General features: G+C 67.8%; 26 protein-coding genes and 3 pseudogenes. 4 read left to right on the forward strand and 25 right to left on the reverse strand.

All coding sequences use genetic code 11. The features are described 5' to 3' along the window. The 10 genes and pseudogenes from ACWEVO_RS00005 to ACWEVO_RS00050 all read right to left on the reverse strand — a co-directional run. A pseudogene (locus ACWEVO_RS00005) lies at nt 1-935 on the reverse strand (hypothetical protein); the annotation flags it as partial. Beyond that, nucleotides 932-1,597, reverse strand: a complete 666-nt coding sequence (locus ACWEVO_RS00010; protein ID WP_302763288.1) for a hypothetical protein — start codon at nt 1,595-1,597, stop codon at nt 932-934. The gene ACWEVO_RS00010 and the pseudogene ACWEVO_RS00005, both read right to left, overlap by 4 nt. After that, nucleotides 1,594-2,142 (reverse strand): hypothetical protein, encoded by a 549-nt coding sequence (locus tag ACWEVO_RS00015; protein WP_302763287.1) that lies wholly within the window; start codon nt 2,140-2,142, stop codon nt 1,594-1,596. The genes ACWEVO_RS00010 and ACWEVO_RS00015 overlap by 4 nt, the downstream gene beginning before the upstream one ends. Further along, the gene (locus ACWEVO_RS00020; protein ID WP_452305327.1) at nt 2,139-3,362 is read right to left on the reverse strand and encodes a hypothetical protein; all 1,224 of its coding nucleotides are present in this window, start codon (nt 3,360-3,362) and stop codon (nt 2,139-2,141) included. Before ACWEVO_RS00020 ends, ACWEVO_RS00015 begins: the two co-directional genes overlap by 4 nt. Nucleotides 3,363-3,743: 381 nt before the next feature. Further along, a complete protein-coding gene (locus ACWEVO_RS00025) occupies nt 3,744-6,746 on the reverse strand; it encodes an AAA family ATPase (RefSeq protein ID WP_452305328.1) in 3,003 nt (1,000 codons plus the stop codon). Continuing rightward, entirely contained in the window at nt 6,743-8,008 is a 1,266-nt protein-coding gene (locus tag ACWEVO_RS00030; RefSeq protein ID WP_452305329.1) for a metallophosphoesterase family protein, read from the reverse strand. The genes ACWEVO_RS00025 and ACWEVO_RS00030 overlap by 4 nt, the downstream gene beginning before the upstream one ends. A gap of 93 nt (nt 8,009-8,101) precedes the next feature. Next, nucleotides 8,102-9,418 carry an AAA family ATPase gene (locus tag ACWEVO_RS00035; RefSeq protein ID WP_452305330.1) on the reverse strand — a complete coding sequence of 439 codons (1,317 nt, stop codon included), beginning with the start codon at nt 9,416-9,418 and terminating at the stop codon, nt 8,102-8,104. Next, nucleotides 9,415-10,905, reverse strand: a complete 1,491-nt coding sequence (locus tag ACWEVO_RS00040) for a hypothetical protein (RefSeq protein WP_046566794.1) — start codon at nt 10,903-10,905, stop codon at nt 9,415-9,417. Before ACWEVO_RS00040 ends, ACWEVO_RS00035 begins: the two co-directional genes overlap by 4 nt. After that, nucleotides 10,902-12,017 carry a hypothetical protein gene (locus ACWEVO_RS00045; RefSeq protein ID WP_231605770.1) on the reverse strand — a complete coding sequence of 372 codons (1,116 nt, stop codon included), beginning with the start codon at nt 12,015-12,017 and terminating at the stop codon, nt 10,902-10,904. Before ACWEVO_RS00045 ends, ACWEVO_RS00040 begins: the two co-directional genes overlap by 4 nt. A 36-nt stretch (nt 12,018-12,053) precedes the next feature. Further along, complete coding sequence (locus ACWEVO_RS00050; RefSeq protein WP_046566883.1) at nt 12,054-12,860, reverse strand: hypothetical protein; 807 nt, start codon at nt 12,858-12,860, stop codon at nt 12,054-12,056. Between the two features lie 757 nt (nt 12,861-13,617). Between ACWEVO_RS00050 and ACWEVO_RS00055 the strand changes: the two are divergent. Both ACWEVO_RS00055 and ACWEVO_RS00060 read left to right on the forward strand, forming a co-directional pair. After that, nucleotides 13,618-13,770 (forward strand): annotated as a pseudogene (locus tag ACWEVO_RS00055) (heat-shock protein HtpX); the annotation flags it as partial. A gap of 165 nt (nt 13,771-13,935) precedes the next feature. Further along, a complete protein-coding gene (locus ACWEVO_RS00060; protein ID WP_452305345.1) occupies nt 13,936-14,307 on the forward strand; it encodes an ArsR/SmtB family transcription factor in 372 nt (123 codons plus the stop codon). A 227-nt stretch (nt 14,308-14,534) separates the two neighbouring features. On the opposite strand, the gene ACWEVO_RS00065 is transcribed toward ACWEVO_RS00060, so the two are convergent. The 5 genes from ACWEVO_RS00065 to ACWEVO_RS00085 form a co-directional block, all read right to left on the reverse strand. Then, the gene (locus tag ACWEVO_RS00065; RefSeq protein WP_452305331.1) at nt 14,535-15,533 is read right to left on the reverse strand and encodes an alkylmercury lyase family protein; all 999 of its coding nucleotides are present in this window, start codon (nt 15,531-15,533) and stop codon (nt 14,535-14,537) included. Nucleotides 15,534-15,621: 88 nt separating this feature from the next. After that, on the reverse strand, nt 15,622-16,077 hold the full coding sequence (locus tag ACWEVO_RS00070) for a hypothetical protein (RefSeq protein WP_452305332.1): 456 nt from the start codon (nt 16,075-16,077) through the stop codon (nt 15,622-15,624). 77 nt (nt 16,078-16,154) lie between these two features. After that, nucleotides 16,155-16,340 (reverse strand): hypothetical protein, encoded by a 186-nt coding sequence (locus ACWEVO_RS00075; protein ID WP_046566800.1) that lies wholly within the window; start codon nt 16,338-16,340, stop codon nt 16,155-16,157. A gap of 601 nt (nt 16,341-16,941) precedes the next feature. Next, nucleotides 16,942-19,971, reverse strand: a complete 3,030-nt coding sequence (locus ACWEVO_RS00080; RefSeq protein ID WP_452305333.1) for a hypothetical protein — start codon at nt 19,969-19,971, stop codon at nt 16,942-16,944. A gap of 1,576 nt (nt 19,972-21,547) precedes the next feature. Further along, nucleotides 21,548-22,126: a hypothetical protein gene (locus tag ACWEVO_RS00085; RefSeq protein WP_452305334.1), complete on the reverse strand. Its 579-nt coding sequence runs from the start codon at nt 22,124-22,126 to the stop codon at nt 21,548-21,550. A 35-nt stretch (nt 22,127-22,161) separates the two neighbouring features. On the opposite strand from ACWEVO_RS00085, the gene ACWEVO_RS00090 reads away from it, so the two are divergent. After that, nucleotides 22,162-22,308 (forward strand): hypothetical protein, encoded by a 147-nt coding sequence (locus ACWEVO_RS00090; protein ID WP_161801610.1) that lies wholly within the window; start codon nt 22,162-22,164, stop codon nt 22,306-22,308. A gap of 185 nt (nt 22,309-22,493) precedes the next feature. Here the strand turns inward: ACWEVO_RS00090 and ACWEVO_RS00095 are convergent, their stop codons facing one another. From ACWEVO_RS00095 to ACWEVO_RS00105, 3 genes are all read right to left on the reverse strand, one after another. Further along, nucleotides 22,494-23,984: a GTPase domain-containing protein gene (locus ACWEVO_RS00095; protein WP_452305335.1), complete on the reverse strand. Its 1,491-nt coding sequence runs from the start codon at nt 23,982-23,984 to the stop codon at nt 22,494-22,496. Nucleotides 23,985-24,081: 97 nt separating this feature from the next. Further along, complete coding sequence (locus tag ACWEVO_RS00100) at nt 24,082-27,984, reverse strand: GTPase (RefSeq protein ID WP_452305336.1); 3,903 nt, start codon at nt 27,982-27,984, stop codon at nt 24,082-24,084. Between the two features lie 1,274 nt (nt 27,985-29,258). After that, entirely contained in the window at nt 29,259-30,137 is an 879-nt protein-coding gene (locus ACWEVO_RS00105) for a macro domain-containing protein (RefSeq protein ID WP_452305337.1), read from the reverse strand. A 114-nt stretch (nt 30,138-30,251) separates the two neighbouring features. Here ACWEVO_RS00105 and ACWEVO_RS00110 point away from each other — a divergent pair. Continuing rightward, a pseudogene (locus ACWEVO_RS00110) lies at nt 30,252-30,447 on the forward strand (hypothetical protein). A 392-nt stretch (nt 30,448-30,839) separates the two neighbouring features. Here the strand turns inward: ACWEVO_RS00110 and ACWEVO_RS00115 are convergent. From ACWEVO_RS00115 to ACWEVO_RS00145, 7 genes are read right to left on the reverse strand one after another with little or no spacing between them, the layout of a single operon-like run. Then, on the reverse strand, nt 30,840-32,960 hold the full coding sequence (locus tag ACWEVO_RS00115; RefSeq protein ID WP_452305338.1) for a DEAD/DEAH box helicase: 2,121 nt from the start codon (nt 32,958-32,960) through the stop codon (nt 30,840-30,842). Then, nucleotides 32,957-34,264 (reverse strand): BREX system ATP-binding protein BrxD, encoded by a 1,308-nt coding sequence (gene brxD / locus ACWEVO_RS00120; protein ID WP_452305339.1) that lies wholly within the window; start codon nt 34,262-34,264, stop codon nt 32,957-32,959. Before brxD ends, ACWEVO_RS00115 begins: the two co-directional genes overlap by 4 nt. Then, nucleotides 34,261-37,026 (reverse strand): BREX-2 system phosphatase PglZ, encoded by a 2,766-nt coding sequence (pglZ, locus tag ACWEVO_RS00125; protein ID WP_452305340.1) that lies wholly within the window; start codon nt 37,024-37,026, stop codon nt 34,261-34,263. The genes brxD and pglZ overlap by 4 nt, the downstream gene beginning before the upstream one ends. After that, entirely contained in the window at nt 37,023-40,766 is a 3,744-nt protein-coding gene (locus ACWEVO_RS00130) for a DUF6079 family protein (protein ID WP_452305341.1), read from the reverse strand. Before ACWEVO_RS00130 ends, pglZ begins: the two co-directional genes overlap by 4 nt. A gap of 31 nt (nt 40,767-40,797) precedes the next feature. Continuing rightward, complete coding sequence (gene pglX / locus ACWEVO_RS00135; RefSeq protein WP_452305342.1) at nt 40,798-44,358, reverse strand: BREX-2 system adenine-specific DNA-methyltransferase PglX; 3,561 nt, start codon at nt 44,356-44,358, stop codon at nt 40,798-40,800. A 2-nt stretch (nt 44,359-44,360) separates the two neighbouring features. Continuing rightward, complete coding sequence (gene pglW / locus ACWEVO_RS00140) at nt 44,361-48,635, reverse strand: BREX system serine/threonine kinase PglW (protein ID WP_452305343.1); 4,275 nt, start codon at nt 48,633-48,635, stop codon at nt 44,361-44,363. Between the two features lie 6 nt (nt 48,636-48,641). Next, nucleotides 48,642-49,121 carry a transposase family protein gene (locus ACWEVO_RS00145; protein WP_452305344.1) on the reverse strand — a complete coding sequence of 160 codons (480 nt, stop codon included), beginning with the start codon at nt 49,119-49,121 and terminating at the stop codon, nt 48,642-48,644. Nucleotides 49,122-49,241 lie beyond the last annotated feature (120 nt).

Consider the following 49,241-nt stretch of genomic DNA (forward strand, 5'->3'; position numbering starts at 1 on the left):
TCCGCGTCGGTAGCGACACCGTCGACGAGGTAGCGGGCGCACCGCGACCGCCAACTGTCGAGCGCGTCGGCCTTTACCGTACGGGCTGCTTCGCGGGCCCGGATCATGTCTTCGGTGACGGTGACCCGCTCGTCCCACCGCTCGTACTCTTCCTTCGCGGTGTTCGCGGCGAGCGCGGCTTGGTACTGATTCTGCCGGGCCGCCTGTTCGTCGTCGATCTCGCGGGTCAGGCCGGTCAGCGCACCAACCGCATCGAAAATCCGCTCCGGGGTCAGCTCGTTCAGTGGCTGGGCCAGCAGGTTCGCTGTAGGGCTGGCTCGCACCGACGTGGACAGGAACGACACGCATCGCACCGTCTGCCCATACAGGGTGCGGGCGAGTTTGTTCGCCCGGATGTCGTTACGACCGTTGCTGCGTGGCAACTCGTCCCACAAGCCGTCGGCGCTGCTGGCCCGGTCGTTTTCGCTGGCACCGTACGCGACGTGCAGCTGCGGCTTCCACCGCAGTTCGACGTGGGGCGCCTGCCGGTTGATCCGCAGCCACACCGTCAGCACGTCCGCCTCAAGTTCGGCGAGCGTCCGGGCGGTGGGCGGGACGAACACGCCGACGATGTAGCCGTGGTCGGCGTTCGCGTGGACGACTTCCTGCCCGGCGAGTTCGGCGGTGAACAGCAGTTCGGCGGCTGCCTGCGCGCCGGATTGCAGCCGCCACTGCTCGTCGGCGTGCAGCAGGCTGAGGCCGGCGATGAACGACGACTTTCCAGCGCCGTTGGAGTCCGACGGTCCTTGGCCGGCGATGGTGATCAGGCCGCGGGAGGTGATCGGGACCGGGTGGGTCGACAGCCGGGAGATATTGATCATTTGGACGCCGGCGAGGACCCGCGGTCCGACGATGTCGGTGGCGCCGTCGTCGACGGGGTTACCTGCTGGGGTCAACGAATGTTCTCCCTGCTGACGGTGCGGTTGCGGCGTTCACGGATTGCGGCGGCGAGCGGATGGTTCGGGGCGGCGGCGAGGATCAACTGTTCCTGCAGCCGGGCCCGAGCGGCCGGGGTCAGGCGCAACAGTTGCGGGCCGGGCACGTATCCACCTTCGGCGTCGGCGCGGTCGCGGACCCGGGTGAGCAGCCCGGCGGCGACGAGTTTGCTCGCTGCGGCTTTTGCGGCGACCGCCGGGAGTTTGCTGGCCTTCAGGATGTCGGCCTCGGTGGTCGGGTACGGGCTCGTCCAGGTGTCGGGAGCGAGGCGTTCCTCGCTCCGGGCGATCGCGACCGAATAGATGAGCACGAGAGCGAGCACGGCTCGCTCGACGGTGGTCAGTGGCTGCCAGCCGGCGTCGGTGAGCTGCATGCCAACTGTGTCGTCATATCCCGAGGTGAACCGCAGCCCGTCGACCTGGACGAGGACCCGGCCGGTGTGGCGCAGCAGTCGCTCGAGCCGGTCCCGGCTGGTCGGGTCCTGCAACGCGTGCAGTTCCTGCCGGTGGACGGGTTCGCGGCTGTGCTCCAGCAGGGCGTACGCCGCTTCGACGTGTTCGCGCTGCCGGTCGGTCAGGGTCGCAAGGACGGAGTCGAACAGCGGGTTCTGGGTGCGGTTCACGGCGCCTCCCCTCCGCCTGCATCAGACTTCGGCTGGGGGTCGGGGATCATCCGCCACAGTTCCCGGAGCGTGGACAGCTCCAGCGACCCCCACCCGGTGACGCGAGGCCCCAGCCGGACCCGGTCGGCCGTCTGCAGCACCCACCGGGACGCTTCCAGCCGGCGCAGGCTGGCGGACAGCAGCTTGCGCCGGCTGGCCCGGTCCCGGCCCGGGGTCAGCTGCTGTAGCACCTGGTCGACGTCAGTAAGATCGGCCGGCTGGCCCGGCCACAAGTCGGTGCCCGGGTCCGGCCAGCAGCAGCGCAGGCAGGCGGCGAACACTCGTAGCGTGCCGGCCGAATCCTGTAGCGTCGCCGGTTCCTGTCGGTACTCGGCGAGGACCTCCGGCGCAGCACTTGGCGGCAGGTTCGGCAGGAACCACACTGACTGGGCGTCCGGCTCGACCAGGCGCCGCATCCCTGCTGGGGATGGGCTGCCCGCGGGTGCCTGTTGCGGGCCGCCGGAGCGGATCTTCGCCCACCACAGTGCGGTGTCGTGTTCGTTCACGCCGGCGCCTCCGCCGGTGTCCGGCGTCTGAACCAGCCGTCGGTGATCCAGGTCAGGTCTCCGACCACGTTGATCCGCAGCCCGTCCCCCCAGGTCAGCAGGTAAGGCAGCTCGGGTCGCAAGCCGATCGCGGTCAAGTCCGACAGCACCCGACGGCCGGCCGCCCAATCCCCGGCCGTGTCCAACAGCTCGGCGACGGTGACCTCGTCGCGGCCGGCCAGCAGCTCCTCCGCCCGGGTGGCAAGCAGTTCCGCCTCCATATCGGCACCGACCTGTTCAGGGCCTGGTTCATCGTCAATCCGCGGCCGAGGCGGCGGTGTCCGCCCCGTGTCGGTCCGCAGCCCTTCTTCGACCGCGTCGAGCAGGTCGTCAACGGTGAAGTGCGGATTCGGCGCGTCGAACAGCAACCCGTCCAGCGCGGCCGCAAGCTCGTCGGCGGTGGCGTCGCGGGCGAAGCTGCGCCACTTCTCCGCTGGCAATAGCCCCAACGCCCGGGTTCGGCCGGCCCGGTCGATCAGTCGCCGCGCCGCGGCGTTCACCGCGTCCCGATACGCGGCCAACGCCATCCGCAGCTGCGTGCACTCTGGCAACAGCCGCGGCCACTTCTCCGTCGCCAGGTTGTGGAAGACGGTCGCCTTGTCGATGAGTTCGCTGTTGCCGAGCATCGGCTGCGCCGAGGCTCGCAACGATTCGACGGTCCCGGATTTCGCCATCTGCATGATGGGGTTCGCCAGCAGCCGGAACACGTTCGCCAGGTCCTGCAGCTGCGCTTGGGCCTGCTCGAGGGTGGTATCGGCGTCCTCGATCGAGAGCCGGGCGATCGACAGCATCTGGTGCAGCTCGCCGAGGCCGCCGGTCTGCGCCAGCCGGCGCAGGAACAGCAGCATCACGTACGGCGCGAACGCCGCCTGGTAGAACATCTCGTTCGGTCGCTCGTTGACTTTGGTAACCGCACGATAGGAGCGCAGCACCTCGAACCGGCGCCGGACCGCGACGGGCGAGGTGTCTCCGCACGCAGCGATCACCTGCTCCACCGTCAAGCCGGCCGGGCCCGCAGACGCGAATGCGTTCAGGATCAGCTCGTCGACGCGAACGAGCGCCGGGTCGTCGACCATCTGGTTCGCGTCGCGGGCCAGAACGGCGAACACCTGCCGGTACAGCGCAAGCACGGCGGAATCAGCAGCGTGCTCCTCAAATGGCAGCTCTGCGATCTCGGTCACCAGTTGGTGCCTCCGTTGCCCCCCTTGGATCGGGTGCCGGGGCGGGCTGAAGTGATCGTCGGCGCCTCCGGGATGCCGGTGGCCTCGGCGGTTACGGTTCTCGCCGGCCGCGAGCCGCTTGGAGCTGGGTCCTCAGGCCTCGGCTGATCGACGGCATGTGCCCGGGACCACCGTGGCAGGCATAGCTGACCGCGCGCGGGGGTTACTACCACTGCGCTCCGGGTCACCGGAGGATTGTGCATTGGCATCGACAACACAGTCCTCCCCCGCTCAGCCAGATCACACTGCAGCGTCGCCACGAGAGGCGACGCCCGCAACCGTGGTACTCGCGCATCATCTCGGTCTGGAGCCTTTGCGTGGCCACCTTGGCGCCCTGTCGGCCTATTCAAGCAGGCCACGACCAAGGTCATCGTTGATGATCCTCTCTCGTTCCGAGGCGTCGGCCCAGTGCGCGTGACTAGTTGTCAGGGACTTCTCCACGACTAGTACATGTTCAGCGTGCTCGGTGATGGAACGCATGTGGCTGATCACCGTGACCAGCCGGCCGGTTGTGCTGTGGTCGGTCAGCGTATTGAGGGCATCGCGCAGGAAGGTGGTGTCAAGGGTGCCGAAGCCCTCGTCGAGGAATAGCGCTTCGACGTGGCCGGTCGCCCGGCTGGCGAGTTCGACTACGGCGAGCGCCAGGGCGAGGCTGGCGAGGAACGTTTCGCCGCCGGAGAGCGTCTTAACATCTCGGGCAGCCATGGTGTCCATATCGATGATCCGGAAGTCGGCCGCGAACCTGTAGCGGCCACCGGAGATCGAGAGCAGGATCTCGCTTGCCCGGTGAAGCAGGGCTTGGAGGCGCCGGCTGACAGCGTCAGCGATGAACTTGCCCTCGGCCAGCACTACCGACAGTTGTGCAAGAACATCGACTGTGCCAGCCGCAGCATCAATCCGCTCCTGCAACGCGTTCACCACGGGGAGTTCCTCCCGGGCGCGCTCGATCTGCCTTTTCAGGTTCTGGACCGTACCGTGGGCGGCGAGGTATTGCTGCTCGAGGTCTTCTTCGCCAGCGGCACCAGCCGTATGGCAGGCAAGGCCGATGGCCTCTCCCGCAGCCTTCTCGGCACGCTGCTGTTCGTCGATTTTTGCGGCGCAGATGCCGAGGAGTTCCTTTGCCTGAGCGAGAAGATCAGCAGCCCAGTGCGCCTGCGTGTCCAGGTCTACGTGTGCGGCGGGCGCGGCCGCCGGTTCTTCGAGTCCGAATGCCCCTGCGGCGTCGTTAACCCGCTGCGCCAGGGTCAAGAGCTTGTCTCGCAGCGTCGCCGCCGGTTTGGTGATCTTCTTGGCGTAGGTCGTCTCCAGCGCCGCGCTCCGCGAGCGCAGGCCGGCGAGCGCTTGTTCGGCGCCGGTCCGTCGGCCGGCCAGCTCCTGAAGGAGTCGCTGATGGGCTTCGGCTGCTGCCTTCTGTTGCTGGACTTCCGCGACGTCCAGGGGTGTGGCGAGAGTGAAGCGGGCGGGTAGGCGGCTGGCCGCCTCGTCGATCGATTGGCGCAAGGCGACGTTGTCGCGTTCCTGCTCCTGATGGGCAGACATACGCTTGACGTGGGCCTCTGAGAGGGTGACGAATTCGGTTCTGGCGGCGGTCGCGGTATCGCGGGTGTCGTCGCGAATCTTTCCGGCGCGCTCGACGTCTTGCTGCGCTTTCGAAGCGTCATCGGTGACCAGTTTGAGGATCTGCTCGTCGGTTCCCGACAGGTCGGCGTCTCCAACGACTTCCTGGAGGCTGAGCAGCGCTTCACTGAGCAGGCTCTCGGCTGTGGTCACGCTCTGCTGGGCGGCAGGCAGGTTGTCTCGTTCCAGGGTTTCCACCCGGCCGGCCGCTACGGCGGCCGCCCGACCCGTCTTTTCCGCCCGGACTCGGGCTTTCTTGTGGGCGTCGGCGGCGGCGGTGAGGTCGGGTGCGATCGGTGCGGTGAAGTCGGCAGGCAGGGGACGAGTACAGATGAGGCATGCCGCGCCGGGTTCGAGATCCGCGGCGGCGTGCGCTGCGGCGTTCGCCTTCAGCAGCGCGCGGTGCGTTTGCTCGCACTCGCTCCGGTTGTGCTCAGCCTCTTCTGCGATACCCGCCGCTTCTCTTGCCTTGGCTATGGCGGTGCCGAGAGCCTCTTCCGTCGTGGCGAGTTCTGCGCGTGCCTTCTCTAGGTCTGCGGCGGCTCCGCGCCAGATCCTCAGTCGTTCGACGGCCTTGTGCTGCCGATCCTGGGCTCGTTTGAACGCCGTTTCCGCGTCTGCATGCGTCTTGTTGGCCGCCGCGACGGCTGGCTCAAGATCGGCCAGGCTCTGTTGCACGCCTTGTAGCCGGAGCTGCTCGACGGCAAGGGCTGCGGCGTTCTCCGTAAACTGCCGGTGGCGTTTCCGCTGCTGGGGTAGCTGTTCGGCGAGGTATTTCAGAGTGTTGATCGTCGTGGCGGTGCCGGCCACATTCCCGCCGTACTGCTCGGCCTGTGTGAGCTGACCTTGGAGGAGGTCTTGCTCGATCTGCAGTTGGTGGGTCAGTTGGTTGATGTCGGCGCGCTGGCCGTTGAGCGTTTGAGCCTGCAACGCCAAGGCGTGTAGCTGGTCGGCGGCGCCGGCAGGAACTGCGGCCGCCAGGGATTCCTTCAGCTGGGTCAGCGTGCTGGCCGCCCCGGCGGCTCGTCGCTGTTCGGCACGCGCATCAGCGATGGCGGCCCGAGCATTCTGGAGATGTTCCAGGCCCTGCTGCTGCACGCTGTGCTGTTCGGCCGCGGCGGCCAGCGCCGCGGCCGGGTCGTCGAGGAACCTCCTGCGGTGCAGCTGGTACTCGTTGAGCCGGTCCTTGAGCCGCGCCTGAAGGGTTCGGGCGTGCTCGCGGACCTGGCCCAGTTGCTCGAGACCGAGGACGGAGTCGAGGACTTTGCCTCGGTCACGGTCGCTCATGCGCAGCAGTTCCTGGAAGCGGCCTTGGGGCAGGACCACGGCACGTAGAAAGGTGTCGCAGTCGAGCCCGACAATCCGCCGGATCTCTGCGGTGACCTGCCTGGCCCCGGTGGTTAGGGCGCCGGTGTCGAGGCAGGTCAGCCGGTGCACTGACGTGGCGGTGTGCCGGCTGACGGACCGTGATACCTGCCATCGGCGGCTGCCGACGGTGAACGTGAGTTCGACGGCGAGGGTGCCGTCACCGCCGTCGGCGATCAACGGGGATGCGGTGGCAGCGTAGGTGCATCGGTTGTAGAGGGCGTAGCAGATCGCTTCCAGAATCGTCGATTTCCCGGCGCCGGTGTCGCCGACTATCGCGATGAAGCGCTTATCGGTGAAGTCAATGGTCTGCTTCGCGGTGTACGTGCCCAGGCCGCAGAAGGTCAATGTCTGTGGTCTCATGCCGCCCCTCCGATGGTGGCCGTGCTGGTTGCCGGCAGCGGGAAGGCGATCTCGGGGTCGGCCGCCAGTAGCTGCTCTTCCGGCAGCTCGGGTGGTTCGTGTTCGCTGGCGTGCGGCAGCAGGGTGCTGAAAAGCTGAAGAACCTGTTGCGCCGAGACGCCTTGGACACCGCGGGTGGCGAGGTATTCGCTGAACAACGTCGTGGTGTCGACGTCGGTGGCGTCGTCGACAGGGGCGAGCAGTTCGAGCCTGCGGTCGGCGGCGTTCTCCCGTAGATCGGCGATGGTGGCCTCAGGCAGCAGGCCGCGGATCTGGCCGGCCAGGTTGTCGATGTGGTTTTCGGTGTTGACCGTGACCAGGCAGATGTCCGTGGTCACGGAGGCCGCCGTGGTGCGGATCTCGTCGAGCGTTCCGGTGATGTAGTGCAGCCGGCGGCCGCGCTTTAGCGGAATTCGTTCAAGGACGGCGCCTTGGCCGGGCTGCAGCGTCGCGACGACGACGCTCTTGTCCTCGCCGACCTCACCGAAGTCAAGCTGCAGGGGTGAGCCTGCGTAGCAGCCCGTTACGCTGGTGGTCGGCAGTGGCTGCGGTTTGTGGATGTGACCGAACGCCGCGTAGGTGACCACCGGCAGGTGCTGTGGATCGGTGGCGTAGAAGTCGCAGGTGTGGCTGGGGTTCTCGGTCCGCGACGGGATGGCGCCGGCGATGTACTGATGTGCGGCAAACACGCTCACGTCGCGGGACGCGTCGAACCCGTCTCTGAGCTCGCGCATGAGGCGCTGCTGCAAGCCGGCGATGTGTCCGGCGTAGGTGATGCGCCGCTGGCCGGGTTCGTCGAAGACGTTGACGATGCGGTTGGCGCTGATGAACGGCAGTGCGGCAACGTGAATCGCCTGCTCGCCGGCTGGTAACCGCAGGACTTCACCGACGGCGTTGTCGTGGCTGGTGACGAAGTGGATCGGCGCGGACCGGCTGAGCAGGTCGTGCAGCCAGTGCAGGTATGCAGCCGAGTCGTGGTTGCCGCAGACGACCACGACTGGAGCGATCTCGGCGAGGTTGTGCAGCGTGCTGGTGGCCAGTTTGAGCGAGTGCAGCGGTGGCCGCTGCATGTCGAACAAGTCACCCGTGTTGAGAATCAGGTCGGGGCGGGTGGCGGCAGCGATTTCGGTGATCTCGGCGAGCACCGCTTCGTGGTCGCTCGTCCGGGAGTGGCCATAGGTGGTACGTCCGAGGTGCCAGTCGGAGGTGTGCAGTACTTTCACGTGCGACCTCTTCGTCGTCAGTGGCTGCGATCGGTGGGAAGACCGGCATTGTGAACCCGACAAGGGCCGGCCAGAACGGTGCCAGGGGTGAGCTCAGAGGGCCCGGATGCGGTGGGCAATGAGATGTTCAAGCAGGGCCTGGTTGGCTTCCCAGCCGTTGGGAAAGCGCGGTTGCGTGTTAAAGGGCACGGGGTCGGCGGACGGGTGGGCGTCCAGCAGGTCGGAGATGCCGTCGCGGGCGACCACGATGCAGGCATGCCGGTGCCGTGAGGTCAGGACGCACAGCCGCCCGGATTCGAGGTGGAACGCCGTGGCGTCGCGGCGGCCGGACAGCGGATGTAGCACGATGACGATGTCGTACTCGCTGCCCTGCAGCCGGTTCGCGGTGTCGACGCGGATGTTCGGATAAGCGGTCTCGGCCAGCCCGCTTTTGATGGCAGCCATCTGGTCGCGGTGTGCCACACCGATCGCCACTCGGTCTGCCGTCACCCTGGCACCATCGGGGTGGCGTTCATCGCGGAGCATCGTGCCGCGCTCGAGAACACGCACAGCGAGCGCAACGACCGCGGCGACCGCTTCAGCGTCGGTGCGCACCGTGTGCCGGCGCGGCAGTTGGTAGAAGGCCCAGCCGTTGGCTGCGGCATGTTCGATCGCCCGGTCAGCGGGGCTATTGCCGAGGCTGCGGGTCGGCAGCCACATCTCCCGCGCGCCCTGTTCGGGCGCGGATTCGAAGGGTGCGAACGGATAGAAGGCGTCCGACACCGGGATCGCGGTGTGAGGGGCAAGCCGCCACGAGCGCGGCAGCTGCCGTTCCGGGATGCCCGGATTGTTAGCGAGCATGGCGGCCACCGCGCTCTGCAGCGGGCTCCAGGCCAGGCCGGTCCATCGGTCGACGTTGACGACGGAGAACGGGTCGAGTTGCCCAGGGTCGCCGACGAACGCAGCCCGTTCGAACGTCGAAGCGAGTCGCAACAGGGTGTCCGAACGCATCTGGTACGCCTCGTCGATGATCGCCCACGGCCCGCGCTCGGTGATGACGGGGTCGAGCCACTTCGCTGCGGTGGCAACCACGATGGCTGCCTGACGCAGATCGGGGTACCGGTTCGCAATCAGGATGTTGGAGGCGGCGAGGGTGGCCGGCACCGGGTAGCCGTAGGCGGTGTATCGGCCGACGGTGATCCCCGGATCCACGGCGGCGATCTTGGCGACGAGATCGTCGACTTGGGAGTTGGTTTGTGCGACGACGCGCACCTGGTCGCCGTGCCGGGCCAGGTGGTGAGCCATGTAGGTGACGGCGGTGCTCTTGCCAGCTCCGGGGGGTGAGTTGAGCACCACGCCAGGTTGCGGACCCTCGGTCAATAACCGAAGTACGTCGAGGACCGCGGTGGGCGGGACATAGGTGACGGTCATGACCACGGCTCCTGGGCATCCTGCTCCGTCGGCAGGTAAGGCTTGGGCGGGCCGCCATGAGTCCACGGGGTGTCCTCCTTGCGCGGCAGCGTCGGCGCCCGGCGGTAGTCGTCCTTGAAGAGGCTGTAGCACACGGAGTCCCCTACGGCGGGGACGGTGCCGGGCCGTGGTTCACGCCCGCTGCCCATGCCCTCGCGAAGTTCCAGCTCGACCATCACCGTGTCGCCGTCACGAGTCACCGAGACGACCGTGGTCTTCTGGTCCAGCAACTCAGGCCGGCGCAGACCGCTCTCGCCGGCGGCGAGGCTGATCGCGTCGGTGGTCGATACGGTGATCAGCGGCCGCAGGCTCCTGCCGACCCGCCGGTTCGGGACGGCGGCGATGACGGTACCGACGAACGCCTCACCGATCATCCGAGCCTCGGCCATCACCATCGGGTCGTCGAAGGCGCGCTCCGCGTCATACTGCTGCTGGGCCCGTTCCAACCAGTACAGGCGCCGGGCGGCGTACACCGCTGAGTCACGTTTGGGCTGCGCCCCAGGGCTGGTCGCGATCCAGTCGGCGGCCTGCGTGAAAGCGTCAAGGTCCCGTTCCCAGCGAACACCGACATGAGCACCGGCCGGAAGACTAGGGTCACGCAACAGGGTGATCGCCTGCCACATCCGATGCCAGGTGCCGTCGAGCTGCTTTCGCAACTCCTTGCGGATCTTGTCCTCGGCGATGCGCGACGCCGCCGGGCTCGCCGCCTGGTGGTAGGCGGCGAGCAGCGGCTCGAGGATGCCGTTGTCGAACGACGGATCCGTGGCAGGTCCGGCAGGCGGTACCTTCAACGGATTTTCGCAGGCACGCGCGGCATCCCGCCCGGTCATCCCGGGTGGCGGCGCGATCCAGCCGAGTACAGCGGGAAGATGCTGGTCCTCCTCGGTGCTCTGCCCGGTTGCCCAATGCAGGGTCAGCGCGTCGGTCGCCGCGACCAGCATGGCGGACCCGGCGTATTCAGCACGGTCGGCGAGGAACGTCAGCCATTTACCCATGACCGGGATGTTGCGTGGCACGGCCCACTCGCCTGTACTCCTTCGCAAGCGGGTGGAGCGCCCGAGGATCCGGATGAACTCGACGCCGGCACGGTTCGGCACCCAGACCTGCGGTGCGTCCGCGCACCGGTACTGCACGCCGGACGCGCCGGCGCGCACCGGAAGACGCCGGTTCGTGCGCGGCGTGATGTAGGCGGCGAAGATCTTGGCCAGCTCATAGGCGAAGGCAACCTGCTGGTCACGGTTCCGGGGCTGCGCAACCGTCAACAGCTCCGGTGTATCAGGGCTGGTGCCAATCATGACGGCGAGCGGGGCGTGGGCCTCGCCCGCCATCGCCAACGGCACGAACACCAGCGGCTCACTGCTCACATGCAGATGCCGGACAGTCGTCAGGCGCTGCGCCACCGCCTGGTCGCTGGCATGGGCGCGGGCCAGGGACGTCAGCAGGCTCACATCAAGCTCCCGAGCAACTCGTCCCGATACTGTTGGGCCCGCCGCAGCAACTCAGCTTGTTCGACCTGGTCCGGGCCAGGAAGGCGCGTACCGCGAGCCAGACCGACGACCTCACCGATCGTGTCCAGCGCCAGCTCCTCACGGACCTGCCGGCCGAGCACCGCCGTGGAACCTTGTTCCTCGGAGCGGCAGAACCGCGCCATCTCACAGGTGTCCAGGCACGACGGTGCGTAGCGTGCCGGCACCAGACGCAGGCCCGCCTTCAGCTCCTCGGCGGAGCGGGAACCGGCCGGGCCACGCAGAGCGAACGTCAACCCTGCCGGCAGGTTCGACAGAATCGTGTCGAGGTCATGCATCCGCATCAGCATCCGCCGGACCGCCGCGACCTGGTTCCGGACGTTGACCCGGGCCGCGAACGGCTTGTTGATAAAGTTCTGCGGGCACACGAAGATCGCCTCGTCCGCCACCAGGTCCTCGTCGAACCCGTGGGAACGAAGCAGTTCCCGAAGGGCGTAGACGTAGACCGCAGCCTGCAACTCTGCGCCTTCCACCGCGGCCGCAGGCGCCTGGCCGTCGATCACCGAGAACGACTTGACCTCGACGATGTAGAACTTCCCGCCCGACTTCACAGCCACCAGATCGGGCTCGAGGAAGACGTCGTAACCCGCGACCGTGATCTTCAAGTACGGGTGGTCGAACAGCGTCCCGCCATCCTGCGCCGAGCGGGCCACAGCGGTCAGCCGCTGAACCGTGTTGCGGTACCGGGCTAGCTTGCCCTCGTTGCCGCCGATGGTCTTCAAGTCCTCGTGTTCGGCTTCCGGAATGGATAGCCCGATGTCCTCCCGCAGCAACGTCAGCAGCTGCGCACCGCCACTCGCCTTGACCTGGGCTTCGAACTGGGCGCCTCGGGCAAGCACCATCCGCGACGGCTTGGCGTACATCGGGTGCCGGATGGCTCGGGCCAGCTCGTCCTTGTCGATACCGGCTGCATCCAGCAGATTCCGGCGGCCGCAGCCCGGGTTGCCGACAATCGACGAGATAGCCCTGGCGTCGAGGCTCTGTGGTTCAGTGTCCCCCCGCAGCGCGTCAAGACGCGCCGTCAGTTCTTTCACGTGCTCTTCCTTCGCGTGGGAAGTGCGGATTCAAGATCAGGTGTCGCTCGCAGCATGCGACGCCACCTTGAGAGCGGCGCCGAACAGCTGGTGAAGATCGTCGAGCTGGTCGACGGCGCGCCGGGCTGCCGCTTCGCGCTGCGACAGGTCTGCGTCACGATGAACTTCCAGCTCGGCCTGCGCCGCACGCCGCACGGCGTCCGGCCTCGTCGTGTCGAATGAGGTGGCACCGCCGGGGATGTTGGCGGCGAACTGCCACAACAGACGCCGGGCGGGCAGAGTCGCCCAGTCCGGGTGGCTCAGGTGCTCGGCGATACGGATCGCCGAGGTCAGAAAGTGAACCCTGGGACTCAGCGGCCCGACGATACGGGTGGAAAGCGGCCAGGTGGAGACAGCCAGGAGACCGCGGGCAGGCGAGAGCCGGTCAGCGGTCAGGGCCGCACACAAGTAGTACGGCCGAGCCCACGGCGCCGTCTTGAAGGATCTTTCCTCGTCTCGGCGAAGGCTCGTCAGCTGCTGCCCGTTCAAGGCTCCAGCGAAGACCGCCTGGTGCAGGGCGACGATGAGCTTCGGCGCCGCCGGGACGCCCAGGAACGTCAAGGCCTGGTGGACCTGGTCACGAATCGACAGCAGGCTCCCGGCGTCCTGCGGCTCGGTCCGCGGTTGCGAAGCCAGCTTTTCCGGTTCGATCGCCAGAAGCGCGTCATCCCACTGCACCTCCGCCTGACGAAGGTCGGATCGCAGACGCCGCGCCTCGGCCCGATCACCGGCCATCAGGGCACGACGCACGGCTGTGCGCAGCTCGTCGATGCGCGCCTCGAGATCGTCGAGAGATTCAGCCACGGACACACCGTAGCCGCTTCCACGCGTTCCAGCAAGTTCCAGTTTTCTCCAAGAGTCCGCCGTGGACGGAACATCGACTGGACCAGCAGAGCTTGCAACGAAGGCGACTCAGCCGATCAGCACTCCGCCACGCTCCATAGGAGGCACGCTGGACCCGGCTCGACGCTCCGATCCACGCTGCGCTCACGTGCGCTGTTCAGGCGCTGCTTCTCTGGTCGCCTGGCATTGCTGGCCTAGGTGACGTCATGCACTGATGAGGTGTGACTGGCCCGGACTTGGCAGCGAGCGGGCGAGGATTTCCGTGCCCGCGGCAGGAACACGCCTTCTAAGACGTCCTAGGAGGATAGGGTTCCTGGCCCGACCGTCGCTCCTCCTTCTTCGACTGCGGCCCCCATCCGTGTGCTGGCAGCGAGGGGCATGGCGAGGGCTGCGGCGGCATGGATCGCGAACACCGCGACGACGATCGTGGTGACCGGTAGGCGGCGTCGGGCGCCGGTGAGGACGAGTCGTCCGGTGACAGACAGAACGCCGAGCAGGCCGGCGGCGGTGGCGGCGAAGGTGGCCGGGTGGCGGCGAAGGCGGCCGGGTGGCCGCGGCTGATGAGGTAACCGACCACGGGGACGCCGATGGCGCTGGTGGCGGCACCGTGGGCGATCAGGGCGGCAACGAGGATCCAGAACCGGGGGTCGCGCATCACGGCACGCGCCGCAATGCGTCGCAGGGTGTGGTCCGGTCGCGCCACGGGGCTGGGTGCCCTGGCATGCGGCGGCCCGTCTTTCCCGGCAAGCGCTACGAGGACTGGAATCTCGAAGACCCCGCCGGCAAGGGCGTCGAAGCGGTCCGCCCGATCGGCGACGAGATCCGCACCCGGGTGGAGAAGCTCCTCACCGGACTGGGCCCCACCGCCTGACCAACCCGCCGGCGCTGCCCGTCGCTAGTCACCCCTCGGGCGGGGCCGACAACTCGCTCATCCGGCCGCTGACACGGCCGGGACAGGTCAACACGGCTCCCTGCCCGCAAACTGACGGTGACCCGGTACTGGTTCAACCGGCGCATCGATGGTGTTGGTGCAACGATGTACGGCGTGCCAACTGCGAAAACTGCTACACCTGCCGTCTCGCCGCTTGCCGGCGAACCGATCAAGCGCGCCGATGCAGAGCGGCTCGCGGGAGTGCTGAAGGCATTCGCCGACCCGGCCCGGCTGCGACTGCTCAGTCTGATCCAGTCCGCCCCGGAGGGCGAGGCGTCCGTGAGTGACCTCACCACGCCGCTCGGGCTCTCCCAGCCGACCGTGAGTCATCACCTTCGGATCCTCACCGAGGCCGGCCTGCTCGAGCGCGAGAAGCGAGGCGTCTGGGCCTACTACCGCCTGGTGCCATCCTCGATCGCGGCGATCGCCGACCTGTTGACTCCGCCCCGCAAGCGGGCGACGAAGAAGGCCCGCTGAGCGGCACCCGCGAAGGCCGGTCCGGTCCTGCGGGTGCCGACACTTGCGTCCGCTCTGGTCGCGGCCGCGTCGACCACGCCGACAAGGTCTTGCCTCATCCACGGTGCCCGAGCTGTGGGATCGGTGGCGACACCGTGGTTAGGAGTAGGGACACCAGTTGCCCTGGTCGCCCAGCCGGCGCCGCTGGCCGGTGAGCCGCCTTAACGGTGGTAATAGCCGACCGGGCGTCAGACCAAGCGGTGGTCGAGGGCGGTATACGGGGCGAGCAGCGGTTCGAAGATGTCGCGGCCTAGGGTGACGGCCTGGTCCTGGTCGAGAACCGTGGCGGCCAGGCTGGGGTGGGCGTTGATCCACGCCTGAGCGCCGGATGCGCTCGTGAAGAAGTTGATGGTGGAACAGCAGGTGTCCACGGATCGACCAGCGTCTCCGGTGGAGGCGTACACGATCACCGCTTCCGCCGGCTGGAAGGTGGCGGCACCGTCGGTGATGGCCACGCGGACCGGTTGGCCGGTGTGCGGATCGGCGGAGGTGATGGCGGCGTCGGTGCCGAGCATGAACGGCACGCCCAACGCGTCGATGGCGCACATCGCGAACACCTGGACATCGCCGAATGACACCCGGTGCGGCGTCGGCGTTGGGGAGAACGGGTAGGCCGCGACCAGGCGCCCGCCGCTGTCGACGGCGACAAGGTCTTCCCCGGCAAGTTCCCGCAGCGCCTTCGCGGTGTCCAGGTCCGTCCCGCCGGCGGCAGCGCGGATGTCGGCGTCAGTGGGGGCAGTCCCAGTGGCGGCGAAGTGACGCAGGATCGCTCGATGCACCTGCCGGAGGCTGTCAGGAAGATGCTCGGCGCGGAGGGGCCGATCTGTCCGGATCGCATTGCCCGGCTGCTGGCAGCAATCGACCCGGCTCTGCTCCCTTGCAGTGGTGGCGGGTCCGGCGCCTATCGCCTGACGCAGGGCAGCACGGATGCGCTCGCCAGTGGGGAGATCCAACCGACAGGCCGCTGAACCGTCGCCGGTGCCGCCCATCACGTCCACGCCGTTGACCAGGATCGACGGAGACGGGTAGTCCCCCACGACCTCGGTGACCACCGCGAGGGGCAAACCGACGTCGGCCAGCGCCGCGCGCAGCTCATGCCGAGCCGGCGCGAGGTTCGGACAGTCCGGCACCGAACGAAGCTCAACAGCCACCCGGCCCTCTGCTGTGCGATCTGCTGCCGCGGTCATCACAGCCCTCCTAGCAAACGGCCCGGGTGGCATCACGCGTCGCCGACTGGCCGGCACGGCTCTACCCGTACCTGACTGAACCTTTTAGTCAGGGGAAGGTCAAGGCGCGACGATAGACGCCAGATGCGGATCGGGGGAACTTGCTTGATGCCGGAGATGTGCGCCGGCCGCGTTGACCGGTGCACATCGGGTCTTGCTCGCCGTCGCGGTGGCGGATACACGCCGCGTAGTACCGGGGTCGGATTGGGATGACCGGGCCGCCGCCGGCGATGCCGCCATACAGGCCGGGCTGGCTGGTCAGCACGCTGCAGCCGAGGTCGATCGCGGCGAGCACCGCGGTGGCGGCGTCGACCCTGCCGACCGTGTCGAGGGTGACTGCGAGGGCCTCCCAGCTGTCCGGCTCCGGCGAGAGGATCTCGGCGATCGGGTGGTTGACGAGCAGCTGCAGACGGTCCGTGTCGACGAGCACCCGGGCGGCTTCGGCCACGCACAGTACCGGCAGCCCGAACACGCAGTTCTCTTCGTCGGCGACCTCGGCGATCACCTCACCGACGTCGATCGACCCTCGAGTGAAGGCGATGATCGCGGAGGCGTCGAGGACGACCCGGACGGGCGGTTCGGTCACGCGGCGCGGGCCGGCAGGCCGAGCTGCTCGCGAGCCTGGGCGTCGAGCTCCGCCGTCCACCGCTCCCGGGCCTCGTCCAGGCGGCGGCGCGCGCGAGCCTTCCCCTCGTCGGAGACGACGATGCCGGCGGCGGCGAGGATCTCCTCGCTGCGGGCGCCGGTGTTGGGGCTCCTGTCGGCCATGCCCGCAGGATACCCCCTGGTAGGCGCGGGAGTCACCAGCACGCCGCCGGCGCTGCTGCCGGGCGCTGGGGCTACTGGTGCTGGTGGGGCAGTTGAGCGTGGCACGCGAACGGCGGGAGCGCGACCTCGAGGAGAGGCGTACCCGGTCGCCAAACGCATCACCGACTCCGGCCCATGCCTGGTTCCCGGTTAGCATCCCGACCGGCCGGTCCTGCCCGCCACCATCACCCACCGGCTCCAACGCCTCGGCCTCCAGCCCAGCAGCTACCGCGCTGCCGCCCCTGGTTCACCTGGCCGTCGAGATGCCCCCGGCCGTCCTCGGCGACATCCTCCCAGTTAACCGGGCCGTTGCGGCGAGCTGGAGACAGCCCGGCGTTCGCGGAGGTGCTGCGAGAGCGAGTTGCGGGGGTACGGAATGGAGTTGCCAACGCTGCGTGGCGAGCCCTGTACTGACGGCGCCCTCCCCGCCTCTACCAGGTCCGCACCCGCACCGCGCCCAGATCGACGACCGGTGCCGGGCAGGACAGTGCCGAGCGACGCAGGGCTTCTGCGTCGCGGGCCGGTATACGCCGCTAATCCGGACCGGCGCCGCCGCGACCGCCTACTCCGGTGGTCCCGCAGCGACGTCGATGCCGGCCCTGGCCAGTAGGGTCAGTGCCTCCGGGAAGGCGCGGTTGAGCGGGCCGTGGTTGATGCGGACGCGGCTAGCAAGTTCATTGTCCCGGGCGATGCGGGTGGCGTCGCCGAGCACCGTGAGCCGGTAGTGCCACCATCGCACCGCTCCGTCGCGCTGCTCTACCCGGATCAGGTCATCTGCGGCCCGGGCGGCGATCGCCCATCTGCCGTTCGCCCCGGTGGCCCACACGGCGACGACGCCGGCGCCGTCGATGGCATCGAGAGCCTCGGCGGCCGCGTGGAACGGGTTGGTGAAGGCGCCGCCGACGTGGAGTGCGGTGTCAGCGTGCCGGTTCACCCGCCAGGCCGGCCGGCGGTCCTCCAGCTTGTCGATGGCGGTGGCGAGCGGGTCGTCGTCGACGATCATCACCGCGGTGCGCATGACGTCGTCCGGGTCGATGGGGAAGCCGCGGCTGTTGCTTATGGCCTCCGCGTAGTCAGCCACGAGGGTGGCGTCGGCGGCGACCACGAGGTGCGCGGCCCGTTCGGCGGCCTCCTCGTAGCGCAGGTACTCGGCGGGGCGGCCCGCCGTGGGTAGGTGGTCGCGGATGAGGTAGAGAGCGACGGCGGCCACGCTCGCGACGTTGGCCTCGATGGCCGCTGGCATGTCGTCCAGGTCGAGCGTCTCGACCACCTGGGCGAGCACGGTGATCCACCCCTGCTCACCGTGCGGCGTCTCCCAGGCGCCCAGTTCGACGCCGACGAGCACGAGCGTCCCGACCGCCAACCGGTCGATGGCGGGCAGGTGGGCGAGGTCGACGCGAACGGCACGGGTGAGCGCGCGGCCGACGCGGCGCAACTCGTGCAGCGCTCGCTCGTCGTTGTCGTCGTTCGGGTCGCTCTCGTCGTCCGCGTTGCGGGAGCCGCCGAGCTCGGCGTTCTGCCCGGTCGAGGGGTCGATGTCGTCGTTGACGGTGTTCGCGTCGTCTCCGTCGAGTCCGGCGGCGCGTTCGTCGCTGAGGAGGTCGGTCGGCTGGAGCAGGTCGCTGCCGTAGCTCGTGCTGGTGGCGGAAAGGGCCGCAAACCCGCCGAGTGAGAAGTGGAACATGGCTGTGCCGAGCCGGCTTTTGGCGTCGTCGCTGTAGCGCAGCCAGTCCTCGGGGTCGGTGTCGAGCCTCGGCGTGCCGGTGGCTGTCTCCGACTCGCCGGTGGGCCCGCTGGTGCCGCCTGCGGCGGGTAGGGCGATGCTGGCGCGGGAGGCGGCGAGCTGCCGGACCCCGTGGAGCCACCGTTCGGCCAGGCGCGCGTCGGCGAGGATCTCGATCGGTCCCTGGGAGCCTCCCCGCGGCTCGTCGCTCACCCGGAACATGGTCCGTTCGGGATCGGTGACGAACACCAGGTTTCCGTCGCGCGTGACGCCGTGTTCGGTCCATGCCGTCCGCACCCGGGATCCGCCGGGCAGGTCGACGCCGGCGATGAGGTGTTGGACGGCGCCTTCGGGGACGGCACCGACGTCGGCCCAGGTGTCGAAATCGGTGTGGGAGGAGGCCACGATCCGTACCGGGCGGGGTGTGGGGTGCGCGAACGTGAGGTGCAGTCCGCCGGCGGCGCGGGTCGCCGCGAGGAGCGTGGCCCTGGTGGCCGTGTCGACGTGGTTGGTCGTGCTGATCCGGACGGCGGGCACCTCGTCGAGGCGGATCGGCACACCGCCGGGAAACAGCGGTGCGGAAGGCCGGGCAAGAACGGCGAGCTCGACGTTTCCGCCGTCGGCGACGGGCTTGAGCAAAGCTGCCGAGGACAGGTTGGGGCTGCCGGTGAGCGTCCAGCATGCGCCGTCGTAGCCGATGGCTTCGACGAGCTTGCCGTGTCGGTAGGAGCGGTGCCGGTCCTCCACCACCTCGAGGTCGATGCCGAGGTCGCCGATCACACGGGCTATCGCCTCGGGTTGCACGACTGTCCGGTACCCGGATTGCACGGCGAGCGTGACACGTGCCGGGGCCAGACGCAGCGTCAGCTCCTGGATTGCCTCGGCGCGCGCGTCGTGAAACGGCGCATAGAGCCGCAGGCACTCCACGGGCGTGACCGGAAGCTGGTCGATGATGGGAGCGTCGGAGGTGTGCACCAGCCGGTGGCCCGTGTCAACGACCTGGCCTCCGCTCAAGGCTTCGAGGGCGGCGGCGGTGCGACCCATCGCGTCGGCGGCGGGCGGGCTGATCGCGCAGAGCCGGGCGACGCTCCGCAGCCATTCCGCCGCGTCGACGACCAGCCGGGGACACCTGTCCCGATCCACGGCGGCGATCGTCCAGGTCTCGGCGTTGAGGTGCCAGCCGCCGACCGAAAGGTTGCCCGAGCCGACGGCCACCAGCGCTCGCGCGGGCCCCACGATGACGGTGAGCTTGGGGTGGAAGGCCCTCCCCGCGGTTGGGGGTACGGCGAGGCCGTGCACGTAGCGGGTGCCGGCGTTTCGGGCGGCGCGCGGGTCCGGGTTGGACATGCGCAGATCGCCGACGACCGTGACGCGGGCACCGGTCGCCTGGGTGACGCCCAGCACGGCACGCTCGAAGAAGCCTAGGTCGGCGTTGAAGGTGCAGAAGAGCGCCTCACGGGCCTGCCGATCGGCGTGTTTCTCCTCGGCAAAGATGTACGGCAGAGGCGACGGCACTGTCACGACGTCGCCGGCGTTCTGGTAGTCGCCGCCGCCGACCTCGAAGGCCTGGTCAGGCAATGAGGTCACCACGGTCACCGATCCCCCACACGGCGTCGGTGCGGGCGAGCAGGCCCATGCCGGCGAGGATGCCGGCCAGTTGGTCCCACCGCAGCGAGGCGGAACCCGCCGTCTCGTCGGAGTCCCGGAACAGCAGGTCATCGCGCAGATGCACCCGGGTGGGAATCTTGAGAACGCCCTTTCGGGGGTCGACGCGGGCCTTGGCCAGCGCGAGCCGCTGCGACCGGTCGACCATCGTGTCGGTGAGCCATCGGGCGAAGTCGCGCAGTGACCTGTCGTGCCATCGGTCAAGCTGGTCGGCCAACCACCGCGGCGCCAGCTGCTCGTAGCGGTCCTGTGCTTCGTGTCCCTCGAAGCCGTGCAGCTCCCGACCGGCCAGCTCACGCACACGGCGAGCGCCGAGGGCCAGCACGCTGAGGTCGCGCACGGGAGTCTCCAGGCCCAACAGCCCCGGATCGTGCTCGGCGGGCACCGGCCGTTCCGTGCTGTCCATGGTTCGTGGCAGCCCATCCCGGAACGCTCCGACGGTGCTGTCGGGTAGCAGGTCCGCGAGGTGTGCGGCCAGCTCCGCGCGGGGCGTGAGCCCTTGGATGCCGTTGACAAGCCAGGCCCAGAGGCTCCGCCACGCCGTGACGGAGTAGTTGCGCAGGATGAGGCCCCGCCACTCGTCGGACAGCTCCAATGCAGACAGGACCGGGTCGCTCATCGCCTCCGGCTCGTATGCAAGAAATCGCGACACGTCACGGGTTACCCGGCGGACCTCCGTCAGCTGAATGACGCGGGCGATCATGCGCAGCGTCTGCCGGCGGACACCGGCCCGCGTCGCAGGCGTCTCGGCGTCCGAGGCGGCGAACAGTCGGGCGAGCCAAGCGCCGTCCGCGCTGGTGGCCGAATGGCAGATGCACAGCGACTCGTAGGCGTCGAGCGTCGCGTCGTCGAGGGTCCGCCTGCTGACCAGGTCAAGCACGTCGCCGAGCCCCTGAGCGACAGCACCGGTATCCATCTGGTCACCGGGACCGATGTCGTCGGCTCTGGTCACGATTCGAAGCAGAACCTCGGAGCCCCGGTACGCCGGCCAGAAACCCCAATTCGGCTTGGCGTAGACACCCGGCGCGGCCAACTCCGCCACATCCACGCCGCCGTCGGACCCCCGCCTCAGGATCTCGTCGTATCCGTGTGGTCGGGACAGCGCCTCGTGGGCGAAGCCGGCGGCGCGGTAGTGACGCGCCGACACCGCCCCAACGACGACCTCAGCCCGGCGCAACAGGCTCTGTGCCGCGCTGCGGGGCAAGCCCCGCCTCTGCGCCTCCGCGGAGATCAGGCCGTGAAGCGCGTAGTAGCGGGCGTTGAGAGTAACCGTCGTGACCCCGGGCACAAGCCGATCTACAACGTTCATGGTGAACCGCTCCACCGACAGCGGAAACCGGCCCGCGTAAGTCCTTGATCCTGAAGACGACCACCCAGGACCAGTCACCACGGCCGCCAGTCTGCCGCCGGCTCCGACTCGGCGCAAGCACGGACGAGCGTCGGGGTGATAGCCAGGGTGACGACGTTGGAGACAGTCTCTCCGGCTGGCCGCCGCCGACGCCGTACATCCCGGGGCCAGCTCGTCGAGTGGCTCGGGCACCGGCCCTCGTCATCGCGCCATGGACTGCGGGAGGTATCCACCCTGGGGACATCTCAGTCAGAAGCGGCAAGCCGCCTGTGGCCTCGTCCTCCGGCACTCCAAATCACTGATCTTCCGGCAGAGGGCACGATCATCGGGGCGCAACGCTCCATAGGTGCATGAGACCATGGTCGCCGCGCTCTTGCCCTTATGGGACAGAAGGTCGTTGAGCGCCATACTCGCTGCAGAGACATCCGCCTCTTAGCCCCAGATCGCTATGGCCGGGCCTGGACCGAACAGTTGGTCTTCGATGAGGCGGATCTCCTTGATCCTGCTTCCCTTATCCAGCAGGAAGGTGAGCCAGCCGCGAACGCAGTCTTTCGGCAGGACTGTGGCGGAGTAAGGCAGGGCAGGCTGCCGCGGTTCGGGAGTGATGTCGGCGGGCTGTAGTTGGTAGTCGTCGGTGGTCTTGAGCTGCCAGGAGCTCCAACTCGGGGTCGGCAGGCTCTCCCCCGTGGTGGCGTTGCAGATCTTCACATCGGCCGGCACCCACACTTTGCCCTTGTCGGGCTCGGAGTCCGCCTGTCCGTCAAATTTGGCCGAGTAAATGGTTACTTTCCAACCAGCGCCGGTGAATGTCTGGCCGATCTTGAGCCGGGCCGGGCCCTGGTCCTCAGTCGGGGATGGCGACCTGTCCACAGCGGTCGGGGTTCTCGTGGCAGGCGCGGCCGAACTGGCCTGCGAAACTGGACCCCGCGGTGCTGGTGTATCGGCGCTGTTGCCGCAACCGGCAAGGAGGACCGCCGCCGTGGCGACGGCAGAAAGTGAGCCTGCCTTCATGACCCGTAACCCACCGTCCCTTGTGGGGTGTCGCAGTGAACGCCTCAAGCGGCTACAACACCGTCGTGCGGACGAACGGCGCCGGGCTCTGCATCGACGTCGAGTGGGTACGCCGCCACGCCGGGAAGGGCTTCCGCGTTCATCCCGCCGGTGGGTCCTGGAACGAACCTTCGGCGGCCTGATGCAGCACGGTGACTCGTGTGTGACTACAAAACCCTCCCTCGGCGCCCCTGCGACGATGATCCGTTGGGCGAGCCGACGCTGGTCGCTGGTGAAGTACCTCGGGTGGTGCCGAGGAAAACCAAGGGCGACCCGGGGAGGAGAATAGCCATGACGGGACGAGACAGACGATCAGCAACCCGCTTGCTTACGCCCCTGTCTCGTGCAGCGGCCTTGCAGCCGCTCGAGAGAGACCCTCGCCTTCCACGATGGCTTCTTGCAGTTGCCTGACGAGTTGGCGCAGGCTCGCGTCGAGGTCGACCTGGTCTTTCGTCTGGGCGATGATCTCGTCGCGTACGTTGTCGACGAACGGCTGCCAGGTGTCGCGGGCGAGCCGCGTGCATTCGGCGATGACCTGTTGACGCATGTCGGCCGCGGCCTTGTCCTGGTTCAGGCGCGTGCGATTCGCGAGGTGTTGGTCGACGAACTTCGTCAGGTAGACGGTGAGGGGGAGCGCGGCTTCGACGGTGCCGAGGTACGGCTTCACCTTCTCGGCCATCTTTAACGTCTTGGTCTGCTTGCCGGCGGTCTCCCCGACGTCCTTGGTCATGGTCTTCAGCACGCCGAGCAGCATGCCCCCGATGTTCTTGGTGTGTTCCGAGATCTGGCCTAGCCCGTCCGGCGCGGTGGCGGCGTTCTCCCCGGACTTGAGTGTCCCGACCAGCGAAGCGAAGCCGGCCCAGGTGGGGAGTGCGCGGTCTCGCTCCTTGCCCTTGCGGATCGACTGCCGCAACCGATCTAGGTGGCCCTCATTCTTGGCGAACCACTCGCCGACCGTGCGCTGCAGGTCGTCGGCGGCGGAGCCGGACTCCCACGACCGCCGCAGCACCTCGTCGATGAGACCTTCGAGGCCGGCCTGAGCGGCCCGGTCGAGGTTGCCGAGCTGCCTCTCCCATTGGCCGCGGCGATCGACGCCGTGGGCTGCCACCCTGGCCTGTTCCGCGTAGTCCGCCAGTTGCCCGCGCAGTACGGACAAGGTCTCGTCCAGCACCGCTGACCAGTACCGTTGCCCGGCCGCATGCCGCCACTCCGGCAGGGCCGACGGGGACACCGCCCCGAAAGCGTTCGTGAGGTCCTGCATGCCGTCCCAGTCCCGGAACTCGTCCCAGGTGTCGCGGCCGAGATCGGTCACCGGCCCGGCGGTCTGGAACGGGTCCTGCGAGACGACGAAGACCGGCACCCGATCGTCCAGGCCGAACAGGTCCCGCAACTCGCGGACCTTGCGGTCACCGAGTTCCCGGTACCCCGCGGGGTCGTACTCCGGGTTCCCGAAGGCCTCGTCGAACCGGGAGATGACGAACCACATCGTCCCGGCCGGCCAGCCCCGCGTGAACAGCCTCCGGAGCACGTCACGTTCGGCGGTCACCAGCTGCGGGGTCAGCACCGCGATGCCGACGTCGGTGAGCCCGACCGCGGCCATCGCGCGGGAGCTGTTCTTTTCGCGGACGCCCGACGCGCCGACGTCGAATCCGGGGGTGTCGCGGACGATGCACGTACCCAACTCGACCTCGTTGACCTCGAAGGTCTCGTGACGTGCGCTGATCGTCAGCCAGCCGGGAACGTCGCGGCCCGAGTCGACGAGCAAGCGGCGCAGCAGGGAGCTCTTGCCGGTGTCGTAGGAGCCGAAGAGGGTCACCACCGGTTGGTCCCGCTTCTGGAAGGCGTCCCAGTCGTCGGCGTACCGCCCGGGCGATCCACCGGGAAGCCGCCCCAGCCAGTCGCGCACCGCGTCAATGTCAACCACTGTAATCCGTTCCTTCCATTTCTTCCGCGGCCACGATCAGGGCATCGGCCACCTCGACACGTACCTTTGCCGATTCCATCTGCTCGACGATCGACGATTCCCGGGCGAGGTGTTCGTCGAGCAGCGCTTCGAGGTCCCCCGTCCGCTGCTCGAGGTAGGAGACGTGACCTCCCCACTGCTCATCGCGCATGATCAGATCGACGATCATCGCGGCCGTCTCGTCGATCTTCTGCCACGCCAACTCCTGCCGCTCCCGGTGCTGGCCGGCCTTCTGGGCGTCGGTAGCCATCTCCGCGATGTCCACGGCGGAGGCGATGGCCCCGAGGACGAGCCCGACCCGGGCGACGTTGGCGCCGCCCTTGACCGCGCCCCACGGTTTGAACTTGTAGTTGAACTGCTTCAGGACCGTGTAGAACGCGTCCCGGTTTCCGAGGGCTTTCGCGAGCGGCGCAACGGCTCCTGCGACACTGCCGGCGCCCGCGACGATTTCCTCGTACCAGGCGGTTCCCTGGGCCTGGAACTCTGCCGCGGGCTCGGGCGCCACCTGGAGTTCGGCAGCGCGAATCTCGCGACTGATCGTCGGGAGGTGATCGCCATGCCACTCGGCCAACCGGCGTGCCGCGTCGTCGCGGTAGCGTTCAAGATCAGCCTCGACCTGCGGTGTCTTCCACCAGGACTCGACGAGGCTCGTCATCTTCTGGGCGTCCTTGCGGTCGAGGTCCGCGACCGCGGATTTCGCCGGCACCGCGTGGCGGTCCACCATGCGCCGGGCGTCCTCGCGCAGTGAGCTCTCGACAATCATGGCGTCGCGCACCGCGTCCCGGAGGCTGGCGATCAGCGGTTCCAGGTGGCTCAGTGCCTTCTCGCCTTCGGCCAGCACCTGGTGCAGCGTATGCCGGTGACGCTTAAGGGCAGTGACCGCCGCGTCGAGGGCGGCCGAGCACGTCGCCTCGGCCAGCCGCTCGTCGGAGAGGCCGGACAGGGCGCTCGTCAGTGCGGCCACGCCGTCCCACAGCCGATGCTCGTCGAAGTCTGCGGGCTGGGCCGTTGCCGCCCCACCGACCAGGCCGAACGGATCCCCGGACAGGCAGTGGATCCGGTCGAGCTCCACGTCGGCGCCACGCGCGGCGAGGGCCGCGCGTAGCTCCTCGCGTTTGCGGTTCTGCAGATGGAGGAAGTCATCGGGTGCGGTCAGCGGATCGACGCCCAGCTCGTCGCACCGGTTGATGAGAAACACCATCCGCCCGCCCTTGGCGGCGGTCATCTCCGTGCCGCGCAGGAGCTCCTCCAGCATCGAGGTGTTGCCGACCAGCAGGTTGACGTGGACGACGACGAGCACGAGAGCGCCCTCGGTGATGGCCTCGAGCGCGGTGGCGTCGTGCTCGTCGTGTCCGCTCTGCAGGCCGGGCGTGTCCACGAGATCGAACCCCGGGAACCGGTAGCGGGTCGCGGCCGTGGTTGCCGGCAGCGCCCGGGTGTCGAACGCGGTGTCCGGCCGCAGGCCACCGTCCACCATGATCCGGTGGACCAGCGACGACTTACCCGAGTTGTAGTCACCCAGCACGGCGAAGGACGGCCGCGCCCCGCGGACGCGCCAGAAGGCTCGGACGACGTCGGCCAGCGCCGGGTCACGCCGGGCCGCGTCCTCAAGGTCGTGGCGCCAGGAGTAGATCTGCGCCGGCGTCGGTGACCGCCACGCCGCGGTCACGGCGTGTGCAAGCCGCGTGCGGTCCGCCTCCTGGCGACTCGCGTACGCCTCGCGCACCGCCTCGCTGATCCGCACCGGCTGGTGGTCGACGCCGGACTCCAGCCAGTCCTCGCCCAGCAACGCCCGGTTCACCTCGGCCGGGGTTTCCCCCATCCGGCGCTGTGCCCGCCGCAGGACGTCGGTCACCGCCGGCGTGGGCCGAACCGCGTCGGCGTAGGTCCGCAGGCTGTCGAGTAGCCGCGTGATTCGGGCGCGCGCCATCCGACGCTCGATCGCGGCGCTCAGCGACTCACCGACCGTGGGCCCCAGCGACGTCCACGCGGCTCTGCGGCTGTCCTGGACGAGCGCGTCCTCGTAGGCGACGAACGTCCGCTCCACCGCCCGATGGCCTTCGGCGATGGCGTCGGCCTTTGCCTTCCGGGTCTGCTCCGCGCCCTCCTCGCTCGCCTTCTTACCGAAGTACTTCCCGACCTGCGTGACGATGCCGATGCCGGCGAACGTGGTGGCGAGCACCCAGCCTGCGGGGTTCCAGATGAGCGGCAGCGCAAGGGCGCCGAGTCCCACCGCGATGCTCGTGCCCTGGGCGGCGTCACCCGCCAAGCTGCCGCCCTTGTCACCGGCGATCGTCGCGGCGTGCACCGCGGCCGGCCCGCTCGCAGCGGGCTCGTCGTCCACCGCGATCTCCAGCTCACGCTGCAGGAACACCTGCCGATCCGCCCACACGGCCTGCGCCGCGGTGGTCATGGCTCCTTCGTCATACGTGGCCGCCCGAAACTCGGGCTCGCCGAACGCCTTGCGTTCGGCGAAGGCCCGCTGGATCGCGTCGTCTACGTTGACCTTCGCCTGCCGGTGGCAGCCCGCCAGGTGTGACGCGGCGAGATGCCGGACGAAACGGTCCAGCGACCCCTTGGGCGGCGAGGTGTACGGGCCGCCCCGCGCCTGCTCGGACAGATCGACCAGGTCTCCGCTGAGCGCCGCGTCGTGCAGCCACTGGGCACGTTCGGCGTCCTCCGGATAGCCCAGCACGGCGAACAGCGACTCGACCCGGCGCTCCAGGGACTCCGCCTCCCGCTCGAGTTCGGCCGCCAGGTCTTCGAGCTCGCCGATCCCGCGGCGGCACCGTGACCGGATGTCCTCGCGCAGCGCGGTCAGCCGCAGATCGGCGCCGCCGTCCGCGATCGAGGCGGTGATGAGGCGCTCCAGCTCGGGAAAGTTTGACCAGCGGTCGAGGTAGTCCGTACCGAAACGCTCCCGTTCGTTGTGGAAGTCCTCCGGGAACGGACCGCGGAACGGGGTCGCGGCGCGCGCGTACAGGGCCCGCTGGCTCTGGATCGCGACGACCGGGATGTCGAACAACCCGATCTGGGCGAGCTGGGTCCGGATGTTGTCGGCGTGCTGGCGAACCGTCTCGGACAGATGCCGGCGGCCGGACTCCCGGACCACCGCCGGGTGATGCCAGCGCCGGTTGCGGGAGTTGAGGACGGCCACCACCGGCTTTCCCCGGTCGAGGACCCAGGCGGCGATCTTCTCGAACTCCATCGCCTGCTGGGACTGGCTGTCGAAGCACAGGAGCACGATGTCGGCGATCTCAACCGCCGCACGGGCCCTGGCTTCGAGTACATCACGACTCTCGGAGGCGCCCCAGCCGTTGATCCCGGGTGTGTCGAACAGCCGGCAGTCCCGCCACCCGACATGGCGCACCTCGGTGGTGAAATCGTTGTCACCGGGCGAGACGTACGCCCCGTCGAGCCGGCCGAACACCGACAGCAGGGTGCTCTTTCCGGCGCCGGTTCGCCCGAAGAACGCGATGTTGAATGTGCCGAGCGACTCCCGCTCACGCTCAAGGTGACGCCGCAGCTCCGCCGGAAACCCCTGGACGAAGTCTTCCAGCCGAGCGATCGAGCCCGGGCCCTGGCCTTGAGTGAAGGCGGCGACCAGGTCGTCCGTGATGTCGTCCAGGTGCATCAGTTCCGCGCGTCCCTGCTCGACGGCCGACCGAACGGCCTCCTCGAATGACCGCACCTCTGTCGTCAACTCATCATCACTTTCGCTGCCTGGTGGGTCACGCTCGAATGCATCGTCGACTTGCCGACGACGACTCAACGAGAAGCTGTCTACGGGATGCATGGCGATCTTGTCCAGCGTGAAGCTGAGATCACAGCCCGTCTGCCGGGGGGAAAATTCCAATGCTTCACCTGATCGGGTGCAGCGGTGCCGGCCAAGCGATGATCGGGTACTGCTCGACCGGGTCAGTAACGGCTGCGTCGGTGGCCGCGTCTCGTCCGCGGACGTGGACGCGGATTCGGTAGGCCTCAGGCCCGGCGGCCGTCAGGGTCGGGATCTGGTCGGGTCCGCCACTGGGGCGCAGGCCACTGGGATCTTCGCCGCAGGTAGAACGATGTTCACGAGCAGCGGCACGACCCCAGTACCGAGATCCGGACGCCGCACGAAGGGCAGAACGCCGTCCCTCGTGTGGCAACCTCGGGTGGCGTTTGTTTCGGCAGGGGTGGCGGAGCTCCATCGGATTTCGCCTTACGGGGCGAAGCCGCTTGCTGTAGCGCTTTGCGGGTTTTCGGACCGATTCGCTCTTTCTTGGTCCTAGCGCGGCGCCGTCTGACAGCCAGGCTCTCGGTACCAGGTATCGAGATACCAGGCGGCGGAAGAATGCTCCTCACCAGGTCGGTCGACACATTTGACCATCCCATGTTGCGGAGGTAACGCGAGATCTCCCAGGTGGCCCACAACGGCTGGCGCGCATGAATTATAAAAACCGCCCGGCGAATTTCCTCGAGAGGAGGGCGAAGCTCAACAGGTCTGGGTGCCGCAGCGACCACTATCTCCTTGCGGGGCTTCGGGATGCGCTTGATTCGGGATTGTACCCGGCGTACGGCAAGCGAAATTTCTTTCGATGTCAGGCGAGCCCAACCGTCGCCCTTGCGGTGAAGAATCGTCTGCACGGATTCCTGCGCCTTCGAGCGCAGGATGACGGCAATCTCACTCTCGAGTTCACGAACCGACGGCTTCGGTGCGCGACGGACGCCTGCCGAAGCCGCGGTCGCCTCCGCCTTGCCTCGTCGCCGGGCAGGGGGCTTGGATTTGATAACCAGGGGTGCGGAAGAGCGATCGGGTCCGGCCACAGCCCGGTCCAGCCACGTGTCAGGCCCGTGATCGGGACCTTCATCGTCAGTCCTGTCATCTGCCGAGGACGAGCCACGACCGAGGTACCAATCGTTGATTGTGCGGCCCCTGACCACCGCGCCCCTTTCGAAGCAGCCATTGGGACTCCAGGATGCCAACTGTCGGGTGGGAAGTCATCCTTCACGCGGCCGGGTCGTTGTGGATGTAAGCATTCGTCCCCTGCCGTGCGCTGAGGGCAGTCTGTGTGGTGGACCAAGCGCCGTCCACGCCGTCCGCTGGCCTACCACAACGCCCGGGCCGCGCCCTGGTGCAGGTGGATTGAGTCAGTCAACCGGGAATGTGTCGGGTTCGCGTCGCGCGGCGTAGCGGTCGAGCAGGATCGGCACTCCCGTGTGCACCCACCATGGAACGTGGACGGCGCCGGCAGACATGCCGTGGCCCGGGTCGAACTCGGGGACGTATATCGCTCCGGCGTGGTCTTGCCACGGTGCCGATTCGCGGCTGGTGAGATGTTCGCCGACAACCTGCTCGATGGTGTCCATGATGAGCGTCCGTAAGTCGAACCAGTCGTCTGGCAGCGGCGTGTCCGCGAACCGCGCGCGAAGCTCTCGCCACAGGTAGAAATCGCCCCGCAGCGAGTACTGGATCGGCTCGCGCTCAAACAAGGAGCCGACGCTGTCTGTGTCGACGGGCGGCGGACACCGAACCCAGACGGCCGCGCGGGTTCGCTTGTGCATGGCTTCGTCGAATGCAACGAGCCGCACCTCGTCGACGCCCGTCTCGGCGGCCGCGATGGTCTCGATCGCCGCCTCGATGGCATCGGCGTGTGGCCAGCCGCGGACGCCGGTGCTGATCAGCGGGAACGCGACACTACACGCGCCCAGTTCGTCGGCGACCTTCAGCGCGCGGCGGTAACACGACACCAGCAGGGAGCGGTCGCGCTGCCCGGCGTTGTAGTTCGGGCCGACCGTGTGGATGACCCACCGGGCGGGCAGGTCGCCTGCTGTTGTCCATCCGGCGTCGCCGGCGGCGAGGCCGCTAGGAAACCGGGCGATGCAGTCACGCAGGATCGCCGGGCCTCCGCTGTGATGGATCGCGCCATCCACACCGCCGCCTCCGCGCATAGCCCTGTTCGCCGCGTTGACGATGGCGTCAACGTCCTGCGTCGTGATGTCCCCGAGAACGGCGGTGATGACTGGCACGCCATCAGTCTGCCCGGAGGCACCGACAGAACAGCGACCACCCGGCACAATGCTTCCCGCTCCTGCCGCTCGCGGTGCAGCCGGACCGCTGACTACGTTTCGCACCGTCAGAGCGTGGAGGTGCTGCTGAGCGGCGGGCCCAATGAGGGCCAGGTGGTGCCCGGCGTGGGGAGACCGCCGTGTGGCAGGCCTGCCTGCACGAGATCAAACCCGCGTACGGCCACCGGCGCGGCCGTCACCCACGTGTCTACCGACACCGCCCCGACCGTTGCCAGCCCTACCCCGAGGCGCCCAGGACCGCCGCGAATGACCCGGCAGCCCGCCGAGACGAAGCGGCAGCCAAGATCACGGTTGGGCTCCCGCTGCACGCCCACATCGCCGGCCAGCCCTGGGGAACAAGAGGTCGGCTTGGGTGGCCAGCAACGGCGACACGATCAGTGCGGCCCAGCCAACCGGGCGCCACGGCGACGGAAAAACAACTATTGATACACCTTCACGAGTGCTTGCACGTGCAGGCCCCCGTCGCTGTCCCTCAGCCGGCGAGCCCGGTCGGTGAGGGTGAGGTGTGCCAGGGCCAGCACGCTGGAGGGCCAGAGCGTCGCGTCGGAGGTCCCCATCGAGCCCGAGACTGGAGAGGCCACACTCGCGAACCTCGTAGCCGAACTCGAACACGTCACACAGCCAGACTGACACACTGCCCGGCTATGCCTGAACGAACCGCGTCGGCTCCTGCAAGACAGCGGTTGCGCCGCCGAGGTCGGCGAGGCGAGACGCCAACGTCGCCAGCGCGAGCCGCTCCGGCAGCGCTTCGCTGAACTTGAGTCCGTCAAGAGCTTTCTTGTTGACCTCGGGCAAGCACAGACGCTGATCTGCGTCGGCGATGAGTGTCCGCCATTCTTCCCGAGTGAGATTCGCCCGTAGGCGGACCTGGCAGTCATCGAAGCGTTGAACCGGGTCGACCACCTCGGTCAACGTGGCGGCCAAGGTGGCGTTCGCGCGGAAACCGGCCCAGGTCCACCACCGTAGGTCACCACCATTCCGATCGCGGAGGATGACGCTGCCTCCCGGATGTACCAGCGAGGATCGTTCATCCCGTTCGTGAGCGAGCCGCTTCGCTGCTCGCTGAGTGAGCTTCACAGGGGGATCAGCACCAAGAAGTACCTCCCGCATGGCGCGGCTCAGCTCGAATCCAAGACCTGCCCACCCGCCGGTCATCCAGCGAGCCTTTCCGCCACTCTCGGCGGGTTCGACGAAACAGCGTCGGCGCCGCCAGTCGATGTAGGTGACCCGCCAACTTCGCCCGTTGAGTAGCAGTCGACGGTCGCCCTGCACCTCCTCCGTGAGCAGCGCGGGGTCGACGCGGCCCAGCTCATCGCGGCCCACCAGGACGGTGAACTCGGGTGCTCCGACGAATACTGCTGTCATGCCCATGAAGTGTCGGTGCCCGAAGCGCCGTTCAGCTTCGGGACCGATGTAGAGCATGTCGCTGTCGCTGTCGAGGTAGCCCTGATCGATCAGATGGCGAAGGATCGGGGTGGCGCCGCGGCCGAAGGGGTCGAGACCGTTCCACCACTGCGGCCAGTTCTGATCTCCCACTCGGTGTTCTTGCAGGCAGAGCGCGAGCATCTGCTGGGCGACGATGTGCCGTGGCTCTGGCGGGGCGACGACTGGCTCGACCCATCCGCGGCCCCAGAGCACCAGCAGGGCCGCTGCCTCCAGCAGGGCGTCGCCGCTGCGGGTGAGAAAGAGGCAGTTGCGGATGCTGCCAGGCCGCCGACCTGTCCGCCCGAGTCGTTGCAGGAATGAGGCCACGGTCGAAGGGGCGTCGATCTGAATGACGCGGTCGAGGTCACCAACGTCGATTCCCAGTTCGAGTGTGCTGGTTGAAACAATGACGCAGTCGCGTGCCTCGGCGAACGCCTCTTCCGAGCGTCTTCTTTCGTCAGCGGACAGCGAGGCGTGTGACAGGAAGGTGGTGATGCCGCGATCCCGCAGAAGACTGCCGAGTTGTTCTACGGCCTGGCGGGATTCGCAGAAGACCAGCCGTTTCTCACCGGAGTGCAGCCCGGCGAGCACGGTGGCAGCATTTTGCAGGGATCCGACGAAGTCGAGTTCGATTTCGCCCGGCGGAGGTGTCGCTGCGGTCGCTGTCGCGGCGACCGGCAGGTCAGGAGCTATGACGCTTCCGGCCCGAACACCCGCGCCGGCGCCCTGCAGCCAGGTCAACAGGCGATCCGGATTGCCGACGGTTGCCGAGAGCCCGATCCGCTGAACGGGACGGCCGATCAGGTGGGTCAGACGTTCCAGGACGGCGAGCAGATGCCAGCCACGGTCGTCGCCGGCAAAAGCGTGCACCTCGTCGACGACCACGGCACGCAGACCGGCGAAGAACGCCCGATGGTCGACGTTACGGCTGACCAGCATCGATTCCAAGGATTCCGGCGTGGTCAGGAGCACGTCTGGGCGGGCAGCCAGGATGGCCCGCCGTCGCGACGCGGTGACGTCGCCATGCCAGAGCGCGGCTCGCCGTCCCAGCCAGTCGGCGTAGCGTTCCCAGCGCGGCAGCAGATTGTTGAGCAGGGCTTTGAGCGGGCAGAGGTACAGCACGGAGGTTCCGGACCAGCCCTCGGCTGCCATCCGGGACAACAGCGGAAACGCTGCCGCTTCGGTTTTGCCCCCAGCGGTCGGGGCGAGGAGGAGCGTGTCCTCGCCAGCCAGAAGCGGCTCCACAGCAGCTTCCTGCAGGGGTCGCAGACCCGGCCATTGCAGGGAGTTGACGATGTGGTGCAGCAGCGCGGGATGTAGCAGGTCGGCGGCAGTCACACGTCTAGTGCAATGTCGTCGGCACTTGCGGCGTTGCGTTCCACGTCGGTCATCTCCGCTGCCGACATGGTCGGCGCGTAGTGCTGCCTAGGGTCGAAGTCCGGGAACTGGTCGACCCGGTCGAGGACATCGCCCACCAGCTTCTTCAGATACAGGCGCGGCACGATGCCGACCTTTCCACCCAGGCCGCCGGCAACGGCACGAGCCAGCTGGTCAAGGTACGCGCCGTCGACCAGAGTCCGTATCCGGTCGGGAGCAGTTGACCCGGCGGCGTAGAGATCCCGAACGCGGCCACCCAGCTCGACCAGGGACCCGATCGTGAAGCCCGGCAGACGGATCTGCACGGCCCTGGGGTTGTCGAATCTGGGATCCGTGCCGAAGTCGACGGCAAGCCGTTGCGCCAGCGGGGCGAGCCGCTGCACGCCCTGCTGCCCGTCGTAGAACGCAGGCGTGCCGGTGATGACGAGATGCAGTCCGGGGAAGCGTCCGGAGTGCACCTCGTCGATCAGCTGGCGCAGCGCATTGAGTGCCTTGTCCCGGACGTCGCCACGGACCCGTTGCAGTGTCTCGACCTCATCGAGGACAAGGACCAATCCCGGATGGCCGGCGTCCCGTAGGACGGTGAGCAGCCCCTGGAGGAAGGCCATGGCGCCGAAATGGTCGAGCTCGCCACGGATTCCGGCGGCTCGTTTCGCCGATGCCGCGACCTGTGGCTGTCCGGCCATCCATGCGGCCAGTCCGTCGGCGACGACGGTGTCGCCCGAGCTCAACGCCGCCCGGTAGCCGCGCAACGCCAGTGCGAAGAGCGGGGAGTGCTTGCTGACCTGGGCGAGCCGCTGTTCGAGGAGCCGATCCACAGCCGCGCCCACGTCTGCCTCCGCGGCCGGATCAGCTTCGAGCGCGTCGGCCTCCAGCGTGAACAGCCAGGAGTCAAGAACAGCGCGGAACGCGCTGGATGGCATCGACGCCGTCCGCATGGACTCGGTGATGCGCCGGTACACGGTTTCCAACCGGTGCAACGGCGTCTGGGTCTCGGAGATCTGCACCTCGGCCGCGGCGAAACCGCGGCGAAGAGCCCGCTCGGCCAAGTGTCGAGTAAAGAAGGTTTTGCCAGCGCCGTATTCGCCCCGCACCGCCTTGAACACGGCGCCGCCAGAACTGACCGTGTCGAGCTCGCCGTCGAGAGCGGCGGAAAAACGGTCGAGGCCGACCGCGAGCAGGTCGAGTCCGCTCTCCGGAACGGTTCCACGGCGAAGCGCATCGATCACCTCGCGTCGGCGCCGCTGGGAGACGTCCAGTGTCACGAGGGCACCTCGAACTGCTCGGACAGGAGCGCGACGTCAAGCGTGACCGTGCCGGTCGCTGGTTCGACGGCCAGAACGGCGTACCCCTCAATGTTGAGCAGTTGCTGAACCTGCGTCAGCGCACCCCGGAGCCGGGTCTGTGCCACTCCTAGGGCTTGGGCTGCGAGGGTTGGTGCCAGCCGGTTGGCAGCTGCCCCCACCAGCGCGTCGATGATGCTCGCAATCTGATCGTCGGTGACGATGAGGCGGCCGTTGATCCTCCGCTGTGCCTTGTAGACCGAGCTGGTCACGATGGCTTGGCCGAGTGTCACCGCCGGTTGCTCGGTGGCCTGTGGGCCCAGGTCGAACAGGGCCGGGCTGTCCTGTCGATCTCCGCGGCTCTTGGTGATCGCGGCTTTCGGGGCTGGCGGCTCGGCAGGCAGCCGCGGAGCGGCCGCGGAGGTGAGCCACCAGGTGGGTTCCTGCGGCGGCAGCAAGTCCAGGCCGGCCCGGTTGCGGGTCTCATCAGGTACGAGGACGGCCACCGGGACGACGACCTCCGCTGCGCTCGCTCCCCCGTGGTAGCCGGCTTTCAGGGGTCCGTACCTGAGGGTCTCGTCGACGGCCAGGACGGCTCGGTGGCCGTCGGTGAGGACGCGAGGGCCGCTGACCTCGATCTCGTCGTCCTGGACGGGAGCGGTCGCCGGGCGGGAACGAGCACTGGAAATATTCGGGTACGAGCGTTGTGCGCCTTGGCGGCGTTCGACGATGTGACCGTGGTCGGAGGTCACGACGACCGTCCGCCCTGCGGCTGCAGCCCGAGCGAGAAGCGGTTCAAGATGCTTGACAGCGTCAGCGGTCCAAACCGTTCCCGCAGGGTCGCTGCGGTCGAGTGCGTCGTCGATCGTGTTCAGGACGACGGTCACCAGCGACAGCTCGATGTCATCGATGGCGCTGCCGACGTCCGGGCTGACCGACCAGCCTGCTGCCGTCGTATCCACTGCTTTTTTATGGAAGAGCCTTGCAGTGATCTTTCCGCCTTTGGCGGTGATTTCCGCGTACCCGTGCTGTTCTTCGGACTGCTGCCCGCGGGTTAGGCGGCCGGAGAGCAAAGAGGCACGACTCACCTCGGTGATTGACGGCAACGCCGCGAGCGCTGCGGTCCTCCGGCGGTTGCCGGCTCCTGGCAGGGCAGCCTCGAGCCAGCCGAGACGTGTAGTCGCGTCGGACAGGATCTCCGTCGCGACAGCGGCGCTCATACCGTCGAGGACGAGCAGCAGCACGGGGGCCTTGCGTGCGAGCGGGATGACGCAGCCTGGTAGCAATTGCTCTAGGTACCAGATGGTTCCCGAGTCGGCGGGCACGCCGCGGCTGGTAGGGATTGGCGCTGAGGCGAGCGCCCGGGCGAAGCGACGTTCCTGTGCGCGACGTCGCTTCTGGGCGGCCGTGACGACGGCGTGGAGTGCGCTTGACAGGCTCGGATCGTCAACGCCGCCGAACGCGTCGTTGATCGCCGCGTCAGCCCATGCCGCGTTGTCGAGGTACTGGCGCACGAGAGCGCCGAGCGCACGGGCATCCGAGGCAGCGCCGGGCGGTGGATCAACTTCAGAGAGCCACCGGACAAGTCGTACCGCGGCCTCGAAGGGAACGCGAAGTGGCGTTTTCGCTCCGAGCCGGTGCTTCTGAACTGCTGCCCAGGCGGTCTCGACGGTGTTCGTGTTGTCGAGATGGCCAGGTGAAGCGATTGCCCGGCGCAGGGCGTCGGCAAGCGCGACAAATCGTGCCCGTAATCCGCCGGCGAGAAGGTCTGAGTAGCGGGCCAGCGGCTCGGCCTGGAGCTGCGTGAGAATCACGTCGGCCCGGTCGAGGGAGCGTGCAACGTCGTCGTCGGCGCGCCGATCGTGAATCAGGTCGGACAACAGTGTGTCCGCTGCTTGTCCGAGTGCGGCCAACGCGGTCTGCGAAGGGCTGGGATCGCCCCATCGCGGTTCGAGCCGGACCAGAGCAAGTTGGGCCTGATGCGCTGTCGGCGGGTCATATCGGTCAGCGGTCAGCAGGCGAAGGACCAGACCGAGCGGTACGACGTCGGCGAGCTCGCCACGAGACAGCAGCGCACGTATCGGGCCTGCGGCCGAGCCCGCCCGCTGGGCGATCCAGTCAAGTGTGGTGTCGGCGAGCAGGTCTCCGACGCTTCGGCGCAAAGCGCCGAGGGAGGCGACGCTCTGCGCAGCGATCGACCAGCGGAGGACGCCGAGGACGTCGGCGGTGTCCGTATCGAAGCCGAGGTGGGTTGCGGCGACGGCACCAAGCGCGTGGGTGCGGGTGAGTACCCCGGCCGGGGCTGCAGGCCAGCCCGCCTGCGGGGTTGCAGCGACCAACGCGGTGGCCAGCTCTCGGTTGTCCGGTCGGCTGGTCAGGGCAGGGTCGATTCCGGTGGCAGCGAATCGAGTCCGCACTGCCTCCCAGGGGTCAGGGCTGCGCAAGCGCTGCCAGATGAAGTGGGCGAGGATACCGGCGCCGAGGTCGGCGTCGTCACGGTCGGTGACGACGACGAGCCAGTCGCCGTCGCGGTGGTCGCCGAGCAGCTCGCGGGCGGCCAGCGCTGACTCGGCCGCTCGGACCCGTACGGTCTGGCCCTGGTGTTGGAGGTCGGCGGTGATGGCGCGGTCGGGGACGCCACGGATGCCGATGACGCCGCTGCCGTAGTTCTTGGCGCGGGCTTCGTCAACGATGGCGAGCACCATCGATGCGCTCACCCGCGTTGTGGCCATGGCGACGGTCACGGCAGCACTCGCCACGTCACCTCAACGGTGACGTCAGGGTTGTCGTTCAAGAAGGCTTGCAGCTGGTCCATGATGTCTCTGTTTCCCGCTCCGCCTGCCCGGCTGGAACTCCCGGCCTTGGGGCCCGACACCACCGGCTTTGGCTTGGGCGTAGGACCCGCCGGGGGCGCGGTGCTTTCCGCCAACCAGCTGAAGATCCCGTCCTCGCAGGAGGCAAGCGCCCGTCCGATCGGGACTGGCAACTCGTCCTGCTCCAGAGCGGCCCGTAGGCCGTTCACGACGGCAGCAGCATCCGCGGCGCGGCTTCCCTCGCCCTTCATAGCTTCGCGAAGCGGGTCGAGCCGGTGCCAAGGAAACGCAGTGAGTGCCTTGTCAACAGCGTCCGCCGAAGCCAGCGATTTACCCGCGGCGACTGGAGTCGCACCGCCGAGATCCGCCTTCGCCAACACCTGGACGAGCTTGACGCCGTCCAGGTGACGCAGTTGCTGCATCAGCGCGGAACAGGCTTTGGCGGTCCTCAGCCGGCTACCTTCTGCAATCGCCAGACGTCGGTACGCCGCCTCGATCGCTCCCACCAACCCGGGCGCGGTCTTCGATAGTTCCGCTGCCTTGGCGGCGACCTGCCCGACGAAATCAGCCACAGCGGGCGCGGTGAGATACGCCCCGGCTGTGATGCCGAGCATCGCGCCGGCCACGGTTCGCGCCGTCTCCCAATCACCGGCGGACGGCAGTTCCTGGGTGCGCAGCTCCATCACCGGGGTGAGCGAGCCAGGCTCCGGTACGACCGGTAGCGCCGTCCCTTGTTGGAACCAAGCCCGCTGCCGCAGCGCCGCCCACGCGATGACAACCAGGTCGGCGACCTCGTCCCGCAGCCCATGGGCGGGCGAGACGTCCCGGATCCAGCGTCGCAGCTCCGCGACGGTCACCGGACCGTCGGCGGGCTTGCCCTGTTCCTGCGCTCGTCGGCCGAGTGCTCGCTCGATCTCCTGACCCCACGGGGTGAACCGATCGTCGCCGAAGAGGTAGTGCATCTCCGTGGCCTTGCCGACGCCGAGCGGCTCCGCGATCCGTCGTACCACGGCGGCGTCGGCCTGAAGCTCGACGCGTTTCTCGCTGTCCGCCGCGCTCTGTGCGACGTACCGAGCAACGGCTTTGAGGTCGCGGACTTTGACCTCGACGTCGCCTGGCTCGAACAGCGGATGCGCGGGGTAGAGGGCCTTGAACGCCTGGTCGAGAAGGTTGTTGAAGGCCTGACCGAGCGTGGCGCCGACCGGATTGACAGGGGCGAAGCGACGCTCGAAGGAGAACAGCGTCCGCTCGTGTGACGCGTCCTCGATGAGGACGCCCGGGCGCGGTGACGCGGCGCCGTATGCCTGCTGCACCGCGTCCTCAAGGCTGCGCCGCAGCGTGTTTCGCTGGGACTCCAGGATTGACCGGGCCAGGGCACGGTCGGTCTCGTTGAGGTGGTCGGCGTGCCCCTGCCAGCGCTCGGTGCTGCCGTCGAGCAGCCAGTTGAGGATGACGAGGCGTCGCAGTTCGCGGATCTTGTCGTCCGAGAGGAACCGCGGCAGCCACACGACGGTCCGCTCCTGCACACCGCGAGCCACCATCTCGTCCAGCCGTTGCAGGTCTTCGGCCGTCGAGTGGCCCGGGTCGTCGAACGGGTGGTCGATGACGATGCGCCAGGTGTCCGGGGCCGCCCGGAAGTGGTCGTCGGACAGCCAGCTGCGGTCGCGAACGTTGCCGAAGAGCACATCGACCTTGCGCTTCGAGCCACGCCAGATGAAGTCGTACGGGTAGGCGCCTTGCAGGTCCTGGGACGCCAGCGTAATGCCCAGGCTTTCGCTGACGAGTTCCTTCAACAGTTCACGGCGCCGGCCCTCGTTGTCCTCGGCCTTGGCCCGCTCCACGATCGACTCGTAGTCGACGTCGGACAGCTGCACCCGGATCGTCGGGTTGCGGTCGTCGCCGTCGAGATGGATCTCCGGAATGTCCCGGGCCCAGGTGCGCACCTTGGACAGCACGACAGCCGCCTCACCACCCGGCAGCGGCGACACGATGGAACCGTGGTTGAGCGACGCGAGCCGGGCCGCGGTCAGCGCCATCAGGGCCGGAACCTTCGGGGCGACGGCCGACAACAGGAGGGTCTTGGCCAGCCGGTCGTCGGTGCGGAATCCCGGCGGAACCTTCTCGGGCTCCTCGCGCAGGGTCCGCTCGTCGATGCCGTGGATCCCGAGCAGCAAGGGCCGCAGCTTGTCCGTGTAGAGCTTGTTGGCTGACCGGAAGAGAGCAGCCGCCTCGGCGTCCAGCGCCTGCCCGGTCTGCCCCTGCACCACGAGGTCGAAGGAGTCACCGACCGGGATAATCTGGTCGATCGTAAGAGTCTCGCGCCGGTCGACGAGCATCTGCTGCATGACCTTGAGCGCGGTCCGCTCGCGCTGCATGACGCTGGCCAGGCTGCGCAAGGTCGACACCAGGGCCGGAGAGAACGGGTAGGTGAGGCGGAACGCCTTCTCATCGGAGCCCCGATGCCGTTCATCGGTGTTCACGCCGTCGAGCAGCACGTCCCACACCGCCGGCCGCCGGTCGATCGCACCGAACGCGCCCTCGAGCACGGCGGCAGCATCGGCGTCCTTGGGCTGCAGGAGGCGGCGATTGGCCACGTACGGCAGGTTGTCGTCGCCGAGCGGGATGACACCGAACCGGCCTTCCTGGTGGCGGAAGGCGCGGTCGAGCGCGTCCTGCTCCGCGCCGCTGGCGCCGGAGTCGGCGAACCAGCGCCGCAGGTCCATCTGCCTGGCTACGAAGGAAATGAGCGGAATTGGTCGGCCACCGATGGACGACTCGACCAGCTTGGTGAGCTTCTGCGATTCGCGGCGGAAGAACTCCCGGTCCTGCACCGAGAACGCCAGCCACAGGACCAGCTCGTCGAGGAAGAGAACCACGGCGTCGTAGCCGAGACTCTTGGCGTGCGTCGAGATCGCCGCCAGGCCGGTGTCCAGGTCGACGTACTCCGCCTGCTGCGTGTAGGAGCGGAAGTACGTTTCGACCAGGGCCGAAACCAGCTTCTGCCGGCTGGGGCTCGCGGCCGAGGCCGCACGAGCCTCGGCGTAGCGAACAGCATCCCACTCCCCCGCGCCCAGCACAGCAGCCCAAGGATCGGCCGCGCCGCCGCCCTCGCCCCCTGCTTCGCCGTTGAGGCCGGCGAAGAACTGCTGGTCGCCGAGCTGGGCCCGGTAACGTTCAGCGTCTTCGAGAAGAGCATCAGACTTGTGTACGGCGGGCAGCGGCGCACCGGGGCGGCGCTCGGCGATCTGGCGGATGTAACCCTGGAAGAGGGCCTCCTCCATCGTCCGCGCCCCGAGCATGTGGAAGGCGAGCGGCAGGATCTTCCGGTCGGCCAGGACGGGATCGTGGCGCGCCACCACGGGCTGAAGCTCAGCCTTGGAGCGGGCGGCCGGCTCGTGTTCGAGGAGGGCATGCAGCACGGCCATGAAGTGCGACTTACCCGAACCGAACGAGCCGGTGAGGAACGAGCCGCGGCTCGTGCCGGAGGTGATTCCCTCGGCCACCAGGCCCATAGCCGCGTCGAATGCCTCGACAAGTGCATCGGTGACGACGTATTCGTCGAGCGTGCGCTGGACCGCGTTGTGCCCGACCGAGTCGGTCAGACGCAGGACGTAGTCCTCCGCGCCGGCACGCTCGGGAATGGTGATGACGTCGCGGAGCGGGGTACTCACGCCTTCTCCTCAAGCTGCATCGTCATGGCTGTCACGACCTCGGTCGGCGTCCTCGGCTGGCGGCCGGCGGCCTCCAGGCACCAAGCTGCTCGACCGTCATGCCCACCTGGTGAGCGCGACCGCGCAGCTGCTCCTCCAGGTAGTCGGCCAGGTTGAGCTGGTAGGTGGAGTCGGTCTCGTCGTGCCACTGCCGCACCCAGGGCTGAAGCTCCGCGAGACCGGCGACCAGGGGGACAAGCTTATCGTCGGCCCAGCCTTCCGCCTCCCGCTCGGCGATCACCGCGTTCAGGGCCAGGGCCTGCTGAGCGTGGTCCCAGCCGGCCCAGCCGAGCAACTGGGTGGGGTCGGTCTCTCGCCCAGCGTTCGGGTAGAGGATGAACCGCTCCTTGGGTACGTCGAGCTTGCCCCGGTGCTGCCACCACGACTGCTTCCGGAAGTCCGCGGACGTGTACGTCGGCGGCACCGGAATCTCGCCGACTTTCTCGCCCTTGTCTTCACGGCGTTGCAGATCCCAGGTGTGCTCCCAAGCTTCACGCTTGCGAAGTCCCGAATCCTTGAGCCGGTACGCGGCCAGGAAGGGCACGCTCTCGGTGTCCAGCAGAGCGGAGAGCTGCTGGGTGACCGACCGATCCTTGCGTCCGTCCCACAGCTGCAGGACGGAGACGAGGTCTGCGTCACGGGTCACGATGTCGGCGAGCTGAGCAACCGATCGAGCGGTTGGCCGCCCCTGCGCATCAAACCAGTACGAGCGGGCTTCCAAACGGTCGAGCAGCCACCGCCGTAACGCCTTCTCGACCCGCTTTTCCCACGGCTCGGTGGCCCACCGCCGCTTGTACTCGGGACGCTCAAGCAGGTTGATAAACTTGTTTGACTCAATCAGATCAAGCCGCCGCTGCACTACATCGCGATACTCTTGCACCCAATGCGTGGGAATCTCTGTCACCTGCGAGTATCGATGGTTCCAATGATCGAACCAACTTGTATCAATCCGACCAGCTTGGACTTCTCTGGCTAGCCGTATGGCGAAGGCGCGCTCTTCCGAAGCAATGGCTGGAAGCGCATTTCCAGTGAACGTCAAGCCTTCGTCAATGAGTCCATAGGAGAGGTAAACTTCCCAGTCGAGTTCTTCCTGTTCGGCAATCATTCGCGCATGAATCATCAGCTCCTGGTCTGCGACACGGCTAAGTGATTCAGCCGTGGGAATAGAATCCGGCGAAGTCGCATCTTTCAGCAGTTGCTGATGCGTCGACGCAAGACCGTTCAACAACTCCGCGCGGGCCGAAAATGTGCACGACGGCAATGGAAAATCTTGAAGGGTGGTCCCCGTAAACTCAAAGCGGCGCTCCCAAGGCTCATCGGCGCCTGCCGCGTCGGCGCCTGGACGACCCTTGTCGTGGCTGTTCTGCTTGAGCCAGAAGCAGGCCGTCGAGGAGTTCAGCACTCCGAGCAGCGCGAGGTGATCGTCCTCCGTCGCCCCCTCCGGCAGCTTAATCACCGGCGCTGTGCTGGCAGCGAGCTTACTGTCGCGATCAAGCGCAAATTGGTTGTGAGTTGCCACAAAAGCGAACGCAATGGAAAGACCTCCCAGCCGCTTCGGGTAGGATTCGAGATGATCGAACCACGGCCGCTTCTTGTCCTCTAGAGTTTCGCCAAATATCAATCGCCTACGAAGTACCGTCCGCTGCGGCCAAAGCAGTGCAACCACGCCCGAGTCATGGGCGACTGGCTGATTGGCGCGATCATCAGCGTAAGGCCAAAGCGCAAATGAGTTGGCACCTGCAACGTAGTCGCGAACAGCTTCACCTTGCATGATGGGGCGAGCGTCGACGTTTCGGCCATATCGATGCACAGTCCGGAGACTCGGGTAGTACCACGCGTCGTCGCCACCCACCTTGGTGGTGCGGCCCAGGTCGAGGATGACTTCTCCAAGCGCCTGGCTTTTTGCGTCCGTGATTTTCTGAGCGAGCGCCGACGCTCCGCCGCCAGCAAGACTCCAGGGATGTGTCGCCAAGACCTTGCGCGGGAGACGGGTGACCGAAACAAAACCACCCTGATCATATTCGTCTTTGTCGATATTTTTAACAATTTCAGTCCAGACAAGGCCCTCTCCCGGGATATCGGGTTGGCCTGGTTCGCCGCGGATCCCTAATACTGCCTTGACAGTGTCAGTCGAGGCCGCCTGGTGTCGGCCTACTATTATGACCGTCGGAGTTCCGTGACCAGGGATGTAGGCACCAGAGGTATCAACGACAAGCCTAAGGTCCTGTTTGCTGAGGAAGTCCTCGATCAGTCGGGATCCAAACTCCCGCTTCATAAACGAGTTCGACGTGATTTGACCGACCCAACCTCCCTGGCGATCACCCAACGTAGGCCTAGCCAGCTGGAAGAATCGTTCCATGAAGGGGATCGTCAGCGCGTACGTTCCCTTGCAAGTTGGATAGAGTTCGCGGTAGGCCGCGTTGAGCTTCTTGTCCCTAACGGGGATATACGGCGGATTGCCGACGACGACGTCGTACTGTCCCGGTTCGAGGATCGAACGAAGGGCCGCAAGGTCTTCGGTCGCGTAGGCGAACCCGCTGAGCCCTGAGTCGTAGTCCTCCATGCCCGGCAGATCCAACGCCAGCTGCGCGCGCCCATGCAGCAGCGAATCCCCGGCTGCGAGCTGGAATCGGAACGCCGGTGCGTATTCCAAGGACGTGAGGCTGGCTGCCTGAAGCGCTGCGACCATCAGCCTGAAGCGGGCGATGGCTACGGCGAACGGGTTTAGGTCGACGCCGTGGATGGCGTCGAGGGCTTTCTGTACTCGCGCCTGCACCTCCATGCCCGGCGCGTGCGTCGCCCAGAGGTCCTTGAGTCGCACGAACGCGCCAAGCAGGAAGTGGCCTGATCCGCACGTGGGGTCGATGAGTTTGAAGCCTTCGAGCGGCCGCTCGTCGAGTGCTGGTTCCATCGCCTGGTCGAGGATGAACTCTTCGACAAACTCCGGCGTCTGAAGCAAGGCAAAGGTGCTCTTGGCGTAATCGGACAGATCTTGGTAAAGGTCGCCGAGAAATCGAGTCGACAAATCGCGATCAGCGAAGGTCCAGACGAGGTCGCCGTCGGCGGTGCGTTCGCGCCAGAAGGCGATGAGCCGCTTGGCGGCCTGACCCGACGGAGAGACCGTCCAGAGCGGCGAATGTGACTCGACCAGATCCCGGGTCGCCTTCGTGTTCCGCAGGTATTCGACCGCCTGGAGCACCCACTCGCGGTCGGTGTCTTCGGGATGGGTGCGGAAGTAGGAGAGTTCTGCGTCCAGCGCCTCCTGCCGGCGGTCGGCGGGTCCGGCGATCCAGACCGGCTTGAGCAGGCGGTTGTCCTCGCAGAATCGTACGAAGACCGTGGTCAGCACCCAGGCGACGGCCGCCTGTGTCACCCGGTCGTCGCGCCATTCCTGCCACGACATAGCCGTTCGCTCGCGGCTTTCCGCGGCCTTGTGCTCCTGCTTCCACGTTGCCAGCACGTCCGGCTGCGAGGCGACGCGATCGCGAAGGTCGTCCTCCAGATCGAGGACCACCTTCTTGAGCGCTGCCGTCAACCCCGTTGAGACCGCCATTGCTACTGCTCCTTCTGCGTAGCTGCGCTCAGGGCAGCCATGCTGTCGATCCACTCGTTGTCGAGGTTGACGAACTGGTTGGGTGCGGCGAGCGGGACCGGCCGGCCGTCGACCACAGGACCGTGGTTGCCGTTGAGCTGCGGCACTAGCAGCCAGACCGCCCGGCGGCGCGGCGCGGCCAGGTCGGTCCAGCGGGTCAGCAGCGCCATGTTGTCATAGCGCGCCAGCGGCGACGCGTCCGTGAGCAGCACCGGCGAGTCCGCGCTCCCGTCGGCAAGGGCTCGCTCGACGGCCGCCTCGACCTCGGGCCAGGACCGACGAACCAGCTCTTCCAAACCCCGGCGGGGACGGCTCGACTCGCGTTCGGCGTCCGCGGCGCGTACCAGATCCCAAGGCATGTTGGCAGCCGCGGACACCGACCGCAGCGCCTCCAGCAACGCGCCCGTCAGGTCAACCGTGGTAGCGCCGTAGCGGGCCCGGGCAGCATCGATCAACCGGCCCAGGCGGTCGGCCCGGGTGCCGAGCGCGAGGAACGACCGGCTGCCGATAGACGTTTCTAGCCTCGCTCCCAATGCGCCGGTCGTGCCGACGGGAGATGTCGTCACCGCGAGGCTGGTCGCCGACCGGGACTCCAGCCCGGTTGTCGCCGCGCCGGTCTGCAGGGCCCGATAGACGCGCAGTCGGTCGTCGAAGGTCAGGCCGAGACCCGCGTCCGTGATCAGGCTGTCGAGCGCCGGCCGCTGCGGCAGCGCCGAGACCGCGGGGAACCGGACCCGTACGCGTTCGCGGATTTCGTCCGGGGTGAGCTGCTGTCCGCCGAAGTCCGCGAAAGTCTGAGCCAGGGCCGCCACCGCGGTGAGTTCGCGGTGGTGCAGGTCGCCGGCACCGGTGGCGGCTGCGTGGGTCGACGCGGCTGCGGCCAGAGTCACGCGGCGCAGCGGATCGGCGAGGGCCGCCGGCCAGCTGCTCTCCGCGGGAACGGCCGCTTCGAGGCGGGCTTGCACACGCTGAGCCGGAATGATCGCGTTCGCGGCGTCGCCGGTGGCACCGACCAGGCGGTCCGCCTCGGCGGCGAGCGATTCGGCGACGTCACACAGCGTCTGATCCTCGGCTAGGAGCGTGACGACTCCCGCCCGTCGGCGGACCCAGACCGGAAGCTGCGAACCGTCGGCCTTGTTCATCGCTTTGCGCCGTTCCAGCGCGAAGCGGAGCAGGCCACGCGCCAATCGCTGGTCCACATGCGTTTCGGGTGCGAGCGTTTCGAGCACCGTGCGGGTCAGCTCGGCGACGGTCGCGACGGAGCCGAGCTCGGTGAGGCGGGTAGAGACTGCCTCCGCCAGCCGGTCAAGGAGGGCCCGCGCGTGATCGTCCCCCGCCCACCGCTCCTGCAGGGTTCCGAGCAGTGTCGTGATGCGCGACGGCTGCACCGGATCGTCAAGGTTCGCCCCGAGCTGGGCGTGCGTGGCGAAGGCATCGAGCGCTGTGTCGAACCCCAGGACCAGCCGGACAACTCCGCCGCGTGACGGTGAACGCGGTGTGGCGACGACACGCAGCAACAGGTCGGCGGCGGCCGTGGGAGTGAGCGCCGGACCGCTTCGGTCGGTCGTACGGACTTCGGAACCGAGCCGAGCGCGCCACTCCTTGATGCGTGACGTGATCTGCAAGCGAGTCGAGTTCGCGACGCCCTGCAGCCGGGACAGCCTGACCGGGTCGACGGTTAGCAGCTCGCCGACGGTCTCGACGGCATAGGGCTCCAGCGCCGACAGTGCCCGGCCGGTCAGCCCGGAGTCACGCAACGGCGTGGTCAGTGTGGCCTTGGCAGCAAGTTCGTCGTACGACTCGCCGGGCTCGGTGGTGTCGTCCTTCGCGAAGATCGTCAGCCACGCGGTGCGCATGGCCTCGGCGGTGTGATGCCGGGCTCCGGCGTCGCTGGCCAATGCCTTACGGAAGAAGTCGACCAGATCGCCGGCCAACGTCTGGTCGAACATTTCCGGCCTGATGGTGGCCTCGTCCCGGGTGCTTCCCGGGTCGCCCTTGCCGTCTCCGTAGACCGGGACGCTGCCGGTCGCCATCTCGAAGAGAACCACGGCTGCGGCATAGCGTTCCGCCGCCGAGTCGTATCGATCCCTGGCGCCGGTCAGAAACGGGTCGAGGTACGGCGGGGTGCCGGCCTGCGTGGCGGAGGCTGCGGCGCGGGTCAGGGAGAAGTCGAAGAGGATCAGGTGCTTGGTGCGGTCGCCGCGGCTCTCCCGTACGCCCAGGTTGGACGGCTTGATGTCACGGTGATCAATCCCCGCCTTGTCGAGCGCGACGAGGCTGTCGAGCAGGTCCTTTCCATACCGGTCAAGCAGGTCGTACGACAGCCGGGTGCGCGCCCGCAGAGCGCTGGTCAACGTTTCCGGTCCGGCGCTTTCGAGCAGCAGCGCCCGCCGGCCACCAACGACTACGTGCGGATCGAGAACCTTCACGATGCGGGGGTGGTCGAGCCGCTTGAGCGCCTCCGCCTCATCGTCGAGACGCGTCGCGGCCGTATCGTTGAGGGCCACCTTGAGGACGCACTCGGGGTCTCCTTCGGCGAGCAGATCCTGCACGAGCAGGCCCACGGCCGTCGAGCCCTGCCCGAGCCGCCGGATCAAGCGGAACCTTCCGTCGAGAACGGTGCCGGGTGCCGCCTCGAGCGGGTCGGTCTCCTCGTTCGCGGTGGCGGCGTCGCGCTCGGCCGCGCCGAGCTGCGACAGGAAGGTCGTGACGTCGGCCGTCCGCCGGCTGGGTGCCGGATCGGTCGCTTTGAGGACGAGCGAGCGCAGCGTCGAGGGGATCTGCGGCAGCTCGATCGCCAAGTCGAGGCCTTGCTGGTCGCGCAGGCGCTGCTTCAGGGCACTCCGGCTCGGTGCCGGCGATCGCCCGGTGAGCAGATAGAAGGCCAGGCTGCCCAGACCGAACACATCTAGCCGGATGCGGTCGGCGTCCGCGCTCCAGGCCCCCTCGGGCGCGGTGAACACCTCGGCAGCCCCTGATCCGTGATCGTCGAGGGACACGTCGACCAGCGAGGTCACGCCATGAACCGTGCCGCTGGTGGCTAAGACGCTCTGGAGACTTCCGGAGCCCTGCCAGTCACCGACCCGAACTTTGACGTCACCCTGGGTGCCGGGGACCGGACGCACCCACACCGCGGACGGAATCAGCCCGCGGTGGACGACCCGGTTGTTGTGGGCGTACTGCAAAGCCTCGCCGATCTGGCGGATCATCGACAGCTGCGTCGCCAGCGGTACGCCCTGTTCCTGCCCGGCGAGCCACAGGTCGAGACGTTGCCATTGCTGGTCGTACGGGTAGACAAGCCCGATGCCAAGTTCGGATTCGACCAGGTCGCGAGGGCGCAGCAGCCCGTCGTGCTGCAGCCGCGACATGATGCGGAACTCGTGCTCCGCGATCTGACGGGCCGCGGCGCGCTCCGGTTGACTCGCTGTCGGCGGCAGCACCCGGAAGCGGATCCGGGCACGGTCCTGCTGGACCACCCGGTGGTAGGCGAGCCAATCCTGCCAGCCTTCGTCGGAGTCGATGGCCTGGTCTTCGATGACCCAGGACCCTGCCTCACGTTCCCGGCGTTGCACGAGGCCGATGCGCTCCAACAGCTTGACCAGGATGTGCTCCTGGTTCGGGCCGATCGCTCGCCGTCCTGCAGGTTCGAGCACGAGTTCGGAGATGCCCGTGAGGTGGCTCTGCGAGACGCGGTCGTCGAGGCCATAGAGGTTGATCGCACTCGCCGGGCTGAGAACGCAGCGCAGGTCGGGGTGGTGCAGGAAGACGGCCTCCTGGACGAACGGAATGACGTCCCGCTCGTCGGAGATCTGAACGTTCTGCTCCTGCGCCCACAGCCGCAGCTCGTCTCTCAACTTGCTCGCGAAATACTGCGCTTTACGCCGCGTCAGCTTGAGCGGGGAATCTTCCGGCCGCCGACCGTCACGGGCCCAGCGCTGATCGTCACCCCGGAGTGTGCCGGAGTAGTACTTGAGCTCGATGAGGTGCAGCTGCTTACGACCGAGAAGGAGCAGATCGACCTCGTGCCATCGGCCCCGCGAATCGCGGAACTCAAAGTTCGACCAGGCGCGAAACGGCGTCTCGTCGGGCATGATCGCCCGGACCAGGGCCAGTCCCTCGGCTTCGTGAGGAAACTGCGAGGGTGAGACGTCGACCCACCGGTCCTGCCCAGCCTCTACCACTGTTCCACCCTCCGCCCCGCGCCCGGTTCGTCCCCACCGCTCCGGCCGCAGCAGCATAACCGGTCAGTAGCCGACGGTCGTCGTCTCATTCGGCAGGACCTCACCGAGCGTTGGGTCAGCGGTGATGAGTCCGCTCACCACCAAGGGACCGCCCAGCGCGGTCGCGGCCGGGACGTCAGCGACCCACTCAGCGATCGCGGCGTACGAGCGGTAGCCGGCCACTACGGCACACATGGCAGCAGTGACGACGACCGTGAGCTGGTACCGCACCCCGCGACGGGCACGGGGATCCGGCAGAGCGTTGTCACCTTCCGTTGCCGGGCATTGAACAGAAGGTAGCCGTCGCGTGAGCCGGTGTAGATCAGTAAACACTGGCTGAGGCATACCACCCTGACCTGGGTCGAGCGCACCTACGGTCACGCCGTCGCCCGCGCCTACGCCAGACACACCGACGGCGCCGGGAGCGGCTCGACGGCCACCGACGTAGGGGCAACTCTCCACCAGGTCGCCGTGGCCTTGGCCGGCCTGACTGGCGAGGAGCATCCGCTCGCTGCGGAACCCGAAACGATGATCACCTGGTGGCCTCCCTCGCGTGCGGCGAGGGTGGCCACCCTTTTCTGTCGGCGGTGTGCGGCCCCGTAGGGTTGCCCCAGTCGGTACGAG

It is taken from the genome of Micromonospora sp. NPDC003776 (genome assembly GCF_053605645.1).

What these genes read in the sequence shown, in the direction of transcription:
- pglX (WP_452305342.1), bottom strand. Translation starts at nt 44,358, where the DNA reads ATGGCGGTCTCAACGGGGTTGACGGCAGCGCTCAAGAAGGTGGTCCTC.
- ACWEVO_RS00145 (WP_452305344.1), bottom strand. Translation starts at nt 49,121, where the DNA reads ATGCTCCTCGCCAGTCAGGCCGGCCAAGGCCACGGCGACCTGGTGGAG.
- ACWEVO_RS00065 (WP_452305331.1), bottom strand. Translation starts at nt 15,533, where the DNA reads ATGACCGCGGCAGCAGATCGCACAGCAGAGGGCCGGGTGGCTGTTGAG.
- pglW (WP_452305343.1), bottom strand. Translation starts at nt 48,635, where the DNA reads ATGCTGCTGCGGCCGGAGCGGTGGGGACGAACCGGGCGCGGGGCGGAG.
- ACWEVO_RS00075 (WP_046566800.1), bottom strand. Translation starts at nt 16,340, where the DNA reads ATGGCCGACAGGAGCCCCAACACCGGCGCCCGCAGCGAGGAGATCCTC.
- ACWEVO_RS00035 (WP_452305330.1), bottom strand. Translation starts at nt 9,418, where the DNA reads ATGACCGTCACCTATGTCCCGCCCACCGCGGTCCTCGACGTACTTCGG.
- ACWEVO_RS00025 (WP_452305328.1), bottom strand. Translation starts at nt 6,746, where the DNA reads ATGAGACCACAGACATTGACCTTCTGCGGCCTGGGCACGTACACCGCG.
- ACWEVO_RS00085 (WP_452305334.1), bottom strand. Translation starts at nt 22,126, where the DNA reads ATGAAGGCAGGCTCACTTTCTGCCGTCGCCACGGCGGCGGTCCTCCTT.
- ACWEVO_RS00060 (WP_452305345.1), top strand. Translation starts at nt 13,936, where the DNA reads ATGTACGGCGTGCCAACTGCGAAAACTGCTACACCTGCCGTCTCGCCG.